The organism is Aquimarina sp. AD1, assembly GCF_003443695.1.
GTDB lineage: Bacteria > Bacteroidota > Bacteroidia > Flavobacteriales > Flavobacteriaceae > Aquimarina > Aquimarina latercula.
The window spans coordinates 1638087-1695757 of sequence record NZ_CP031966.1 but is presented as its reverse complement, the minus strand read 5'-3'; the positions used below and the strand labels follow the sequence as shown (position 1 = coordinate 1695757).

General features: G+C 32.8%; 45 protein-coding genes and 3 tRNA genes (2 of these 48 cut by a window edge). 39 read left to right on the top strand and 9 right to left on the bottom strand.

Translation table 11 applies throughout. The features are described 5' to 3' along the window. Positions 1 to 1082: the 5' portion of a Na+/H+ antiporter NhaC gene (nhaC, locus tag D1815_RS07665; protein WP_027392851.1), read on the bottom strand. 403 nt of this gene lie to the left of the window's left edge; 1082 of the gene's 1485 nt are visible here — the first part of the coding sequence; it begins with the start codon at positions 1080 to 1082; the stop codon falls past the left edge of the window. A gap of 964 nt (positions 1083 to 2046) precedes the next feature. Between nhaC and D1815_RS07660 the strand changes: the two genes are divergently transcribed. Next, entirely contained in the window at positions 2047 to 2727 is a 681-nt protein-coding gene (locus tag D1815_RS07660) for a type II CAAX prenyl endopeptidase Rce1 family protein (protein ID WP_233557438.1), read from the top strand. Here D1815_RS07660 and D1815_RS07655 read toward each other — a convergent pair. Genes D1815_RS07655 through D1815_RS07645 form a run of 3 tightly spaced genes read right to left on the bottom strand, consistent with a single transcriptional unit; the run spans position 2724 to position 4598 of the window. Then, positions 2724 to 3296 (bottom strand): non-canonical purine NTP diphosphatase, encoded by a 573-nt coding sequence (locus D1815_RS07655; RefSeq protein WP_118386524.1) that lies wholly within the window; start codon positions 3294 to 3296, stop codon positions 2724 to 2726. The two genes, D1815_RS07660 and D1815_RS07655, sit on opposite strands and share 4 nt — an antisense overlap. A gap of 29 nt (positions 3297 to 3325) precedes the next feature. Then, the gene (locus tag D1815_RS07650) at positions 3326 to 3850 is read right to left on the bottom strand and encodes an HAD family hydrolase (RefSeq protein ID WP_027392848.1); all 525 of its coding nucleotides are present in this window, start codon (positions 3848 to 3850) and stop codon (positions 3326 to 3328) included. After that, positions 3834 to 4598, bottom strand: a complete 765-nt coding sequence (locus tag D1815_RS07645; RefSeq protein WP_027392847.1) for a Rossmann-like and DUF2520 domain-containing protein — start codon at positions 4596 to 4598, stop codon at positions 3834 to 3836. The genes D1815_RS07650 and D1815_RS07645 overlap by 17 nt, the downstream gene beginning before the upstream one ends. A gap of 132 nt (positions 4599 to 4730) precedes the next feature. Here D1815_RS07645 and ccsA point away from each other — a divergent pair, with 132 nt between their 5' ends. The 11 genes from ccsA to D1815_RS07590 all read left to right on the top strand — a co-directional run bounded on the left by ccsA (position 4731) and on the right by D1815_RS07590 (position 32132). Next, on the top strand, positions 4731 to 7934 hold the full coding sequence (gene ccsA, locus D1815_RS07640) for a cytochrome c biogenesis protein CcsA (RefSeq protein ID WP_118386523.1): 3204 nt from the start codon (positions 4731 to 4733) through the stop codon (positions 7932 to 7934). Between the two features lie 148 nt (positions 7935 to 8082). Further along, positions 8083 to 9729 (top strand): solute:sodium symporter family transporter, encoded by a 1647-nt coding sequence (locus tag D1815_RS07635; RefSeq protein WP_118386522.1) that lies wholly within the window; start codon positions 8083 to 8085, stop codon positions 9727 to 9729. Continuing rightward, complete coding sequence (locus tag D1815_RS07630; RefSeq protein ID WP_118386521.1) at positions 9730 to 12537, top strand: triple tyrosine motif-containing protein; 2808 nt, start codon at positions 9730 to 9732, stop codon at positions 12535 to 12537. Between the two features lie 254 nt (positions 12538 to 12791). After that, on the top strand, positions 12792 to 15818 hold the full coding sequence (locus D1815_RS07625; RefSeq protein WP_118386520.1) for a TonB-dependent receptor: 3027 nt from the start codon (positions 12792 to 12794) through the stop codon (positions 15816 to 15818). 14 nt (positions 15819 to 15832) lie between these two features. Next, positions 15833 to 17293, top strand: a complete 1461-nt coding sequence (locus D1815_RS07620; RefSeq protein ID WP_369899411.1) for a RagB/SusD family nutrient uptake outer membrane protein — start codon at positions 15833 to 15835, stop codon at positions 17291 to 17293. Between the two features lie 20 nt (positions 17294 to 17313). Continuing rightward, a complete protein-coding gene (locus D1815_RS07615; RefSeq protein WP_118386518.1) occupies positions 17314 to 19371 on the top strand; it encodes a hypothetical protein in 2058 nt (685 codons plus the stop codon). A gap of 46 nt (positions 19372 to 19417) precedes the next feature. Next, the gene (locus D1815_RS07610) at positions 19418 to 21034 is read left to right on the top strand and encodes a family 16 glycosylhydrolase (protein ID WP_118386517.1); all 1617 of its coding nucleotides are present in this window, start codon (positions 19418 to 19420) and stop codon (positions 21032 to 21034) included. Positions 21035 to 21140: 106 nt separating this feature from the next. Further along, positions 21141 to 23465, top strand: a complete 2325-nt coding sequence (bglX, locus tag D1815_RS07605) for a beta-glucosidase BglX (RefSeq protein ID WP_118386516.1) — start codon at positions 21141 to 21143, stop codon at positions 23463 to 23465. A 1-nt stretch (position 23466) separates the two neighbouring features. Then, entirely contained in the window at positions 23467 to 24225 is a 759-nt protein-coding gene (locus tag D1815_RS07600; protein ID WP_027392838.1) for a family 16 glycosylhydrolase, read from the top strand. 319 nt (positions 24226 to 24544) lie between these two features. Further along, a complete protein-coding gene (locus tag D1815_RS07595; protein WP_118386515.1) occupies positions 24545 to 28459 on the top strand; it encodes a family 16 glycosylhydrolase in 3915 nt (1304 codons plus the stop codon). A gap of 205 nt (positions 28460 to 28664) precedes the next feature. Then, the gene (locus D1815_RS07590) at positions 28665 to 32132 is read left to right on the top strand and encodes a glycosyl hydrolase (protein WP_118386514.1); all 3468 of its coding nucleotides are present in this window, start codon (positions 28665 to 28667) and stop codon (positions 32130 to 32132) included. A gap of 109 nt (positions 32133 to 32241) precedes the next feature. On the opposite strand, the gene D1815_RS07585 is transcribed toward D1815_RS07590, so the two are convergent. The 4 genes from D1815_RS07585 to D1815_RS07570 all read right to left on the bottom strand — a co-directional run bounded on the left by D1815_RS07585 (position 32242) and on the right by D1815_RS07570 (position 33308). Then, positions 32242 to 32667 carry a hypothetical protein gene (locus D1815_RS07585; protein WP_240337548.1) on the bottom strand — a complete coding sequence of 142 codons (426 nt, stop codon included), beginning with the start codon at positions 32665 to 32667 and terminating at the stop codon, positions 32242 to 32244. 351 nt (positions 32668 to 33018) lie between these two features. After that, positions 33019 to 33092: transfer RNA gene (locus D1815_RS07580), tRNA-Arg, on the bottom strand. Positions 33093 to 33118: 26 nt separating this feature from the next. Then, positions 33119 to 33193: transfer RNA gene (locus tag D1815_RS07575), tRNA-Pro, on the bottom strand. Positions 33194 to 33224: 31 nt separating this feature from the next. Further along, a tRNA-Ser gene (locus D1815_RS07570) sits at positions 33225 to 33308 on the bottom strand. 289 nt (positions 33309 to 33597) lie between these two features. Between D1815_RS07570 and D1815_RS07565 the strand changes: the two genes are divergently transcribed. Further along, a complete protein-coding gene (locus D1815_RS07565) occupies positions 33598 to 35187 on the top strand; it encodes a hypothetical protein (RefSeq protein ID WP_147403998.1) in 1590 nt (529 codons plus the stop codon). A gap of 81 nt (positions 35188 to 35268) precedes the next feature. Here the strand turns inward: D1815_RS07565 and D1815_RS07560 are convergent, their stop codons facing one another. After that, positions 35269 to 36510 carry an NAD(P)/FAD-dependent oxidoreductase gene (locus D1815_RS07560; protein WP_118386512.1) on the bottom strand — a complete coding sequence of 414 codons (1242 nt, stop codon included), beginning with the start codon at positions 36508 to 36510 and terminating at the stop codon, positions 35269 to 35271. A 103-nt stretch (positions 36511 to 36613) separates the two neighbouring features. Between D1815_RS07560 and hutH the strand changes: the two genes are divergently transcribed. The 26 genes from hutH to D1815_RS07430 all read left to right on the top strand — a co-directional run. Beyond that, the gene (hutH, locus tag D1815_RS07555; protein WP_118386511.1) at positions 36614 to 38143 is read left to right on the top strand and encodes a histidine ammonia-lyase; all 1530 of its coding nucleotides are present in this window, start codon (positions 36614 to 36616) and stop codon (positions 38141 to 38143) included. 98 nt (positions 38144 to 38241) lie between these two features. Beyond that, positions 38242 to 39381 (top strand): WG repeat-containing protein, encoded by a 1140-nt coding sequence (locus D1815_RS07550; RefSeq protein ID WP_158594391.1) that lies wholly within the window; start codon positions 38242 to 38244, stop codon positions 39379 to 39381. 140 nt (positions 39382 to 39521) lie between these two features. Further along, positions 39522 to 40253 carry a 3-oxoacyl-ACP reductase FabG gene (fabG, locus tag D1815_RS07545; protein ID WP_118386509.1) on the top strand — a complete coding sequence of 244 codons (732 nt, stop codon included), beginning with the start codon at positions 39522 to 39524 and terminating at the stop codon, positions 40251 to 40253. A 9-nt stretch (positions 40254 to 40262) separates the two neighbouring features. Further along, positions 40263 to 41480: a beta-ketoacyl synthase gene (locus D1815_RS07540; protein ID WP_027392759.1), complete on the top strand. Its 1218-nt coding sequence runs from the start codon at positions 40263 to 40265 to the stop codon at positions 41478 to 41480. A gap of 26 nt (positions 41481 to 41506) precedes the next feature. After that, positions 41507 to 41752 carry a phosphopantetheine-binding protein gene (locus D1815_RS07535; protein WP_027392758.1) on the top strand — a complete coding sequence of 82 codons (246 nt, stop codon included), beginning with the start codon at positions 41507 to 41509 and terminating at the stop codon, positions 41750 to 41752. Between the two features lie 8 nt (positions 41753 to 41760). After that, positions 41761 to 42651, top strand: coding sequence for a lipid A biosynthesis acyltransferase (locus D1815_RS07530; RefSeq protein WP_027392757.1), 891 nt, complete (start codon positions 41761 to 41763; stop codon positions 42649 to 42651). A 3-nt stretch (positions 42652 to 42654) separates the two neighbouring features. Further along, a complete protein-coding gene (locus tag D1815_RS07525; protein ID WP_118386508.1) occupies positions 42655 to 43578 on the top strand; it encodes a dialkylrecorsinol condensing enzyme DarA in 924 nt (307 codons plus the stop codon). Between the two features lie 13 nt (positions 43579 to 43591). Next, the gene (locus D1815_RS07520; protein ID WP_027392755.1) at positions 43592 to 44728 is read left to right on the top strand and encodes a beta-ketoacyl-ACP synthase III; all 1137 of its coding nucleotides are present in this window, start codon (positions 43592 to 43594) and stop codon (positions 44726 to 44728) included. Beyond that, entirely contained in the window at positions 44728 to 45183 is a 456-nt protein-coding gene (locus D1815_RS07515) for a hypothetical protein (protein ID WP_035085073.1), read from the top strand. Before D1815_RS07520 ends, D1815_RS07515 begins: the two co-directional genes overlap by 1 nt. 35 nt (positions 45184 to 45218) lie before the next feature. Beyond that, on the top strand, positions 45219 to 45620 hold the full coding sequence (locus D1815_RS07510) for a hypothetical protein (RefSeq protein WP_027392753.1): 402 nt from the start codon (positions 45219 to 45221) through the stop codon (positions 45618 to 45620). After that, entirely contained in the window at positions 45617 to 46615 is a 999-nt protein-coding gene (locus D1815_RS07505; RefSeq protein ID WP_118386507.1) for a BtrH N-terminal domain-containing protein, read from the top strand. Before D1815_RS07510 ends, D1815_RS07505 begins: the two co-directional genes overlap by 4 nt. Positions 46616 to 46621: 6 nt before the next feature. Next, positions 46622 to 47380, top strand: a complete 759-nt coding sequence (locus D1815_RS07500) for an ABC transporter ATP-binding protein (RefSeq protein WP_118386506.1) — start codon at positions 46622 to 46624, stop codon at positions 47378 to 47380. Beyond that, positions 47373 to 48665, top strand: a complete 1293-nt coding sequence (locus D1815_RS07495; protein ID WP_027392750.1) for an ABC transporter permease — start codon at positions 47373 to 47375, stop codon at positions 48663 to 48665. The genes D1815_RS07500 and D1815_RS07495 overlap by 8 nt, the downstream gene beginning before the upstream one ends. Then, positions 48643 to 49089: a thioesterase family protein gene (locus D1815_RS07490; RefSeq protein WP_027392749.1), complete on the top strand. Its 447-nt coding sequence runs from the start codon at positions 48643 to 48645 to the stop codon at positions 49087 to 49089. The genes D1815_RS07495 and D1815_RS07490 overlap by 23 nt, the downstream gene beginning before the upstream one ends. After that, positions 49086 to 50225 (top strand): beta-ketoacyl synthase N-terminal-like domain-containing protein, encoded by a 1140-nt coding sequence (locus tag D1815_RS07485; RefSeq protein ID WP_118386505.1) that lies wholly within the window; start codon positions 49086 to 49088, stop codon positions 50223 to 50225. The genes D1815_RS07490 and D1815_RS07485 overlap by 4 nt, the downstream gene beginning before the upstream one ends. Then, positions 50222 to 50836 (top strand): hypothetical protein, encoded by a 615-nt coding sequence (locus D1815_RS07480; protein ID WP_027392747.1) that lies wholly within the window; start codon positions 50222 to 50224, stop codon positions 50834 to 50836. Before D1815_RS07485 ends, D1815_RS07480 begins: the two co-directional genes overlap by 4 nt. Before the next feature lie 2 nt (positions 50837 to 50838). Further along, positions 50839 to 51096 carry a phosphopantetheine-binding protein gene (locus D1815_RS07475; protein WP_027392746.1) on the top strand — a complete coding sequence of 86 codons (258 nt, stop codon included), beginning with the start codon at positions 50839 to 50841 and terminating at the stop codon, positions 51094 to 51096. A gap of 1 nt (position 51097) precedes the next feature. Continuing rightward, positions 51098 to 52294 (top strand): beta-ketoacyl-[acyl-carrier-protein] synthase family protein, encoded by a 1197-nt coding sequence (locus tag D1815_RS07470; protein WP_118386504.1) that lies wholly within the window; start codon positions 51098 to 51100, stop codon positions 52292 to 52294. After that, positions 52294 to 53358, top strand: a complete 1065-nt coding sequence (locus D1815_RS07465) for a beta-ketoacyl synthase N-terminal-like domain-containing protein (RefSeq protein ID WP_118386503.1) — start codon at positions 52294 to 52296, stop codon at positions 53356 to 53358. Before D1815_RS07470 ends, D1815_RS07465 begins: the two co-directional genes overlap by 1 nt. Beyond that, a complete protein-coding gene (locus D1815_RS07460; protein ID WP_118386502.1) occupies positions 53352 to 54125 on the top strand; it encodes a polysaccharide deacetylase family protein in 774 nt (257 codons plus the stop codon). The genes D1815_RS07465 and D1815_RS07460 overlap by 7 nt, the downstream gene beginning before the upstream one ends. Then, positions 54118 to 54747 carry an outer membrane lipoprotein carrier protein LolA gene (locus D1815_RS07455; protein WP_027392742.1) on the top strand — a complete coding sequence of 210 codons (630 nt, stop codon included), beginning with the start codon at positions 54118 to 54120 and terminating at the stop codon, positions 54745 to 54747. The genes D1815_RS07460 and D1815_RS07455 overlap by 8 nt, the downstream gene beginning before the upstream one ends. Then, a complete protein-coding gene (locus tag D1815_RS07450) occupies positions 54728 to 55351 on the top strand; it encodes a hypothetical protein (RefSeq protein ID WP_035085071.1) in 624 nt (207 codons plus the stop codon). The genes D1815_RS07455 and D1815_RS07450 overlap by 20 nt, the downstream gene beginning before the upstream one ends. Position 55352: 1 nt before the next feature. After that, positions 55353 to 55718 (top strand): 3-hydroxyacyl-ACP dehydratase, encoded by a 366-nt coding sequence (locus D1815_RS07445; RefSeq protein ID WP_108803130.1) that lies wholly within the window; start codon positions 55353 to 55355, stop codon positions 55716 to 55718. Positions 55719 to 55728: 10 nt separating this feature from the next. Next, the gene (locus D1815_RS07440; protein ID WP_120650379.1) at positions 55729 to 56199 is read left to right on the top strand and encodes a hypothetical protein; all 471 of its coding nucleotides are present in this window, start codon (positions 55729 to 55731) and stop codon (positions 56197 to 56199) included. An 83-nt stretch (positions 56200 to 56282) separates the two neighbouring features. Beyond that, positions 56283 to 57491 carry a DUF2062 domain-containing protein gene (locus D1815_RS07435; protein WP_233557609.1) on the top strand — a complete coding sequence of 403 codons (1209 nt, stop codon included), beginning with the start codon at positions 56283 to 56285 and terminating at the stop codon, positions 57489 to 57491. Beyond that, positions 57484 to 57671, top strand: the 5' end (the start) of a protein-coding gene (locus tag D1815_RS07430) for an MMPL family transporter (RefSeq protein WP_118386500.1). The gene runs 3490 nt beyond the window's last position; only the first 188 of its 3678 coding nucleotides appear in the window; it begins with the start codon at positions 57484 to 57486; the stop codon falls past the right edge of the window. The genes D1815_RS07435 and D1815_RS07430 overlap by 8 nt, the downstream gene beginning before the upstream one ends.

The following is a 57671-nucleotide window of genomic DNA, read 5'->3' as shown; positions in this document are numbered from 1 at the left end:
CCGCCAAAAACCATAGCGCAAACAATTAGCCAAATGGTACCGAGCATTCCGGACATTCCACCGGCTGTAAATAGATCATTTAATTCTTTACTAGAAGTCTCAACAGCTGTATCTACTGTCATTGCTTTCATTACACCTATATATGCAGAATTGAAATCAAGTTTTTCGGATCCAGCGATATTTATAACGATGTCGGGTTGGGCAATAATAGCAGCAATAGCTCCTAATAATGTACCAGCTAATAAGGCAATTAAAGGAGGCGTCTTTTTTATAATAAGACCAATAACAATAATTGGTACAATAAACAACCAAGGCGAAATTGTAAATGCGCTTTTTATTGCTTCTAATTGTTGCCCAATTTCTGGAGTTCCAGAAGTATCCAATGTAAGTCCTATAATAATAAATATAATAAGGGTAACTATAACAGTTGGTACTGTAGTATAGGTCATATATTTTATATGCGAAAATAATTCTCCTCCTGCCATTGCAGGAGCTAGATTAGTAGTATCTGATAATGGAGACATTTTATCACCAAAATATGCTCCAGAAATAACAGCACCTGCAGTCATACCAAGTGAAATACCTAAGGTATCGCCAATTCCTATAAGTGCAATACCCACAGTAGCTGATGTAGTCCAAGAACTACCGGTAGCAATAGAAATAATGGCACAGATAATTACACAAGCAGCCAGAAAAATGGTAGGATTAAGAATTTGTAAACCATAATAAATCATTGTAGGGATAATACCACTAATTAACCAAGTTCCTGCTAACGAACCCACCATAAGAAGTATTAACAAAGCACCAGTAGTTGATTTAACATTTCGAGCAACTTCCTCCATCATCTGTTTGTAAGAGACTTTATTAAAAAAACCAACGATGGCAGCAACCGCTGCTCCTAGAAGTAAAATAAATTGATTACTTCCACTTAAGGCATCATCACCAAAAGCAAAATAAACATTGTAAAATAACATTCCTACTAAGGCAATAATCGGAATTAATGCTTCCCAAATATTTAATTCTCTATTCTCAATAATTTCTTCACTTTGGGGACCAGTGGGATTGATATTTTGACTTTCCATACGTTGTATTCGAAATTTTAAGGATGTAATGTTACGATATTAATAAAATTTATGCAATGTATTTTTTTGTTTGGTTATAAAAACACTTTGGTTTTCGGCTATTTAAAAACATTTTGTGTTTTTTGTCGATTATATTTGTTTTTTGTCGATTAAATATATTATATTTGTATAAGGATATTTATAAAAAAAGTATTTATAAAGTACTTTTGAATCATCAGAAGAAAAGATATAAAGGAATTGAATATATAACGAGAGAGAAAAATTGGAATTATTTGTTTACGTTTTTTTGCCCCAACAAATTTAATTTCCCCCAAGATTGAATTTGACAAATTATAAGCCTCATTAATGAGGCTTTTTTGTGCGTATTACTTTCTATTAATTATTGATTTAAATAATCTATGTTTTTATCGAATTTTTTTGCTTTTAATCGATGTTTTATTGTTTGTTTATCTATTGTTATCTATGAAAGTTAAATGTTAATAGTATTTTTGAAATGTAAAAAAAGAGTAATTACTGAATAGAATTAGTTTTAATGTTACCTCTATGTTTAAGTACCTTTTTTTGCCCCAAAATTTATTTCGCCCCCAATGCTAATAAGCCTCTAACCTCAGGAGGCTTTTTTATTATTTAAGTTTACATGTATCTTCCTTGTAGTGTTTTGCAGTGATAAAATGTTTCATATCAAAGTATAAGGTGAGTAGTAATTAGTAATATTGCATTTTATCGATTAAAAATGCTTTTTATCGATATTATTTAATTTTTGTAAAATAACTTTATCGCCTTTTTCTGATATAGCATGTATCTTTGAAGTGTTGTTAATGATTGATATAACATGAATTAGTTTTAAGGTATTCTTGGAATACCGAAGTTTGATTACCCCAAAATTGTAAATCGAATAGACCCCAAAATTTGATTTCCCTAAACAAAAGCCTCTTGCCCAGAGGCTTTTTTTATTTGTTAAAAAATGATTTGTTTCATTTTTTATCCAGAAATTAGTGAAAAATTAATATTGATGCAACCTACTTTTACTAGAGGAATTGAGCTGTTCTTTTTATTCGTTTTACTTCCGGTTAGTTTTTTATTTACCTATCCAACTCCTATAAAAGTTGGTTTAACTGTTGCTGGATTTGTATACATTCTTATTCATTTAAGAAAATCTAAACTTCTTAAAATAAAATTCCCAGATAAAACTTTTTGGAAGCCGTTTTGGAAAGAAACGGTCGTTAAACTAGCTATTATTGTGGTGGTTACTAGTTTGTATGTTTTTTGGGTTGCTCCCGATAAGTTATTTTCGGTTTTAATAAAGAAACCTATGTTATGGGGTGTCATTTTAATTGTATATACCTTTCTATCTGTATGGCCACAGGAGGTTATTTATAGAACATTTTTTTATGATAGATATGAAAATTTGATAAAGAATAAATGGCTATTTATTTTTTTAAATGCAATTCTTTTTTCATTAGCGCATATTTTTTTAAGAAGCTTTCTTGTTCAGTTGCTTACTTTTTTAGGAGGACTTTTATTTGCATTTACATATCAAAGAACAAAATCAACCACATTAGTTTCTATCGAACATGCTATTTATGGAAACTGGCTCTTTACAGTTGGAATGGGTGATATGTTGGCATTTCCAGATGCAGGTTAATTATTTAAAAATATAATCAGTTTTTTTATGGCTATCGCCCTATGACTTATATTATTTTTTTCTTCAAGAGATAGTTCTGCGAAAGTTTCATCAAATCCATTAGGTAGAAAAACCGGATCATATCCAAAACCTTGATCTCCTCTTTTTTCCTTAGTTATGGTTCCTTTACAGATGCCAGTAAACGTATGTAGCCTATTATTAATGCTAAGTGCAATGACTGTTTTAAATTGTGCATTTCGATTTTCCTTTTCTTCTAAGTTTGTTAGAAGTTTCAGCATATTAGCATTAGAATCCTTTGCTTTTCCTGCATACCTAGCAGAATATACACCAGGTTCACCATCTAGACTATCAACTTGTAATCCCGTATCATCAGCAAAGCAATCATATCCATAATGTTCTTTGATATATTGAACTTTTTGAATAGCATTGCCTTCAATAGTTGGAGAAGTTTCCGGAATATCTTCAGTACAACCGATATCGGACAGGCTTAGTAGTTGAATGCGAGAGGGGATAAGCTCTTGTACCTCTTTTAGTTTATTTAGGTTGTTAGTAGCAAAGACTAATTTCATAGTATCTTTTTTATAAATGATAAAAGAGTTTACGCTTTGGCATTATAGTTAGCAACCCACTTTCCTTGTACTTTTAAGACTTGTTCAATAACATCTCTTACACAACCCTTCCCACCTTTTTTAAATGAAACATATTTTGAGGCTTCTTTTACTTCTGCCACTGCGTCTTGAGGACAGGTTGGTAATCCTACCATATTCATAACCGGTAAATCTGGGATATCGTCCCCCATATACAAGACATTTTCCAGTTTTATGTTTTTGTTATCCGTATATTCATTAAGTTGCTCCACTTTATGATGAGCTCCTAAATAAATGTCCTTTATTTCAAGACCTTCTAACCTTTTTCTTACGCCTTCATTTTTTCCTCCAGATATAATACATACATTAAATCCTTGTTGAACTGCAGTTTTTAATGCATATCCATCTTTAATATTCATAGTTCTTAATAACTCTCCATCGGTATTAATTAATACTGTCCCATCGGTTAGAACCCCATCTATATCAAAAATAAAGGTGGTGATATGTTGTAGGTACTCTTTATAGCTCTTTTCCATATTTAGATTGTATTGCTTTGGTAAGTGTTTTGTATAGTTCTTTTTGTGAATTATTTTTAAGTATTTTAAGGTGTCGCTCAATCGTTTGGTAATCTTTACGAATAGCTGGTCCTGTTTGAGCATTTTGAGGTTCTATCTCAGTTATTTTTTTTGCAGTTTCCTGTATTAATGGATGTAAGATTTCAAAAGGAACTTCATTTTCTTTACAAATTTCATCTCCCACGGAAAACATATAATTTGTGAAATTATTTACAAATACAGCTGCGACGTGTAATACATTTCTTTGATCAGAATTAATATCATAGATTCTTTTTGATAATTGAGAGGCGATGTTTCTTAAAATTTGTTTGTCTTTTTCATTATCTGCTTCAATACAAAAAGGGATATTGCTAAAATCTACTTTTTTTGTAGCACTGAATGTTTGTAAAGGGTAGAAAACGCCTCGAGCATTTTTATCATTAATAGCAGCTATCGGAACGCTACCTGATGTATGAACAACTAATCTATTCTTAAAAGGTAATTTTTTTGAAACCTCTTCTATAGCATCATCACTTATCGCTAAGATGTATAGATCGGCTTTTTTTAAATTATTTAGAGAATCAGTAATAGATGCTTTTTTTTGATCTTTATGAATTAAAATTCCTTTTCGATTGTAACATTGTACTACTTCTGTCGATTTTTGATTTCGAAAAGCAGTATATAGATGTTGTGCTACATTTCCGGCACCAAGAATAACTACTGTAATCATTTGGCTAAAATAAGGAACATACTTTAAAAATTAGACAAGTTTTATAGTTCTGTTAAAACCAATAAATAGGATAATTAGAATGTCTGATTATCCTGCCAAAAACACTAAATTTGCCGAGCTAAAAAAATTACAATGCAAAAGAGGTTAGCAAGTATTTTATTTTCTACGAGATTAATGGCTGTTCTATTTTTAGTTTTTGCTGCTTCGATGGCGGTAGGAACATTTTTAGAAGATGGCTATGGTACAACTGCAGCAAGAATTTGGATCTATAACACCTGGTGGTTTGAAGCTATTATGGCTTTTTTTATGATTAATTTTTGTGGAAATATCGTACGATATAGGCTGTACAAAAAAGAAAAATGGGCAACATTACTTTTGCACCTTTCTTTCATTTTAATTCTTCTTGGTGCTTTTATAACTAGATATATAAGTTATGAGGGCGTAATGCCAATACGAGAAGGAGAAACTACTTCAGAGTTTTTATCCGAACGCACATATTTAACGGTTTTTCTTGATGGAGAAATTAACGGAGAACCTCGTAGAAGACCAATTTCGGAACAATTAGAATTGACGGAGGCTACCAATAATGATTTTACAATTAATACGGATTATAATAGTCAGCCTGTAACAATACAATATAGAGATTATATTACCGGTGCAGAAATGGGCTTAGTCGAGAAGGAAGATGGAGAGAATTATCTTAAGATCGTAGAAGCAGGTGATGGCAATAGACACGACCATTATTTAAAGGAAGGTGAAGTATCAAATATTCATAATATTTTGGTTGCTTTTAATATACCTACAAAAGGTGCTATTAATATCACTTATAAGAATGATGAGTACTATATAGAATCTCCTTTTGAGGGATCTTATTTACGAATGGCTGATCAACAGCAAGGTTTAGTAATTAAAGATAGCGTTCAACCTCTTATGTTACGATCTTTATATCAAACCGCTGGAATGCAATTTGTAATTCCGGATCCAGTATTAACTGGAACATATGATGTGGTTCCAATTGAGATAAAAGATAAAGGACAGCAAGATGCACTTATTGTCGATGTTACTACTAACGGTGAAACCAAAGAAGTAAAGTTGTTAGGAGGGAAAGGGTATGCAAATGATATGCAGAAAATTTCTTTAGGCGGACTTGATATGTATTTTAGCTATGGTTCTAAGCGACTAGAGCTTCCTTTTGCGTTAAAATTAAATGATTTTATTGCAGAGAAGCAGCCAGGAACAGAAAAGGTATATAAATCTTTTATGAGTAAAGTAGATATTGTAGAAGAGAATGCGGCGCCTCAACCATATGATATTTTTATGAATCATGTCTTAGATCATAAAGGATATCGTTTTTTTCAAGCATCTTTTGATCCAGATGAAAAAGGAACGGTATTATCTGTAAATCATGATTATTGGGGAACTATGGTTACCTATGCTGGATATATGTTATTATACTTAGGATTAATGCTTATACTCTTCACAAAAGGATCAAGATTTAAGGATTTAGAACAGATGTTAAATAAAGTAAAGTCAAAAAAGAAAGAATTGACTCTTTTATTAACATTGTTTGTTTCAACATTTTCTTTTGCACAACAACAACAACAACAACAACAACAACAACAAAAACAACCACAACAGGAAGAACCGAACCATGTAAATCATCTTCAGACTTTACCAAGTAAAGCTAAGTTAGATTCTATTATAAAAGCCAATGCTGTTGGCAAAGAGCACGCTGCGAAATTTGGTAGTATTATTATCCAAGATGAGCGAGGTAGAATGAAACCTGTAAATACATTCTCTTCAGAATTACTTCGTAAGTTAAGTAAAAAAGATACGTATGAGGGTTTAACGGCAGATCAGGTATTTGTATCTATGGTTGAGAACCCTTTTATATGGTATAGCATTCCTATTATTGAGATACAAAGAGAAAATGATAGTATTCGTAAGATTTTAGGGGTTTCGAAATCAGAGAGAAGAGTTTCTCTTATAGATTTAGTAGAACAAGATGGTTCTTATAAGTTAGATCCTTATTTAGAAAAAGCAAGTAGTACAAGTACACCAAGTAGTTTTGAAAAGGATTTCTTAAAAACGCACGAAAAATTCTATTTGTTAAATCAGGCTCTTGGAGGAGGAATTCTTAGAATTTTTCCGGTTCCTAATGACAAAGGAAATAAATGGGTATCAGTCCCGCAGTTAAATGAACACAAATTTACTGGAATGGATTCTGTTTATACTAGACAAATTATTCCTATTTATATACAGTCATTACAAGAAGCAAGAACTACGGGTGATTATAGCAAACCTGATCAGTATCTAGAAAGTATCAAAGCATTTCAAACAAAGTTTGGAAGCGAGGTAATGCCAACAGATGACAAAATACAAGCTGAGATAGCTCTTAATAAGTATGATATTTTTAGAACATTATATAGATACTATGGAATTATTAGTTTGCTATTTATTCTAATTATCATTTTTGGTATATTTTATTATAAAAATAAGTTTGTAAAAGTGTTGGTAAAAATCTTTATGGGAATTACTGTATTGATTTTTATGGTACATACATCCGGATTAATAATTAGATGGTATGTATCTGGTCACGCTCCTTGGAGTGATGCATATGAATCCATGATCTATGTAGCTTGGGCGACAATGGCGTTAGGATTAGCTTTTGGTAAAAAGAGTAACCTTACTGTTGCTGCAACTGGCTTTGTAGCTGCTATTATATTGTTTTTTGCACATGAGAATTGGACAGACCCAGCAATTGCAAATTTACAACCTGTTTTAGATTCATATTGGGTTTTAATTCACGTTTCCATTATAGTAGCCAGCTATGGACCTTTCTTTGTTGGTGCTATTCTAGGAATCCTTTCTTTATTATTAATGATATTGACCACTAAGTCTAACAAAAAGAGAATGGCTCTAAATATCAAAGAGATTACTATTATTAATGAAATGGCATTGACTATAGGTTTGGTGATGTTAACCATTGGTAATTTTCTTGGTGGTATGTGGGCCAATGAAAGTTGGGGGCGATATTGGGGCTGGGATCCAAAGGAAACTTGGGCTTTAGTTAGTATTATGGTATATGCTCTAGTAATACATATGCGATTAGTTCCTGGTTTGCGTGGTCGATGGTTTTTTAATCTGATGTCTGTATTTGCAGTTTCGTCTATTTTGATGACATATTTCGGAGTAAATTTCTACTTAAAAGGGTTGCATTCTTATGCTAGCGGGGATCAGGTAGTGACGCCGACTGCAGTCTATTATAGTTTCGTTGTTTGGGCTATTTTAGGAGCTTTTTCTTATTGGAGATATAGTATACATTACAAGAAGTGATATTTTCTAAATAATTGTTTTTCATTGTTTTATTGTTAATAAGACCTATACAAAAACTTTACATCCTTATTTTTTTAATATAATTCTTAATGGTATTGAATAATATCTGATATTTTTATGATTTTTAACAAATCATTAAAATTTTAATATGGGTATTATTTCTTTCGTAGGATTCACACTTTTAGTTGCTATTATATCTTATTTGGCTACAAGAAAAACCGATGAAACTTCTTCAGATGGTTATTTTTTGGGAGGACGTAGTTTGACTGCTGTAGTAATTGCGGGTTCCTTATTACTCACTAATTTATCCACAGAGCAGATTGTTGGGCTAAATGGTTCTTCATATACAGAAGGTATTTTAGTTATGGCTTGGGAGACATTGGCCGCCATTGCTATGGTAATCACTGCAATTTTTTTATTACCCAGATATTTAAAAGGAGGAATCACAACTGTACCACAATTTTTAGAAAGAAGATATGATACTACAACGAAAGCAATTACATCAGGTTTGTTTTTAACTGGTTATGTTGTAGTTTTTCTACCGATTGTATTGTATTCTGGTTCTTTAGCAATTAGTACTATGTTTGATGCACCAGGATTATTAGGGGTTTCTAAAGAAACTTCTATCTGGATTTGTGTTATCGGTATTGGTGTGATAGGATCAATTTATGCAATCTTCGGGGGATTAAAGGCTGTAGCAGTATCTGATACAATAAATGCTGTTGGTTTACTAATAGGAGGTATTATGATTCCGGTTTTTGGTTTATTAGAAATTGGAGATGGTAGTATTTCTGAAGGTATTAATACATTGATGACTACAAACCCAGAAAAATTTAAGGTAATTGGAGATAGTGAATCTTCTATCCCTTTTGCAACAATATTTACCGGAATGATGTTGGTTCAATTGTTTTATTGGGGTACAAATCAAGCTATTATACAAAGAGCGTTAGGTGCTAAAAATCTTAAAGAAGGTCAAAAAGGTCTATTATTAGGTTCATTTCTAAAAATATTGGGTCCTATTATAGTTGTATTACCAGGTATTATAGCATTTCATCTTTTTAATGGAGAGTTAGAGGTTGCAGATGAGGCATATCCAACTTTAGTTAGTAGAGTATTACCAGTATCTTTAGTTGGTTTCTTTGCGGCAGTATTGTTTGGAGCAATTTTAAGTTCATTTAATAGTGCATTAAACAGTTCCGTTACTCTTTTTGGTCTTGATATCTACAAAGAATATATCAATAAGGAAGCAAGTGAAAAGCAAGTAGTAAAAGCAGGAAAAAGTTTTGGTGTTCTATTAGCAGTATTAGCTATGGCTGTGGCTCCATTTATAGCAAATGCTGGGAGTCTTTTTGATTATTTACAAGAGGTGAATGGAATTTATAGTATTCCTATTTTGACCATCATAGTTGTAGGGTACCTTACGAAAAAAGTACCTGCTATAGCTGGTAAAATTGGTATTATCTCCGGATCTGTATTATATATTTTGAGTCAATTTGTTATAAAACCAATACTTCAGGGTAACGCAGTAGATGCTGCAAAGGCTAATGGTATTACTGATTTATCTGAATTAAGTAGAGTGGAAGCATCTGCCTATCCTCATTTTTTACATGTAATGGCAATTCTTTTTGTAGTTAACATAATTATCATGTTAATTATTGGTAAATTGTATCCAAGAGAAGAAGCATATGAACAGCAATATACTAAGGAAGTAGATATTACTCCTTGGAAATACACAAAAATTGTAGGTGCTATAGTATGTTTAATTGTTATATCTACCTATATCTATTTTAAATAATTGAAATATATTAAAAAGACATTTTTATTTTTATCTCTATTTTTTTCGGCGATAATTATTGCCCAAGAATTACCGCCGATAGAAGTTTATTCTCCAGATGCTTATGGAGGAGAAACACAAAACTGGTCTATATCTCAAGCTGAGAATAAATATATTTATGTAGCGAATAATAAAGGTCTTTTAGAGTTTAATGGTGCCAACTGGGAATTGTACCCAACACCAAATGAAACCGTAATACGATCTGTAAAAGTTGTAGATCAGCGTGTTTATACAGGTTTCTATATGAACTTTGGATATTGGAAAAAGAATAATTTTGGCAAACTTGAATACAACTCACTTAGTGATACTATAAAAGAAAAGCTTATAGAAGATGAGCAGTTTTGGCATATAGTAAATCAGGGTGATTGGATACTATTTCAGTCCTTAGATAGGATTTACTTATACAATATTATTACAGAAGAAATTTCAATAATAGAGTCTAAATTAACTCTTACCAATATTTTTAATGTTAATGGTACAATCTATTATCATGATTTAAATAATGGGATCTATAAAATCGAAAAAGGACAGCCAATATTAATAATAGATAGTGCTAAGGTAATAAGTGATAAGATTGTAAACATTTGGAAATCTAATAACAAGATTTTTGTACTTACAACCACAAAAGGTTTTTTTGAGTTTTCTAATGGAGAAGTTAGTAAATGGAATACAGAATCAGATGATCTATTAAACGACGCTACGGTTTATAGTAGTACAACACTTAAAGATGGCAGTATAGTCGTAGGCACAATATCTAATGGACTTATTTACCTATCTGATAAAGGTGAGGTTATTTATCAGGTTAATCAGAACAAAGGGTTAAATAACAATACGGTATTATCTTCTTTTGAAGATATGGATGGAAATATTTGGCTCGCTTTGGACAATGGAATTAATTGTCTGAATTTAAAATCACCTATACAGAGTTTTAATGATGATAAAGGGACAATTGGTACCGTATATACTACCATAGTTTTTAATGACTTATTATATCTAGGAACTAATCAAGGGTTGTTTTACAAGAGATTAGATAAGGATGAGCAATTTAAATTTGTTGAAGGTACGAACGGACAAGTCTGGAATCTTTTTAGCTATGATGATACATTGTTCTGTGGTCATGATTCAGGAACTTTTCAAATAGAAGAAGATAGTTCTCGTTTAATCTGTGCTATTGGTGGGACTTGGATTTTTCGAGTAGTTCCAGGACATCCTGATTGGTTATTGCAAGGGCATTATGGAGGCCTTAGTATATTACAAAAACGAAATGATACATGGGAATTAAGACATAAAATAGAAGGGTTTGACTATTCTGCAAGGTTTTTAGAAATATATGAAGATCAATTATGGATCAATCATGAATACAAAGGACTTTTTAATTTAACACTGGATAAGAACTTTACAAAAGTGGAAAAAGTTGTAAAGGATACAACGGCCCCAAAAGGTAAAAACTCTAGTATTGCCAAGTATAAAAACAATATTTTCTATGCACATCAGAAAGGAGTGTTTTCTTATAATAAAGAAAAGAGAAAGTTTGAAGAAAACAATTTAATTAGCAAAGCTTTTGATATAGAAAAAAAAGGTATTGGAAAACTTGTAAAAGATAATAGAGGAGGACTTTGGAGTTTTGCTGAAGATGAATTGGATTATATTTTTCAAAGTCAATTTTCTGATAATTTAGATGTAATAAAAGTGCCTGTACCGTATGTCTTGAGAAAGGAAATGATAGGTTTTGAAAATATCCTTCATATAATAGATGATAAATACCTTTTAGGAACTACTTATGGATATATGATTTTGGATTTATCTAGAGTTCAGTCTAGAGAGCATCAGATTATTTTAGAAAAAGTTTTTGCAAAGAAAAAGACTACAGAATTCAAAGAAATCGATTTTCTAGATACATCTCCTGTTTTCGAATCTAATTTAAATACAGTTTCTTTTTCATATGCAATTCCCGAATATGATAAATACCTTATTTCAAAGTTTCAGTATAAGTTAGATGGTTTTTATGAAGACTGGAGTAGCTGGAGTACAAAAACCAACATTGTATTCGAGAATTTACCATTCGGAGAGTACACTTTTAAGGTTCGAGCTAAAATTGGGAATGATCTGAGCGATAATGTCTTACAGTATAAATTTACTATTGATAGGCCTTGGTATTTTTCTGTTTTAGCTATTATCATATATTCTGTTTTATTTTTGGTTTTATTGTTGATAATGCACAGAGCATACAAACGTTATTATTCAAAGCAAAGAGAAAAGTTGGTTGAAGAAAACAAAAAACAACTTGAGCTTAAGCAATTAGAGAGTGAAAGAGAAATAATGAAACTTAATAATGAAAAATTAACTCAGGATATAGATAGTAAAAATCGAGAGTTAGCTTCTTCTACAATGAATATTATTAAAAAGAACGAAATTCTTAATACTATTAAAAAAGAACTTCAGAAATCGGAGTCTGAGCGAGGTGGATTAAAAAATGTAGAACGAATCATTGATAGAAACTTAAATAATAAGGACGATTGGAATCATTTTGTAGAAGCTTTTAATAGTGTAGATAAAGATTTTCTGAAAAAACTTAAAGCAAAGCACGATAATTTAACTCCTCATGATTTAAGATTCTGTACCTATTTACGACTTAATTTATCTTCTAAGGAAATAGCACCATTGTTAAACATTTCTGTAAGAAGTGTGGAAATTAAGCGATATCGTTTAAGAAAAAAGCTAGAATTAGAGCATTCAGATAGTTTAGTGAACTACATCCTTGAAATTTAGAACTACAACATGTCTTTTTATCACCACAACATTACCTATACTCCAACGTTGTAGTGCTGTTACAGTAATACTTTCTTTACATTTTTTTAATAATTAAGAAACTATTATTACTTCCTGTTTTTATTGGGTTTTTCCGTAAAAAAGTTATTAATTTTTTAAGTATTCTAAAATACTGTATGTTTTTTGTTGTGGTTGGTTATTAACGATTTCTTAATGTTCGTCGGTAAATTTGAGTAAATCAAACGAAAACATTTATGAAAATTGCTTATTTCTTAATGGCTGTGTTTTTAACAACAGTTATTAATGCTCAGGAAATTCAGATCAGAGGAAACGTAAAAGATGCCAATGGACTAGAGTTACCAGGAGTGAATGTCATTGTTAAAAATACTTCTAACGGAGCAGTGACAGATTTTAATGGAAACTACAGTTTAAACAGTGTATCTGTTGGAAGTGTTGTATCCTTTTCATATGTAGGCTTTACTACTCAAGAAATTACAGTTGGTCAGAATCCTGTTATTAATATTATAATGGAGGAGGATAGTGAATCTCTAGAACAGGTCATTGTAATAGGATATGGAACACAAACTAAAAAAGAAATTACTGGAGCAGTTTCTGTTGTGGGAGCTGAAACTATTGAAGAATTAAATCCGGTACGAATAGAACAAGCACTGCAAGGGCAGGTAGCAGGTGTAAATGTCACATCACAATCTGGATCTCCCGGAAGTAGTTCTACGATATCCATCCGTGGAATATCTACAAATGGAGATAGTAGACCATTGATCTTGGTAGATGGAAATGTAATAGAGGATCTTAGTGTACTAAATCCAAATGATATAGAAAGTATTAATGTGCTTAAAGATGCTACCGCTGGTATTTATGGTGTGCGAGCGGCAAATGGTGTAATTCTTATTACAACGAAGTCAGGAGTTCGCAATACAGATTTAAAATTCGAAGTAGACTCTTATGCTGGTTTTCAGGAAACTACAAGAAGATTACCGGTACTTAACGCCACAGAATACGGTGTTATTATTAATGAGTCGTTTGCTGCTGGTGGGCAAACACCGCCATTTCCTAATTTTACCGTGTTAGGCGAGGGAACAGATTGGCAAGATGAAATTTTTAGAACAGCAGCAATTTCTAATATAAATCTTAATGTTTCTGGTGGTGGTGAAAACTCCACATATTCAGGAGGAGCTTCTTATTTGACACAGGATGGAATTGTAGGTGGATCAGATGCTAATTTTGAACGTTTTACAGGGAGATTAAATTACAGTTTAGATTTTGCTAAAAACTTTAAGTTCACAACTTCAGGGATTTTTACACAAACTAATAGGGAAACATTATTAGAAAATACGTTAGGATCTGTTTTGTTTAATGCTTTAAATATGGCTCCTACATTATCAGTTAGAGATGAAAATGGAGATTTTACTTTGGCAGAAGGTTTAGGAAATGAAGTGATTAATCCAATAGCGCAAATAGAAAATACGTTTAATAATACAAGAGTTAATCGAGTTGGAGCAACTTTTGGATTGAGATATAATTTTCTAAGCAATTTTACAGCAGAATCAAGGTTTCAGTTTAATTATTCAGAAGTTGATGGTAAAGTCTTTTCTCCAGAAGTGTTTTACGGATCTGGAAAAGTATTTAATGTAGAGAGAAGTAGTGTTACAGAGTTTAAAAATTTCTTTAGAGATTTTACTTGGGATAATTTTTTGAAATATGAAAAGGTATTTGCTGACGATCATGATGTAAAAGTATTATTAGGGATGTCTGTTTTTAAAACAACAGGATCTTTTTCTAGTTTTACTGGATTCGATATAATAGATAATTCCTTTTCAAATGCAGATCTTTCTCTTGCATCTGATATAATTGATGATCTAGAAAGTAGACCAAAAACATTTGATTCTCGGTTATTATCATATTTCTCTAGGTTACAATATGCTTATAAAGGGAGGTATTTATTTTCTGCTGTAATTAGGAGAGATGGTTCTTCTAAATTCGGACCAGAAAATAGGTTTGGGTACTTCCCCACGGCATCTTTGGGATGGGTAGTATCAGATGATTCATTCTTAAATAATAGTAGTTGGTTAAATTTCTTAAAACTTAGAGTTAGTTATGGAGTTATTGGTAATGATAGAATAAATGATTTTCAATATGTTTCATTATTGGATGGAGAGGGTTCCTACGTAATAAATGATGAATTAATTCGAGATGAACGAACAAGAGCTATTGGAGTTATTTCTAATCCTGAGATTAAATGGGAACGTCAAAAAACCTTCGACATAGGTTTTGATACTAAATTATTAGATAATAAAATTGATATTACATTTGATTATTTCAAAAAGCGAACTGAAGATTTGTTAGTGTCATCTCCTGTATCTGGTATATTAGGAGCTGCCGCTCCTGGATCTGGAGCTCCTACTATAAACGCTGGTGTCGTAGAAAATAAGGGATATGAGTTTTTAATAAGTTATAATGATCAATTTTCTGAAAATTTTAAGTTCAACATAAGTTTTAATTTGACGACTTTAGACAATAAAGTAATATCGGTAAATAGTGATAATGACTTTATTGCAGGAGGAGCATTTGGTGTAGGTCAAGATTTTCCAGCAAGAATGGAAGCAGGTAAACCGATTGGATATTTTTATGGACTCCAAACAGACGGGATTTTCCAAAATCAATCAGAAGTGGACGCTCACGCAACACAAGCTAATGCTGCTCCAGGTGATCTTAGATACGTCGATGTAAATGGAGATGGAGAAATTAACTCTGATGACAGAACGGATATTGGAAACCCTATTCCAGATGCTACAATGGGTCTAAATGTGGGTTTTGAATACAAGAACTTTGATTTTACAACATATGCATTTGCTTCGTTAGGGAATGATATTGTTAGGAATTATGAGCGAAATCAGCCGTTAGTAAATAGAAGTAATGCATTTTTAAATCGCTGGACTGGTGAAGGAACTACGAATTCATTTCCAAGAGTAACGACAGGTGCTAATTCTAATAGTTTGTTTTCTAGTTTTTATGTAGAGGATGGTTCTTATATCCGAATTCAAAACGTACAGTTGGGATACACGTTTTCAGGGCAATATATGACTCCAATTGGGATAGACAAATTTAGAATATATGTATCAGTAAATAATTTACACACATTTACGGAGTATCAAGGTTATGATCCTGCAGCATCTTCTGGTGCTCCCATTGGAGGAGGTATCGATCAAGGGTTTTATCCTGTACCAAGAACATATTTATTAGGTGTAAATCTTAAATTTTAATCAAGATGAAAAAGATGAAAAATAATATCAAATTGGTAGTAGTCTTTTTAGCACTATTTACTATAATTTTTTCCTGTAGTGACGATTTTGTAGATGTGGATCCTCCAATAGAAAATTCGGAAGATTTTTTTAATAACGAAGAAGATTATCAAAGTGCATTGATAGGAGCTTACGATCTATTACAGTCTACCTATATCAATGTAATGTTAGGAGAAATTGCATCGGATAATACATTGGCTGGTGGAGAAAGCGCATCAGATACACCTGGTATACAGGAAATAGATGACATGATGCATACACCCGTTAATGCACAACTTAGAGATATATGGAGTTGGATGTATGCTGGAGTTAATCGAGCGAATTATATTATGGAGTTTCAGGATAAAACTGATTTTTCTGGAAAAGATGAAGTGATCGCTCAGACCAGATTTTTAAGAGCTTACTATTATTTTGAATTAGTTAAATGGTTTGGAGATGTACCATTGGCAATAGACAAAAGAATTTTATTTGGAGAAGAAACCGGTATAGATAGATCTGCTAAAGAAGATGTATATGCTCTGATAGAAGAAGATTTGCAATTTGCAGCTGATAATTTACCTGTTACACAAGCAGAAATAGGTAGAGTGACACAAGGAGCGGCAAGAGCGCTTTTAGGTAAGGCTTATTTATTTCAAGATAAATTTACGGAAGCGGCAGATGTATTAGATCTTGTGATTGCAGGACCTTATGATTTAGTGACTGATTACAATACAATTTTTGAGCAAGAAGGAGAAAATAATATTGAATCCGTTTTCGAAGTACAATATACAGATATAGAAGGTGCTGGTTTTGGTTGTTTACAATGTAGTGAAGGTAATGTAGCTGTTGGTTTTAATGGAATTAGAAATTATTCGGGACCATTATTTGATTCAGGTTTTAGCTTTAATGTACCGACCCAAGAGGTTGTTGATGCTTTTGAGGTTGGAGATATTAGACTAGATGTAGCTATTTTGGATATAGATGCTTGGGCTGCAGCTCAAGGAGCAACTTTTTCTATAGGTTTTGAGCATACTGGATATTTTAATAGAAAATATATTGCTCGTCAAGGAGATCTTAATAACGGAGATGCTAATCTTACTAATCCTAATAATTATCGGGCAATTAGATTCGCAGATGTTTTGCTAATGGCGGCAGAAGCGCACAATCGAAAATCACCTAGTAATGATGGTCAGGCGCAAACATACCTTAATAGAGTAAGAACTAGAGCTCAATTACCTGATGTTACTGTAACAGGAACTGCCTTAGCAGATGCAATTTATCAAGAACGACGAGTAGAATTGGTAGGAGAAGGACATCATTTTTTCGATTTAGTAAGAACAGGTAGAGCTGCAGCCGAAATAGATGGTTTCGTTATAGGAAAACACGAAATATTTCCTATTCCTTTAATAGAAATTCAATTGGCCGGAAATAGATGGGAACAAAATCCAGGATACTAAAAATAAAAAATTAGAAGAAGATGAAATTTTTAAAATCATTATTAATTATAATTATTCTAGCGGCTGGTTTTAACAGTTGTAAAGAAGATGATGTTTCATATGCCTTTGAAGGTATATCAGCACCAACAGAGGTAAATGCAGTTTTTGATATTACGCAAGATGATACGGGACTCGTTTCCGTAACACCAAGTGGTGAAGCTACTTCGTCATTTGAGATCTATTTTGGAGACGTTGATAATGAAGAACCAACCATAATATCGCCAGGAAGTACCGCAGAACATATTTATGAAGAAGGTACTTTTACGGCAAGAGTTGTTGCCGTTGGAGCGACCGGACTTACTAGTGAGTTCTCTCAGCTTTTAACAATCTCATTTAGAGCACCAGAAAACTTAGAAATAACATTAGATCAAGATACAGTAAACCCTGCCATAGTTAGGGTGAGTGCGAACGCCGATTTTGCAATGTTGTTTGATGTGTATTTTGGAGATGTAGAAAATGAAGAACCAACAATTATAATGCCTGGTGAAATATTGGAGCATACTTATGAAAGTCCTGGTGATTATACAGTTAGAGTGGTTGCTCGAGGAGCAGGTGTTGCAACAACAGAAGCTACACAAGTAGTGACTATTACAGAAGCAAATGATCCAGTTACATTGCCAGTAGATTTCGAGTCATTTACAGTAAATTATGGGTTTACCAGTTTTGGAGATGCTTCTTCACAAGTGATAGATAATCCAAATCAAGCAGGTTTAAATACAAGTGCAAGAGTTGGACAAACTATAAAACCTTCTGGAGCGCAAGTATTTGCAGGTTCTTTTTTACAGTTAGAAAACCCAATAGATTTCTCCAGTAATAAATTGTTTAAAGTAAAAGTGTTTTCTCCAAAAAGCGGAATAACAATAAAATTGAAAGTTGAAAATATTTCTGATGGAAATATAGCGCACGAAGTAGATGTAACTAATACCGTAGCCAATGATTGGGAAGAATTAGAGTTTGATTTCAGTGCAATAGATACTAATAATGAGTATCAAAAAGTAGTAATCTTTTTTGATTTTGATGTTGCAGGAGACGATTCAGAATACTTATTTGATGATATAGAATTAACAAGTTCTGTTATGGCTAGTATTGAAGGAGTATGGAAATTAGCCCCAGAAGCTGGAGCTTTAGGTGTAGGACCAGCACCTGGTGATACTAGTTGGTTTGCTTGCGACGATGCATGCGTTACAGAAAGAGCGTGTTATTATGATGATTTATATGTTTTCGATACAGATGGTAGTTTTAGCAATGTACTTACAGGCGAAACTTGGATTGAAGGATGGCAAGGAGGAAGTGATGCTTGTGGTACTCCGGTTGCACCATATGACGGGAATGCCATTGCTACATATAACTATGATCAAGCAGCAGGTACATTAACAATTAATGGAGAAGGAGCTTATGTAGGATTGCCAAAAGCAAATAATCAGGGAGAACTTCCTAATGTTGCAGTTCCTAGTTCAATTACTTATGACGTTTCATTTATTGATAATAATACGATTAGTGTTATTGTAGAGTCTGGTTCAGGAGTATTTTGGCAGTATAGATTAGTTAGAGAAACATACTCAACGCCAATTGAAGGAGTTTGGAAACTTGCCCCAGAAGCAGGAGCTTTAGGTGTAGGTCCAACACCAGGAGATACCAGTTGGTTTGCTTGCGATGATGCCTGTGTTGCAGAAAGAGCTTGTTATTATAATGATCTCTACGTTTTCAGTTCTGATGGTACTTTTAGCAACGTGTTAAATGGTGAATCTTGGATTGAAGGATGGCAAGGAGGAAGTGATGCATGTGGTACACCAGTTGCTCCTCACGATGGATCCAATGCAGCAAGCTATATTTATGACGAAACAGCAGGAACATTAACAGTAAATGGAGATGGAGCGTATATTGGTTTGGCAAAAGCAAATAACCAAGGAGAGTTACCTAATGTAGCTGTACCGAGCACTATTACATATAGTATAGCATTTATAGACACAAATACGATATCAGTTATTGTCGAAGCGGGTTCTGGAGTATTCTGGCAATATAGACTAATACGTCTTTAAAATTTATAAGACTAAAAGGTAAAATTGAAGACTAAAAATGATTTAAATGATACAGATATATAAAAAAACATTGCTCTTTATAATTTTAGCAACATTTTTCGGTTGTCAGGATGATGATGCAGAATTAGGAACAATTCTACCGCCATCAAATCTACAGATTGATGCGGTTATAGAGGATGGACAAACGGGTAATGTTACAATTACTCCACAAGCAGATGATGCACTTAATTTTCATATTTTCTTTACTCAAAATGGAGATCCATTAGTGGCACAACCAGGAGAATCACAAACGTTTAGATATACACAATCTGGACAATATTCGGTTTTTATTACGGTAGTTGCTTTTGGTACAGGAGGTACATCTTCTTCTCAAACAATTGAACTAGATTTAGATGTGCGATTGTTTATAGATCAAGCAACACTCCAGATGATTGGTGGGGATGGTAGTAAAAGATGGATTTGGGATAGTAGTGTTGGTGGACATTTCGGTGTTGGACCGACTACCAATGATTTTCCAGAATTCTTTAGTGCTTCTCCTAATCAATTAGACCCTTGCATATATGATGATGTACTTGTTTTTAGTTATGATGCTAATGATAATTATAGTTTTGAGCTAATCACGGGTGACGCCAATCAAACTTTTATGAACTGGGCAGAAGTAACTAAATTTTTTCCAAATGATACACCAACGCAGTTTGTAGATGAGTGTAGAGATATTACAGATCAGATTGCAACAAATACTAGTTTTGTGATTTTTGAAAACGAAGAAGGAACAAGAATAATTAGTGTAGAGAATAGTACATTATCTTACTGGTCTGGCGCTATGGAATATCAAGTGTTAGAACTTACTGCGGATAAACTTAGTGTTAGAGGTATTCAGGAAGTTTCAAGTGATTTTGGAGGAGGTCAATTAGCTTGGTATCATACATTTGTACCAGAAGATTCTGGGACAGATGATATAGCAGAACCTCCTTTTGATACATTAGTTTGGGCGGATGAATTCGATACAAATGGTGCTCCAAATACAGCAAATTGGACATATGATCTAGGCACTGGAGATAATGGCTGGGGTAATGGAGAATCACAATCGTATACAAATGATGCTAGTAATGTAATTGTAGAAGATGGATTGCTTAAAATAACGGCAAGAGCAGAAAATGGAGGATATACTTCTGCACGAATTAAAACTCAGGATTTATTTTCATTTACTTATGGTAAAGTAGATGTTCGTGCTAAATTACCAACAGGAGGAGGTACTTGGCCAGCTATATGGATGTTAGGCTCAAATATTACAGAAGTTGGATGGCCTAATTGTGGAGAAATTGATATAATGGAACATGTTGGTAACAATCAAGACGTAGTATCCAGTGCACTTCATTTCCCCGGAAATAATGGAGGTAATGCAATTTTTGAAGAAACCAATATTGCAGGTGCTTCTACAGATTTTCATGTATATAGTGTAGAATGGTCATCATCGGAAATTGTGTTTTCTATTGATGGTAATCCATATCACACGTTTCCTTATGCTAATAATTTGCCATTTTATAATAATGACTTCTTTATGATACTTAATGTAGCAATGGGAGGAACTTTTGGAGGAGCCATAGATCCTGCATTTACAGAGTCTACTATGGAAATTGATTATGTAAGAGTTTATCAATAGATATACACTTAGTTTTAAATTGTTTTTAGCAGGAAGGTTATTTACCACAGATAGCCTTCCTCATTAACATTAATAATGCTTAAATAAAATTTTTAGATTGTTTATAATGAAAAAGAGTGATTTCATATTTGTTAGTATCCTTTGTAGTTTGTTTTTAGTGAGTTGCAATTCTTCCTCGGAGAAACCCGAAGGTATTACTACTAATACAACAATCGTTTCGGACGGTTTAGATAGTAAAATAGAAGCAAAAGTAGATTCACTTCTTGCTATTATGACCTTAGAAGAAAAGATTGGTCAGATGAATCAATATAACGGTTTTTGGGATTTAACGGGACCACAACCTAAGGAAGGAATAGCTGCTAAAAAATATGAACACTTACGAAAAGGTTGGGTAGGCTCTATGTTAAATGTTAGAGGAGTTGAAGATGTAAGGAAAGTACAAAAAATAGCCGTAGAAGAATCAAGATTAGGAATTCCTCTTATTATAGGGTTTGATGTTATACACGGATATAAAACAATGAGTCCGATTCCCTTGGCAGAATCAGCAAGCTGGGATATGGAAGCGATTAGAAAATCTGCTGAGGTAGCAGCTTTGGAAGCTTCTGCAGCTGGAATTAATTGGACTTTTGCACCAATGTTGGATATATCTAGAGATGCCAGATGGGGAAGAGTTATGGAAGGTGGAGGAGAAGATCCTTTTTTAGGTTCTAAAATTGGGGTAGCTAGAATAAAAGGCTTTCAAGGTGAAGATTTATCAGATAATTATACAATTGCAGCTTGTGCAAAACATTTTGCAGGATATGGTTTTTCTGAATCTGGAAGAGATTATAATACCGTAGATGTGGGAACTTCTACCTTAAACAATATGATTTTTCCTCCCTTTGTAGCTGCAAATAAAGTAGGAGTAAAAACGTTTATGAATTCGTTTAATGTGCTTAATGGTATACCTGCAACAGGGAATAAAATGTTACAGAGAGATATTCTTAAAGGGGATTGGAATTTTAATGGTTTTATAGTTTCAGATTGGGGTTCGATTACAGAAATGATAGCTCACGGATATGCAAAAGACGGTAAAAGTGCCGCAGAAATGGCAGTTAATGCGGGATCAGATATGGATATGGAATCCTATTTATATGTAGAACATTTAGCTGACTTAGTTAAAGAAGGAAAAGTAAAAGAACATTTGATAGAGGATTCGGCAAGAAGAATTCTTAGAGTAAAATATGAACTTGGTTTATTTGATGATCCCTATAAATATTGTGATGCGAATAGAGAGAAAACAATTTTAGGAAGTAAAGAAAATCATGAGGCAGTACTTGATGTTGCTAAAAAATCCATTGTATTACTTAAAAATGATAATAAATTACTTCCACTAAAAAAGGAAGGACAGAAAATAGCTTTAATTGGAGCTTTAGCAGAAGATAAAAATAGCCCATTAGGAAGTTGGAGAATTGCCGCAGATGATAATACAGCTGTTTCTGTTTTAGAAGGAATGAGACAATATAAAGGCAATACATTAGTGTATGCCAAAGGAGCTGATGTTTCTTTAGGAAATACGGCATTTGTAACGGAAACTAAAATTAATACTACAGACAAAAGTGAGTTTGGAAAAGCAATTAAGGTTGCAGCGCAGTCTGATGTAGTGGTAATGGTTTTAGGCGAAGTTGGTTTCCAAAGTGGAGAAGGCAGAAGTAGAACAGAACTTGATCTACCTGGCGTACAACAAGATCTTTTAGAAGAAATTTATAAAGTCAATAAGAATATCGTTTTAGTTTTAAACAACGGGAGACCATTGGCTATTACTTGGGCAGACGAACATATTCCCGCTATCGTCGAGGCTTGGCACCTTGGATCACAGAGCGGAAACGCGATAGCTCAGGTTTTATATGGAGAGTATAATCCTAGCGGAAAATTACCGATGTCATTTCCTCGAAATGTAGGTCAAGTACCGATTTATTATAATCATAAAAGTACAGGTCGACCCGTAGAACCAGCTCCTGATATTGTTTTTTGGTCACATTATTCGGATCAAGAGAACACTCCGTTATATGCATTTGGTCACGGATTAAGTTATACTAGTTTTGAGTATAGTAATTTTAAGATAGATGCACAAGACATTTCGGTTAACACTCCAAAAATTAAAGTGTCTATTGATGTAACTAATTCAGGTGATTATGAAGGAAAAGAAGTGGTACAATTATATATTAAAGATCTTTTTGCAAGCGTTACAAGACCAATAAAAGAATTGAAAGGTTTTGAAATGACTTCTTTAAAACCAGGGGAAACTAAAACAATTAATTTTGAATTGAACGCTGAGACCTTGGGGTTTTATGATAATGATAATAATTGGATTGTAGAAAAAGGAGGGTTTGAAGTCTATATAGGTGGAAGCTCTGATAAAACTATTAAATCAACTTTTGAATTAAAGTAAAATGAAAAAACTCTTAACCTATTTTATTCTTTTATCATTCTTTTATTCTTGTCAAGAATCGAATTCAATTATTTGGGAAGAAAATTTTGATGAACCTCAGTTAAATGAGTCTTATTGGAATTATCAATTAGGAGACGGATGCCCTAACTTATGTGGTTGGGGTAATAATGAAAGACAAATTTATACTAAAGAAAATGCCAAATTAGAAAACGGTAATTTGATTATTACTGCGACTAAAAAAGGCGATATCTATGGGTCTAGTAGGATAACTACAAAAGGCAAAATGGAGTTTCAATACGGTTCTATAGAGGTACGAGCTAAACTTCCCACAGGACATGGTTTATGGCCTGCTATCTGGATGTTAGGTGGTGATATTGATGAAATAGGTTGGCCAGATTGTGGAGAAATAGATATTATGGAATATGTGGGAAAAGAACCTCATACGATATACACATCCTTGCATACAAGACAAAGCTTTGGTGATACTGAGAACTCTAAGAAAACTATTGATTATGCAATAGAAGAAGGTTTTCATGTTTATAAATCCGCTTGGACTAAAGAAAAAATTGATTTTTATATAGATAACAAACTGGTTTATACATTTTCTCCAGAGGAAAAAAATGATAAAACGTGGCCTTTTAATAAGCCATTTTATATAATTATTAACCTTGCCATTGGTGGTAATTTTGGGGGTCCAGAAGTTGATGATACTATCTTTCCAAAGCAATTTGTGATTGATTATATCAAAATCTGGAAATAAATACCATTATAATAACAAGGAATATTTAATTCAGCTCTACCCTTGATTTCGGCATCGTATATATTCAATATACAACTGAAACCAGATTTAAGATGATGATATTTTTTAATATCAAATACGGAAATAGATAATTGAAATATATAAAGTATTTCAGTTTATCGGAATTACTTGGGAAAAAACATAATTGATATTCTGATTATTTAATAGAATAATCTAAATATCAAAGAAAAGTAATGCTGTATGTATAAAATGCATATGGTTAGGAATTACGTATATAAAATTTTTAACACAAACTTAATTACACAAATTGATTTTAATTATGAAAACACACTTATTCTTTAAAACCTTAATTGTATTTACATTGTTTTGTAATGTAGTACAATCCCAATGCTCAGAACTTATATTTAATGATGAATTTGATGGTTCATCTGTCGATCTAACTAAGTGGAGTTTTGATAACGGAGATGGATGCCCCACGCTTTGTGGATGGGGTAATGCAGAAGAACAATGGTATCAACCAGAAAACACTACGGTGCAAAATGGAAATCTAGTGATTACAACTAGAAATGAAGCCGCAGGAGGAAAACAATTTACTTCTTCAAAGTTGATCACTGCAGGAAAATTTAATTCTAGATATGGACGATATGAAGCCAGTATTAAATTGCCTTCTGCGGGAGGAATTTGGCCTGCTTTCTGGATGTTGCCAGAGAATGGAAGTTGGCCCTTTACAGGAGAAATTGATATTATGGAATCTCAACATAAAAATCCAGAGAGTATAGGAGGTACTGTACATTATTCTAATGGAGGTTGGCAGTATAATGGTAGAGAATTTAATGCAGGATTAGATTTGTCTTCAGGTTTCCATGAGTATGCTGTAGAATGGGAACCTAACGAAATAAGATGGTATGTTGATGATCAATTATATCATACTGTTACTCCGGGTAACACTGTAGATCCTTGGCCTTTTAGTGAAGGAGATTGGTATTTAATACTTAATGTAGCAGTCGGAGGTCCGGGTACCCCTTATACCGGAAATATTCCACCTACGCCAGCAGATTACCCTACACAGATGGAGGTTGATTATGTTAGGGTGTATAGCGGAACTTTTAACACACAACTTATTGGAGATAATAGTGTCTATGAAGGTGAAACAGATAAACCGTATACAATAACAGAGACAGTTGGAGCATCTTACAGTTGGACAGTTCCTACTGGTGCTACGATAACTTCTGGCCAAGGAACTAACACTATTTTAGTTGATTGGGGAACGACTGAAGGAGATGTAAAAGTTGTTGTAAATGTTCCACAATGTGGTACTAATGAATTTAAAATGAGCGTTTCTGTAAATCCTATAAAAACCTTAGAATATGTTTTTGAGGATTTTGAGGGAAATAGAAATTTAACCTATACATCAACCACAGATGGGACCTTAACAGAATCTATTTCAAATCCTGGAATAAATAATGTTAATAATTCTTCAATAGTAGGTAGGTATGTTAGGGCTACTGGAGCACAATATGATGGTTTGTACATGGCCACTTCTAATATAGGAAATGCTTTGGAGTATACATCAGGAGAAAAATCTATTTGGTTGGATGTGTATAGTGATGCACCGATCGGTACAGAGTTTATACTACAGATAGAAAACAGTTCACTCTCGGCAGGTGATTGGCCAGCTGGTCGTCATAGTCGATACAGTGCGAAAACAATTTCTCAGAATCAATGGGAAACGTTAGAATTTGAGTTATTAGATAGACCAGATGCGAGCGTAGGAGCTTTAGATGTGGATCAATTTGTTTTGTTGATTGATCCAGATAGTTTTACAGGGCATACAGTGTATATTGATAATATGAGAAAAATGGATGCTCCTGATCCTACTTTATTAGAAGAAATTATCATAGCTAATTATGATGGAATAAATCAATTGGAATTATTTTTTGAAAATGGAGAATATACAGCAAATGTTGCCAATCCAAGTCCCAATAGTGTTAATAATAGCACTAATGTAGCTAAATATGACAGAGGAACTTTTGAATTATATGATGTTGTAAGTTTTAATACAGATGCGATAAAGGATTCAAGCCCATTTATAGAAGGAGATAATATCTTTTTTATGGATGTTTTTACATCTGCACCTGTAGGAACTGAAATTTCCTTGAGTTTAGAAAATAGTATTGGATCGGATGGTGATTTTCCAGCAGGAAGAAATAGTCAATATACCAGTGTTGTCAAGGAACAGAATCAATGGCATACCATAGCATTTAGTTATACTACAGCACCCGATGCAGGAACATCAAATTTATCAATAGATGAGATTTCAATTCTTTTTGATCCTAATTCTAATGTTTCAGAAACATATTACTTTGATAATTTCAGATATGGGATTACCGAATATCCACCTACGTATGAGTTCTCTGAGATGATTCACAACTATAACGGAATAAATAATATTTCGTTGAATAATACAACTACTGGAATCTATGTAGAAAATGTTGGAAACCCAGGAGGGAATGAAGTAAACAATTCATCCCAAGCTGGAAGTTATGTAAGGGATGACGCAGAATTATATGATGTTTTATTTTTTGATACTAACTTTATAGCAGATGCCAGTGCTTATGTTTCTGAAGATAAAAGATTTGCAATGGATGTCTATACCAGTGCACCTGTTGGAACGATTATTAGTTGGCAATTAGAAGCTAGCTCGTTATCGAACCCTTCAAATTATCCAACCGGAAGACACAGTGTGTATCAGGCAGCGGTAAAAGAACAAAATAATTGGCATACATTAGAGTTTATTCTTACAGGAACACCAGATTTAGTGGTTAATGATGCTCAAATAGATAATATTGTATTTCTATTTGATCCTAATAGTAGTAGTGGAGATACATTTTATATAGATAATCTAAGATCTTTAACAAAAGAAGATGTTATACAAACTCCGGTTTTATCATCAATAATTATTTCTCCTAATAATGTTGAAATTAACCAAGGAGAAACAATGCAGTTTAGTGCGCAAGGTTTTGATCAAAGCGGCGATTCATATGAGACCAATTTTAATTGGACAGTTACTAACGGTATTATAGATTCTAATGGTTTATATACTGCTTCAGATATTGGAACCTATACTATTACTGCCTCAAGTGGATCTGTTACAGGTTCAGCTTCTGTGACTGTAAATGGAAATACTGGAAACTATATAGTGATACCCGGAATACTACAGGCCGAAGATTATAAAGAAGGAGGAGAAGGTATTGGTTATCATGATTTAAGTACCGGAAATACGGGAGGTGCATATCGACAAGATAATGTAGATATAGAAAACACAGGAGATATTCTTGGTGGTGCATATAATGTGGGTTGGATTGATGCTAATGAATGGTTAGCATTTGACATAAATGCTTCGGATTCTAATAATAGTTATGATGTGGACTTCCGTGTAGCCTCTCCTAATGGTAATGGTAAATTTCATTTAGAGCTGGATGGTGCTGCTATTACAGAAGTGATATCCGTACCTAATACTGGAAATTGGCAACAGTATGAAACAGTTTCTGTAACCGGAATCTCAATAAGTAGTGGAAATCATGAATTACGTATTGTTTTTGATTCTAATGGTTTGAATCTTAATTTTATAGAGTTTAGATCTTCAGAAGATACTAATACTACTAACTGTACAGGATTAGCGGTGAATAATCAATATAGTTATGAAATCTCATTAGACAATACCAACCCTACAATAACTTTTATTCCAGAAATTGAGGGAGTAGGAGACAACGTTTGTATCCTATATTATAGTACTTCTTCTACAGGACCATATCCTGGATATTTAGTTACTCCAAATGTTCCATTTCAGATTAATGCAAATTCTGGAGATCAGATTAGTTTTTATTATACGTACAGTTTACCAACTGGAGGTGAGAATAATACAGCTGGATCTAAACATGATGTTGTAGTAGGTTCCTGTGGTAATCGCTTAGGGTTAGAAATAGAAAAGAATCCTTTGAAAATAGAGATGTATCCAAATCCAGTTAATAATATTCTTACATTATCAAAAATGAAAGGAATATATCAAGTTAACGTGTATAATACAAATGGGATGTTAGTGCTCCAAAGGGCGGTAAACGTAGAAGAGACTGAGTTAGCACTTGATTTAAGTTCATTGTCCAAAGGTTTATATATGATTAAAACATATGGGCAAAACACAGAATCTTCCATCCATAAAATACTTAAAAACTAATTTTAAGTAAGGAGTAGCTTTTCTTAAAGCTGCTCCTTACTTATATAAGTATAAAACCAAGTTTTCATATTACTTCTTATTCTTTAGGTATTAAAATTTCTCGTTTGAAAATCGAGGAGTATATATCGCATTTAATCTTTTCAAAAACCATATTTAATATCCAAATCTATAAGATGTATTGAAAATTCAAATAAATATCGTACTCATGAAAAAAACCATAATGTTTAGAAAAGTAATAAGTATATTACTATTTCTATTAATTTTTAGTGTGTCTACCTGGTCACAAAATGTAATTTCTGTTGGAGGTGGTTCCTATGCAGAATATCCTCCCTCACATGAATATATTGGCAATGATCCTACACAAGGAACATTTCAAAGTGTAGCGTTAAACCCTACTTTAGATGTTGGTTCTAATATGACAGGAAAACCAATACCTACAAATGATTGGTGGACAAGTGTTTTGTATAATGAAAATGCAGATGGTTCTCGTAATGGCGGAAACCTATGGACGTATCCTTTATTGTCTAGAGCTAATGCAGATGGTTATCAAATAGGTCACAGAACAGCAAAAGATTGGGGAGGAGATGAGAGTGTTGGGATTAGTGTTGATTATCTAGTGACGCTAACAGGAGATGGCTTTACAGCTAATAAAACAATAGCCGCGAATTGGTCAGATTGGCATGTAGATTTAGAGGTACAGCATCAAAGTAGTAATCAAACTATTGATGTTACATTAGCTCAAGGAATGCCTTTTGTTTGGACAAAACCGAATGGATTTGATGCGATTATACAATCTATTCATACAGGAGTTAGAACTTATTACGATGCCAATGGTGATATACTTAGTTTTCCTGCTACTGTAGATCGCTTTATTATAGAATATGATGGTAATTTATATGGAATTCATCTTACAGAAAACACTAACATTATACCAAAAGACGGAGTAGATGGGGATCTAGAATTAATAAATAGTGAAGGTAAATACATAGTATTTTCAGCATTAACAGAAATATCAGATTTAAATTTTTTACATGATTATGCTTTTACAAAACCGACAGATACGAAAGCTTTGTATGATTACCAACCAGATAATGGTTTAGTAAATGTTACTTATCAGATAGAAAAAACAAATATCATTGGTGATCAACCTAACGTTTTACAGGGATTTATTCCTCATCATTATCGAGGAAACACGAATAACTTTTCTTTTCTCAACAATAGAGAATATAAGGCTACCCCAAGAGGAACGTTAAAAATAGCTGAAGGAACTACCTTCTCTTTTGACTACGAATTTAATGCAAATCTTTTACCTCATTTTAATGAACCAATAACTAAAAACTCTGATATAAATCCTTATGAAAGAGCAAAATTGATAGAAATGGTGGATGATTATAATGCTCGTTTAGATCGAGATAACTTTGCAAACGGCACTTATTGGGGAGGAAAATATTTAGTCCAATTAATTAAGTATGTTCTCATCGCAAAAGAAATAGGACATCCGGATTATCAGGATCTATTAAGTTTTGCAAAGGAAAGAATTTATGATTGGCTTACTTATACACCTGGAGAGACCTCTTTTTATTATGCATATTATCCTGCTTGGAAAGCATTAGTAGGATTTAATGAGGAGTTTTTCTCAGGTTTTTTTACAGATCATCATTTTCATTATGGATATCTAGCCCATGCTGGTGCATTATTAGAAATGGCAGAACCTGGAGCAATGGATGAGTATTGGCCAATGCTTACAAAGGTTATAAAGACCTATGCAAATTGGGATAGAAATGATGAAGATTTCCCATATATGAGAACTTTTAGTCCTTGGATGGGACATTCTTTCGCCAATGGTTTAGGAAATGCTATTGGGAATAATCAAGAATCTACTTCAGAAGCAATGCAATCCTGGGCAGGAATGTTTATGACTGGTGAAATAACTGAAAATACTAATATGAGAGATGCCGCTGCGTATGGTTATGTAATGGAAGGAAGAGCGATAGCAGATTATTGGTATAATGAGAGTGGAGTATTTGAAGAAATAGGATATGATAAACCGATTGTAGGGATCTTAGAAATGAATAGATATGTTTATGGAACTTTTTTTGGAGCACAAGATACTTATATTCATGGAATACAATGGTTGCCAATTACTCCGGCATATGGTTTTTGGAATGAATTTTTGACCACAAATGAAGTAAATGCTATTGTTGATCCAATAATAAATAATATGGAAGCCGATTTAGGAGGTCTAAGTGGTGATTGGATGAATGTTTCTTGGGGTTTTAAGCTATTTTTTGATCCAGAAGGAGTGACCAGCAATTTTGATGATTTTTGGAATAGTGCCGTGGGATCTCAAGAGTATAATGTTGTTCATAATTCTAATGAAAGTGCATTAACATATTACTATGCTCATAATTCTCAAAATCTTGGATTAAGACAATCGAACTATAGATTGAGTTTACCAATGAGTAGTGTGTTTCAAAAAGAAGGAACCGTAATGTATGTAGTTTATAATTCTAAAAATACAGATCAAACATGTATCGTTTATAAAGATGGTGTTGAGGTAGATTCATTTATGGTGCCGGCCAATACATTGATAACAACTGATGGAAATGAAATTGTTACACCTCCTAATAATAGTTTTACAATTCCCGGAATCATAGAAGCCGAAGATTATAAAGAAGGTGGAGAAGGGGTTGGTTATCATGATTTAAGTACAGGAAATACTGGAGGTGCTTACAGACAGGATAATGTAGATATAGAAAACACTGGAGATGTTATTGGTGGAGTATATAATGTTGGTTGGATTGATGCTAATGAGTGGTTAGCTTTTGATATAAACGCTACGGATTCTAATAATAGTTATGATATCGACTTCCGTGTAGCCTCCCCTAATGGCAATGGCAAATTTCATTTAGAGCTGGATGGAGTTGTCATTACGGAAGTGATATCTGTACCTAATACTGGAAATTGGCAACAGTACGAAACAATTTCTGTAACCGGAATTCCGATAAATAGCGGAAATCATGAGTTAAGAATTGTTTTTGATTCCAATGGTTTAAATCTTAATTTTATAGAGTTTAGAGCTTCAGAAGATACCAATAGTACTAATTGTGTAGGATTAGCAGTGAATGGTCAATATAGTTATGAAATCTCCTCAGATACTACAGACCCAACGGTAACTTTTGTTCCGGAAATTACTGGAATTGGAGAAAATATCTGTATTCTTTATTACGGTACCTCTACTTCTGGTCCATATCCGGGATATATTGTAACTCCAAATATTCCATTTCAGATTAATGCAAATTCTGGAGATCAAATTTATTTTTATTATACCTATAGCTTGCCAACCGGAGGAGAAAATAATACGGCAGGTTCTAAACATGATTTCATAGTTGGATCTTGTAATAATCAATTACAACGTGTCGATGATAGTACTTTAGATGCTTACATATATCCCAATCCTATATCAGATATTGGGCAAGTTGTATTATCAAGAAATCATAAATACATTGGATATAGAATAATAGATATATCAGGGAAAACAATAGAAGATGATATGATTAGTCAAAAACAAGAAAGAATACACCTTGATTTATCAGAAAAAGAAACAGGGATATATTTTCTGAAATTATATGGTAATTCGTCTATGCAACTTTATAAATTACTCAAAAAGTAGAAGTAATGTGTTTATATTTTAGACCTGATAAGGATTCTAAAATATTAGGAACCATAAAAAAAAAGCGGTAATACTATTACCGCTTTTTCTATTCTAAAATTAAAAAGGATTATTTGGCCTTTTTCTTAATGTATTTTGCTAGTTCTTTAGCTAGTTTTGCATATCCTTCAGAAATTCTATAACCAGTGTTATAATCATTTCCAAATGCTCCTCCACCTGGAACTTTTATATAATCCGTAGAATATAATATTTTGTCTGGACTAGCAGTTTCGTAAACTGTTATTGTAGCATTAACCTTAGCTGGCTGTCTAGAAACACCAACATTATATCCTGGGTATATCCAAGTAGTTTTGATTTTCATAGTGTGTGTAGCACTAGTAAGATCTTTTCCAACTTTTACAGCTCCTTCTTCAAAACGTTTGTTAAAAGATTCGATAAACTTTGGTTCATATCTCTCTTCTCTATCTGCAAACCAAGAGTTCTTAAATTTTTCACCTCTTCCTTCTCCTGGATGTTTCTTTTCTCTTTTTTCCATTTTATCCTTTAGAAACTCTTCTTCAGTATCGAATTTATGGACTTTAATATTTTCATAATCAAAGACAAGGTTGTACTCAGTAATTCCTTTTAGGTTTTTTACACTTCCTTCTTGATCTTTTCTTTTTGAGCAAAAACAACAGTAGTTGCCATAATAATGGCTGCAAATAATAGTTTTTTCATAATTGGGTTTTTTTTAACGTTAGCAAAGATATTTATTTTTTAAAATTATCGATGTATTACGTCATATAATTAATAATTACAATCGGGAAATATCAACTAGTATGCCAATATTGATGATAGGATAGTATCTAGAAAACAAAAAAGCCTTACTTTAAAGTAAGGCTTCTTGTGATCGCGACAGGATTCGAACCTGTGACCGTCTGCTTAGAAGGCAGATGCTCTATCCAGCTGAGCTACGCGACCGGATAAATTGTATATTTTTCAAATTGTCGGGGTGGCAGGATTCGAACCTGCGACCTCCGCGTCCCAAACGCGGCGCGATAACCGGGCTACGCTACACCCCGAATTTTGAAAAATAATACTCAAAAGTTATTGCGGAGAGACAGGGATTCGAACCCTGGCAACACTTACGCGTTGACAGATTAGCAATCTGCTCCATTACCACTCTGGCACCTCTCCGAAATCAAAATTGATTAAGAACTACACATTAATATTTCAAATGCGGATGCAAATGTAGCTTTTATGAATCTACAATGCAACATTTTTTTTGCATTATTTTTAATTTATTAATGACGCTTTTTTAAAAAGTTGAAAATCAGTTTTCTTTGGCTGAAATATTTTTCTGAAACATCTAATTTTAGTTTAAAAATTTCCAAAAACAGTAGTTTCAATCAAGAATCATATATTTGTGATACTTGACCTAATGTTAGATGTTATGAATTTAGACAAAACCCTTTCAGTACTTAATATGAAACACCTATTATTTTTAACAATTTTTCTATGCGGGTATTCTTATGCTCAAAAACCTGTTCTTTCTAAGGATTTTGATTTTAAAATAGGAGAGAAGTATAAAAGAATTAAAAGTGCTAATTCTTATTATGTGGCTTCAGGAAATAGAATGGTTGCTATTAAAAAAGGAAGAAAGGATATGACAATTCAACGCTTTTCTTTAGAAGATTTAAAAGAAGAAGTAAAGAAAAGACAGGTTATAGAGGATAAAGGAGATTTTCAGACTGTTATGGATCTTAATGGGAAGGCTGTGGCTTTCTATACTATTAAAGATAAAGCTTATGCTCAAAAAATATCTCTTACAGGTATTATAGCAGAGAAACCAATTTTGGTAGGGAGTGATAAAGAAAATATTAATAATGATGTAGGTTTTAAAAGTACCTATGGTTTTGATGCTGGAGGAAGAATTAACAAGTTTGTTTTTAAGAAATCATTTGATGGAACTAAATTATTAGTGTTGTTTAGAGTTAAAACAGCAAATGATAAAGCTGATAAAATAGGAATTAGTGTATATGATTCTAGTTTGAAGCTTATTTGGAGTCGAAAAGTAAAATTACCTTATGCCAATAAGTGGTTGGAAAATGAGGATTTTGCTATTGATAATGAAGGGAGTTTCTATATGACAGCTTCTGTTTTTAGTTCTAATGCTGAAGAAAAAAATAAATTAGAGTATTCTTATAGAACTGAAGTTTTTAAAATAAAGGAAGACCCTAAAGAAATCATTAAAAGCAAAATAGAATTACCTGGAAGATCTATAATGAATGCTGTGATTGGTCTAGACAAGCAAGGCAAAATGAGTGTTTCAGGTTTTTATGCTAAAAATGATAATAAGGTAGAAGCTACTGGCTTGTTTTCTGCAAAGTTAGATGTCTCTGGAGTTGTTTCTTCTGTTATTAAAAGTGACATTCCTACAACTATTGTTCAGGACTATGCTTTAAAAAGAGAGACAAGGATTAATGAAGGTACCCAGGATGAAAAAGATAAGCTTGATTTTGAAAGTTTAAAGGTGAATAATGTTGTTTATAACGATGATGCCAGTTTTGTGATTTTGGGAGAACAACGATATGTTGAATCATTTACTACATCAAGTTCTTCTGGTTCTAGAACAACATATAAATATTATTACAGAGATGTAATTGCTTCTAAAATTTCTTCTGAAGGTGATGTGAAATGGTTTCATAGATTGCCTAAGTATCAAACAGGAGCTAGAGGTAAAAAGAGTATGTCTTATATTAATTTTAAAAACCTAGGTAAACATTATTTATTCTATATAGATGATTTTACCAATCTTAAAAGATCTTTTGATGAGTACCCAACGAGGTATTTTGATGGTAAAAAAGAGTTTCTTTATCTAACATCATACACTATTGATGATGCTACTGGAGAAGTTATTAAAGAACCTATTCTTACAGGTAGTGACATTAGAAATTCACGTTTAGATAATTTAGAAGTGTACAAAGCTGCGATTTTACCTAATCAAGACATGATTTTTGAAGCTTATGATGGTAAAAAGAATAACTTGTTGCTAAAAGTTTCTTTGGCTAAATAATAACTGCTAAGGATTAATAATATAGGTACATAATAAAAAAGGAGGCAATTGCCTCCTTTTTTATTATTGTTGTCAGAAAAACTATTCTGACATATTTTCTTCCATTTCTACAAGCTTCGCTACATTTCTTACAATGTGATTATGCTTTTTAACAAATGGGTTTGTTTTATCCCAAACATAACCAGCAAGCACTGCGCAGATTTGTTCTTTAAAATCTTCATTTGGTTTATCATGAAAAATAATTTTTTGCAAATTTCCTGTGTACCATTCTTTTACATAAGTTGTAAATACATCAACTCCTTGTCTCATATAATCTACAAAATCAGTTTGCCAATCAACTTCTTCATTGTTCAGTTGTTTGATAGCTAATTTAGCAGATAAAAGACCTGTTTCTGTTGCAAAAGATACCCCTGATGAAAATACAGGGTCAAGAAACTCAGCACTATTACCAGTTAAGACGAAGCCATTACCAAATAATTTTGTTACATTTTTTGCAATATTTTCTACTTTATAAGGTTCGAACAAATAAGGAACGTCTTTAAACTGCTCATAGTAATAAGGAGAAGTTTTCATCATTTCTTGTAAAACTTCTGTTTTATTTCCTTCGAATTTATTAATCCATTCCATCGGTCCAACAAATCCAATACTGGTATTACCATTAGAAAAAGGGATATACCAAAACCATACTTCAGTTTCGATAATTTCAAATGTAATAGTTGTACCTTCTATTCCCTCAGGTCTTTTGATGTCTTTTACTTGTGTGAAAATGGATCCGTGTTCTGCTAATTTAGAGGGAGCTTCAAGGCCAAGTTGTCTTGCAACAACACGTCCAAAACCACTAGAATCTATAATAAATTTTGCTTCTATCTGACTTTCAGAACCGTCTTTGTGTTTTACTGTGGTTAACGAATCTGTTCCGTTAAATTCTACATTAGTCACTTCAGTTTCAAAATCTACACTTACTCCTTGTCGAATTGCTTCATCGATCAGAGTTTTGTCAAAATGATCTCTTGGAACTTGCCAAGTCCAATCCCATCCATCTCCGTACTTTTTGCTAAAATCAAAACTCCCCGTAACTCCATCCTTAATAAATCGAGCGCCATGTTTTTTCTCGTACCCTTGCTTCATAAGACAATCTAGAAGCCCAGCTTCTTCAAAATTATCCATACATCTAGGAATCAGACTTTCTCCTACCTGAAATCGAGGGAATTTTGTTTTTTCAACCACCTTAACGTTAATTCCATGTTTGTTAAGATAAGCCGCGCTAACGCTACCAGAAGGACCGGCACCGATTACTAGCACATCTACATTTTCTTTTTTCATAATTTTCAAAGGTACTTTAAATACATTACATTTGCCCTCTGTAAAAATAGAGAGTAAACTTGAATTTTTTTACAAATATTGGAAAAAACTTACTAATTCGCGAATGCTAATACTAAAAGAAAGGTTGGAAATTAAAGATTTCCTAAGTGTTATTTTTAATCAAGAAGAGCTAACGATAGATGATTCTATAATCAATAGAGTTGATGATAGCTTTAAATTTCTGGAGAAATTTTCTGAAAACAAAGTAATCTACGGTGTAAATACCGGATTTGGACCAATGGCCCAATATAAAATAGATGATAAAGATAGGATTGAATTGCAATTCAATTTAATTAGAAGCCACTCATCTGGAACGGGTAAAGCAATGGAGCCTGATTATGTGAAAGCATTAATGTTAGCGAGATTAAACACCTTGTCTTTAGGGAAATCAGGAGTTAATACAACAGTTATTAATGGCTTGAAAGATTTGATAAATCATGATGTAACACCATTGATTTTCGAACATGGAGGAGTGGGTGCAAGTGGTGATTTAGTTCAATTAGCGCATTTAGCATTGGTACTAATTGGTGAAGGAGAAGTTTTTTATAAAGGAGAAAGAAGAGAAACTGCAGAAGTTTTTAAAGAATTAGGACTTAAACCAATTGAGGTAAAGATTCGAGAAGGATTAGCTTTAATGAATGGTACGTCGGCGATGACTGGAATCGGTATCGTTAATGTTATTAATGCTCAAAAATTGCTAGATTGGTCTATAGCTTGTTCTTCAGCTATAAATGAGATTGTTGAAGCGTATGATGATCACCTTTCTGAAGAATTGAATCACAGTAAATTACATTTAGGACAACAGAATATTGCGCGTAAAATGCGTGAACATTTATCAGATAGTAAGTTAACAAGAGATAGAACAAAGCATTTGTATTCTGGTCAAAACGGAGATACTTATTTCAAGGAAAAAGTTCAGGAATATTATTCTTTACGTTGTGTTCCGCAAATTTTAGGGCCTGTTTGTGATACGATTAAACATGTGGGTAGGATTTTGATTGAAGAATTAAATTCAGCGAATGACAATCCAATAATAGATGTAGAAACTAAGCATGTATATCACGGAGGTAATTTTCATGGAGATTATGTTTCTTTAGAGATGGATAAGCTAAAACTTGTTGTCACTAAATTATCAATGCTTGCAGAGCGTCAGTTAAATTATCTGTTGAACTCTAAGCTAAATGATATACTACCGCCATTTGCTAATTTAGGTAAACTAGGATTTAATTTTGGGATGCAAGGGATACAGTTTACAGCGGTTTCTACAACTGCAGAAAACCAGACTCTTTCCAACCCAATGTATGTGCACAGTATTCCTAATAATAATGATAATCAAGATATTGTTAGTATGGGAACCAATGCAGCGAATATGACCAAAACAGTGATAGAGAATACATTCGAGGTGTTAGCTATTGAGTTAATGACAATAGTTCAGGCGTTAGAATATCTTGATTTTGGAGATAAGTTATCTAGTAGAACTCAAAAGTTAGTTAAGGATATTAAAAAAATTGTTCCTCCGTTTACGAAGGATTATGTTACTTATCCATTTGTTCAGGAGGTTAAAGACTACCTTAAAGAAAATGATGCCTATTAGATTATTTGATTAAGATTTAATTTATTTATTAATATAAGAAAGCATGTTAACCTATGCTTTTTTATTTGTACTAAAAATAAACCTTAAATATAGATATGATGAAAAAAGCACTTTTAATTACACTAGCATTAGTATTTGGTTTACAAACCTTGTTTTCTCAACAACTAGCAAAAGCTAGGAAGGATGGAAAGTTTGGGTACATTAATAAAAAAGCCGAGTTTGTTATCCAACCTCAATTCAAGAAAGCAAATAGTTTTGCTGATGGAGTTGCATTGGTTTTGGAGGGTAAAAAATGGGGATACATCAACCCAGATGGGAAATGGTTGTTAGAAGCCCAATTTGATAAGGCAAAGGATTTTAATAATGGAGTTGCTATGGTATTGAAAAATAAGAAATGGCAATACATTGATAAAGAAGGTAAAGAGTTGACGTACTCTAATGCCGAAAAAATATATCCTTTTAAAGAAGGAGTTGCTTTTGTTAGAGAAGGCAAGATGGTTGGATTAATGAATCCAAAGGGAGAAGTCATTGTAAAACCACAATATAAGACTATCAAAGGATTTCAGAATGGTTATGCCAGATTTGCAAACCAATCTGGTCAGTGGGGTATTATAGATAATAAAGGAGCTATAGTAATTAAACCAGAATATACATCTATAGGTAATTATGTGAATGGAGTAGCTAGAGCTGAAAAAGGAGAAGAAGTTTTTGGAATAGCATCTTCCAACAGTTTTAATAAAGTTGATGGGGCTACTAAAATATGGGATTTTAGAACAGGCGGAACCTATACTATTGCAAGAAAGGATGAGAAAATAGGTTTTGTTGATAAAGAAGGCAAATGGGTTATAGAGCCGCAGTTTGTGAAAGCGAAACCTTTTAAAAATGGATACGCAGGTGTTTTTGATGGTAACAAATGGGGCTTTATTGATACTAATGGTAAAGTGGTTATTGATTACAAATATGCAGATGTTGATTATTTTGATAATAATGGAATGGCTCCTGTCAAAATTGAAGATTGGGGATTTGTAAATCTGAAAGGAGAATTAGTTATAGAAGCTAAATATGGTATCACCGCAGGTAGTTTTGGGTTTTTGTCAGGTAGAGCAGCAGAGAAAGGATTTGTGGATGGTTTAGCTCGTGTAAAGTATGAAAAAAAGTGGGGATTTTTAACTCCAGACGGGAAGCTTTTAGGTGATACATGGTTTGATAATGCAGAGCCTTTTGTTAACGTTAAATAAATATTTTGTATTCCTTACAACATTAGACGATTGTTAAAGTTGTAAGGAATCTTTTAATATTGTTAATTAAATCTTAATTTGGAATAATTGTTGTTTTAAACATTGTTCAATAATTATTTGATCTTAAAAAAAAGATGTAAATGAAATACGCCCTTGTAACTGGTGGATCCAGAGGAATAGGAAGAGCAATTGCTGTTAAGTTAGCTAAAGATTTGGAGTACCCTGTTTTAATTAATTATCAGTCTAATGATACAGCTGCTAATGAAACTAAAAAAATTATTGAAGATGAAGGAGGGCAGTGTACATTATTAAAATTTAATGTAGCTGATAGGGAGGATACACATAAAGTTTTAGATAATTGGATAGCTGAAAATCCAGATGCTACTGTTGAAATTATTATCAATAATGCGGGAATTACAAGAGATGGATTATTTATGTGGATGAAACCAGAAGATTGGCATGATGTTCTTAATATTAGTTTGAATGGTTTTTATAATGTAACCAATCACTTGATTCAAAAGATGTTAACTAATAGGTATGGTCGTATTGTAAATGTTGTATCTGTTTCTGGAGTAAAAGGAACACCTGGGCAAGCTAATTATTCTGCTGCAAAGGGAGCTTTGGTAGCCGCTACAAAAGCGTTGGCTCAAGAAGTAGCAAAAAGGAAAATTACGGTAAACGCAGTTGCACCAGGTTTTATAAAAACGGATATGACAGCGGAGATGGATGAAAAAGAATTGAAGCGTATGATTCCGGTGAATCGTTTTGGGGAAGCAGAAGAGGTCGCTGATTTAGTGTCTTTTTTAGCCTCCAAAAAAGCTTCATATATAACTGGAGAAGTTGTGAATATTAATGGAGGAATTTATTCATAAGAAATTAGTATGCGTAGAGTAGTTATTACTGGAATGGGAATATATTCTTGTATTGGTTCTAATGTAGAAGAAGTAAAAGAATCATTATACCAAGGGAAGTCTGGCATTGTTTATGAACCATCTCGAAAAGAGTTTGGTTATAGATCAGCTTTGACAGGAACCGTTCCTAAACCTAATTTAAAAAAGGAGCTAAGTAGAAGGCAAAGAGTAAGTTTTGGTTCTGAGTCTGAGTATGCTTATATAGCTACGAAACAGGCATTTGATCAAGCAGGTGTAGATCAAGAGTTCTTAGACAATGAAGAAATAGGTGTGCTATTTGGAAATGATAGCACTGCAGAGTCGGTAATGCAAGCAATCGATAAGATAAGAATTAAGAAAGATACTACTTTAGTGGGTTCCGGAGGTGTTTTTAAGTCTATGAACTCTACGGTAACAATGAATCTTTCAACTGTTTTTAAACTGAAAGGTGTTAATTTTACAATAAGTGCTGCTTGCGCAAGTGGATCACACTCGGTTGGAATGGGGTATTTATTGATTAAGCAAGGGCTTCAGGATTATGTGTTGTGTGGAGGTGCTCAAGAAATTAATGATTACGCCTTTGGTAGTTTTGATGGATTAGGAGTTTTTTCTGTGAATGAAGAAAACCCAACAAAAGCATCGAGACCCTTTGATAGCGGAAGAGATGGATTAGTGCCTAGTGGCGGTGGTGCTGCCTTGTTTATGGAGTCTTATGAAAGTGCGGTTAAAAGAGGGGCAACTATTTTGGGAGAAGTTGTAGGTTATGGTTTTTCATCTAATGGAGATCATATTTCTACGCCAAACCAAGAGGGACCTGCTAGAGCTATGAAACGAGCAGTGGATCAGGCGAATGTAAAACCTGAAGATGTTGATTATGTTAATGCGCATGCTACATCTACTCCTATAGGAGATGCAAATGAGGCAAAGGCGATTAATGAAGTTTTTGGAGAATCAAGACCTTACGTGAGTTCTACAAAATCAATGACTGGGCATGAGTGTTGGATGGCAGGTGCAAGTGAGATTGTTTATTCTTTAATAATGTTAAACAATTCATTTATAGCGCCTAATATTAACCTTGAGTCTCCTGATGAAGATTCGTCAAAGTTAAATTTGGTAAAAGAAACTGTAGATAAAAAAATTGATGTATTTTTGTCGAATTCATTTGGGTTTGGGGGCACAAATTCTGCAATCGTCATAAAAAAGATTTAGAATAGAAAAAAATTACAAGAAAGATGATGGAAACAAGTGTAATTGTTGAAAAAGTTGATGACTTTTTGATAGAAGAATTCGAGGTAGAAGCGGATGAAATTGCTCCCGAAGCAAACCTTAAAGAAACATTAGATTTAGATAGTTTAGATTACGTAGATCTTGTTGTAGCTATTGAAGCCACTTTTGGAGTGAAATTGGTTGGTGATGATTTTGTTGGAGTAGAAAGTTTTCAAGATTTTTATGATTTGATAGAACGTAAAGTCAATATTTAGAAGAAGTAATGGCCCAATGGGAAGGTAAAGCTAAAGGAACGCCTTTAGGATATAAAATATTCATTTTCTTTATAAAGAATTTAGGATTAAATGCTGCTTACTCAATTCTAATATTTGTAGCAGCGTATTATGTTATATTTTCCTATTCAACTACAAAAGCTAGTTATTATTTCTATAATAAAAGACTAAAGCAATCTCGCTTTAAGTCTTTTGTCAGTGTGTATAAAAATTATATAGTTTTTGGTCAAACACTTATCGATAGGACAGCTATATCTTTTGGACTAAAAAATAAATTCACTTTCACCCACGATGGTCGGGAAAAAATGCAAGCACTCTTAAGTAAAGGTGAGGGTGGGATTATCTTCAGTGCTCACGTAGGAAGTTTTAATATAGCACGTTATTTCTTTGATGATTTTGATATGACTAATACCGGTGTCAATCTAATGGTTACCGATCAAGAAAATGAACAAATCAAGGAGTATGTTGGAGCTGTGTCTAACGATACTAGTATGAAATTTATTGTAATTAAGGAGGATATGTCTCATATCTTTCAGATGAATGATGTTCTAGCAAATGGTGAGGTGATAATTTTTGCTGCAGATAGATATGTAGAAGGGATTCAATTTTTGGAACATGAGTTTTTTGGTAAGTCAGTAAAGTTTCCATCAGGTCCGTATAAGTTAGCTGCGAGAAAAAAGAAGCCTATTCTTTTTATGTATATAATGAAAGGAGCTAAAAAACAATATAATTTGTACGCTCGTGAACCAGAATTTACAGAGCAATCTATCAAACCTAGCCATGTTTTAAAAGAGTATGTTAGAAATACTGAGATTATGGTTAATAAATATCCCTTGCAATGGTTTAATTACTACGACTATTGGGATGATCTTAAAACCTAATGTATGAAGAATGTACTTGTTTTGTATTATAGTCAAAGTGGTCAATTAGGTGAGATATTAACGAATCTGGTAGAACCGTTGATGATTGATGAAGAATGTGATTTAACAATACATCAAATAAAACCGGAAGAGCCTTATCAATTTCCTTGGAATAAAAAAGACTTTATACAAGCTTTTCCAGAATCCTATTTGCAAATCCCAAGCCCTAATATTCCTATTCCGGAAGAAATAAAGAAAAAAAAATATGATCTGATTATACTGGGCTATACAGTTTGGTATCTTTCACCCTCGATTCCTATTAATTCTTTTTTGAAAAGTGATGACGCTAAAGTATTGTTGAAAGATGCTCCTGTTATTACCGTAAATGGTTCCAGAAACATGTGGATCTTAACTCAGGAAAAAGTTAAGAAGTTATTGGTGGATTGTAAAGCACAATTAATTGGTAATATTGCTTTTGTAGATAGGCATTGGAATCATATTAGTGTTATTACGATTGTTCATTGGATGATGGGAGGTGAGAAAACTAAATATTTAGGGGTTTTCCCAAAACCTGGAGTTTCAGAAGAAGATATTAACGGTGCCGGAAAGTTTGGGACAATTATAAAAAAATATCTTTTTAAAGAAAATTATGAACAATTACAGGAAGAGTTGGTTAAAGATGGAGCAGTTCGAATAAAACCTTTCTTAATTAGGTCAGATAAATCTGGAAATCATATCTTTAGTAAGTGGTCAGCACATATATATAAAGTGGGACTTAAATCACAAAAAAGGAGAGCAAAGTGGTTAAACTTTTTTGAGTATTATCTACAATTTGCTATTTGGGTTTTTGTACCTATAGTTTTTATTATATTTTTGTTGACTTATGTACCTTTTTATGCACGCATAAAAAAAGATATTAAATATTATCAATCAACAAGATTACGATAAGTAATCATTATTTATGAAAAACGTTTACATAACAAAAACAGGGCACTTCTTGCCGAATGAGCCAGTCTCGAATGATGAAATGGAAAAGAGACTAGGGATGATTGATGATCAGCCTTCGAGAGCTAGAAGAATTGTTTTGAGAAATAATGGGATTAAAGAACGGTATTATGCTGTAGATAGTCATGGAAACATTACTCATAATAATGCTCAACTTACAAGAGAAACGATCAAAAATCTATGCGATTCTGATTTTTCAGAAAAGGAAATAGAGTTGCTTTCTTGTGGAACTTCTACTCCGGATAATTTGTTGCCTTCTCACGCATCGATGGTTCATGGATTGTTAGATACTCAGGATAGTATTGAATTAAATACAGCTTCAGGTGTATGTTGTTCTGGAATGAGTGCACTAAAGTATGGTTTTCTGTCTGTTAAATCTGATAGTACTAAAAATGCTATTTGTACAGGAACAGAAAGAGTTTCTACTTGGATGCAATCTAGAAAATTTGATAAAGAAGTAGAGAATTTAAAATCTTTAGAGGAACAACCAATTATTGGATTTAAAAAAGACTTTCTTAGATGGATGTTATCTGATGGAGGAGGAGCTTTTTTATTGGAAGATAAACCAAGAGGAGAAAATTCTTTGCGAATTGATTGGATGCAAGCTTATTCATTTGCGCATGAATTAGAGGCTTGTATGTATGCTGGAGGAGATAAAAATGAGGATGGAAGCCTTAAGCCTTGGAGCGAATATGAGCCGGCAGAGTGGTTGTCAGAATCTGTTTTTTCGTTAAAACAAGATGTAAAAATCTTAGATAAACATGTTGTTCCAAAAGCAGTTTCTAGTATGAAAGATGCTTTTGAGAAAAACAATCTAAATGAGGAAGAGATAGATTACTTCTTACCTCATATTTCTTCATTTTATTTTGAAGAAAGGTTAAGTAATGAAATGATAAATCAAGGAATTTCAATTCCTAAGAGTAAATGGTTTACGAATCTAGAAAAGGTTGGAAATGTTGGTTCTGCATCTATTTATTTAATGATAAATGAATTGAAAAACTCTGGAAAGTTAAAAAAGGGAGATAAGGTAGTTGCAATGGTTCCAGAGAGTGGACGTTTTTCGTATTTTCATATTTTATTTACTGTTTGCTAATGAGTAATCAACTAGAAGAAAATATTACAGATACTGATTTTATAAAAAAGTTGATTCCACAAAAGGATCCTTTTGTTATGATTGATAAGTTATTATACTTTGATACTGAAAAGGTTATTTCAGGATTAAAAGTTACATCTGATAATATATTAACCTCAGGAGATTATCTAACAGAAGGTGGGCTTATAGAAAATATGGCACAAAGTATTGCCTTGCATAGAGGCTATAGAGGATATATAAATAGAGGTAAAGATGATAAACCTAAAACGGGTTTTATAGGCTCTATAAAACATGCCACCATTAATTCATTACCAAAAATTGGTACTGAGCTTATAACTACTGTAGAAATTGTAGCAGAAATTATGCAAGTTTCGCTTGTTCAGATCGAGGTTAATGACCCGGAAGGGAATTTAATAGCCTCTTCGGAGATGAAAACTATTATAGTAGATTCTTAGTTCTGGAAACTTTTAAATTTTAATTTATTGATAGTATGAAGAAAGAAGACGTACCTCAGGATGAAAGTAGCCTTTCTAAAGCAAATATAAAAGAGGTTGTTTATGCTGTCGATAAGGATGGTAAATACGGAAAAGCCCTTAGTTCTGGTTGGGATGCAAAGACAATTGCATTAAACGAATCATTAGAATTGATAGAAGAGCAACTTCAAGATACAATCAAAAAAATAAAAAGTGGAGAGCTTAGCCCTATTGCGTATTATATGGAATTACAGCGAATGGACGTTGTCGTTTTATCTGGATATGTAGGGTTGTGGCAGTGGAAAGTGAAAAGACACCTTAAGGCCAAAACATTTAGAAAGCTAAATGAAAAGACATTAAGTAAATATGCAGAAGCTTTCGAAATATCTTTAGAAGAACTTAAAAATCCTAAGATTTGAAAATAAACTTTGAACACAATCAATCTGCCCATTGCGAAAATGGAGTGGTTTCTAACTTGTTAAATTATAATGGGCTTAAGGTAAGTGAACCGATGGTATTTGGAATTGCTTCAGGAGTCTTCTTTATATATATACCTTTTATCAAGGTGAATTTCGCTCCAATGTTTAGTTTTAGACCTGTTCCAGGCTTTATTTTCTCTAGAGTAAGTAAAAGATTAGGATTTAAGATAAAAAGGCATAAATTTAAGTCAAAGGAGAAAGCTCAGCAGACATTAGATGCAGAATTATCAAAAAATAATCCGGTAGGACTACAGGTTGGAGTGTATAACTTGACTTATTTCCCTGATGAATATCGTTTTCACTTTAATGCACACAATTTAGTGGTGTATGGTAAGGATGGAGATAATTACCTTATTAGTGATCCTGTAATGCAGGAAGTAACTACATTATCTTCTAGGGAATTAGAAAAAGTGCGTTTCGCTAAAGGTCCTTTTGCACCAAATGGACATATTTATTATCCGACAGAATTACCAAACGATATAGATCTTAAAAAAGCAATTACTAAAGGAATAAAACAAGCATATAGACATATGTTAGCACCAGTTCCTATTGTTGGATTTAGGGGAATTAGGTTTGTGGCCAAAAGAATTCGAAAATGGCCGGATAAAATTGGTATAAAAAAGACAAATCATTACTTGGGTCAATTGGTCCGAATGCAAGAAGAAATAGGAACTGGAGGTGGAGGTTTTCGATTTATTTTTGCTGCTTTTTTACAGGAAGCATCGGTGATTATGGAAAACCCTCGTTTAGCTGAATTATCTAAAGAAATGACGGTAATAGGAGATCAATGGAGAGATTTTGCAATTGATGCTTCTAGACTTTATAAAAATAGAAGTAGAGAAACGGATGCTTATAATAAAATTGCTGATAAACTAGATGCTATTGCATTAGCTGAAAGAGCATTCTTTTTGGATCTTAAGAAAGCAATTAAATAACTGCGAATGGATAAAACTCCTCTTATTGACATAAAAAATATCTCTAAACAATATAAAGGAGCTGCATTTCTTTCATTAGATAAGGTGAACTTACAAATAAAATCCGGAGAAGTATATGGACTTCTTGGACCTAATGGAGCAGGAAAAACTACATTAATATCCATTTTATGTGGATTGATTAAACCCACTTCAGGAGAAGTGCTGATTTCTGGAAATAGCTTTAAAACACACGCAAAAGATATTCAAAAATCTATAGGGGTTGTACCTCAAGAATATGCATTATATCCCAAGTTAACTGCTAAGGAGAATTTGTTTTATTTTGGAAGTATGTTTGGAATAAAAAAATCCGAACTTACACCAATAATCAAATCTCATTTAGATCAATTAGGGTTGTTGCCTTTTGCGGATAAAAAAATTAAAACGTTTTCAGGAGGTATGAAAAGAAGGGTGAATCTGATTGCAGGGATACTACATAACCCGATGTTGTTGTTTTTAGATGAACCTACCGTTGGAGTAGATGTTCAATCTAAACAAGCGATTACTACTAAACTTATAGAACTCAATCAGTCAGGAACAACTATAATTTATACGTCCCATCATTTAAGAGAAGCACAAGATTTGTGTTCTATGGTTGGGATTATTGATTCAGGAAAAATTATAGCAGAAGATACACCGTCTAAATTGATTAAGAATACTAAGGAGGCTAGGAACTTAGAAGATGTATTTATAGAACTTACAGGTAGAGAACTTCGTGACTATGCATAGATTTTTAGCATCCATAAAAAAAGAATTTTTGTTGCTCCTAAGAGATCCTGGAGGATTAATTATTCTGTTCTTAATGCCGATTGTTTTAGTAGTTACTGTTACATTAATTCAAGATGCGACATTTAAATCTGTATCCAGTAGTTCAATAGAAATACTACTGGTTGATAAAGATAATGGGAAGTTATCGGCTGAAATCCAAAAGAGTTTTTCTGAAATAGAATTTTTGGAACCTGTTTCTAAGATAGATAATATATCATTAACAGAAGAAAAAGCAAGACTTTTGGTAGCTTCTGGAGATTATCAGTTAGCTGTTGTGATACCAGAGGGGTTAAGTAAAGAACTCCAAAACCAAATAGATAAAAATATTTCTAAAATACTCGAAGAGTTCGAAGGTTCTGTAGATTCTTTGAAAACAGCTGACGTTACAGAAACGTTACCGGATAATAAAGTCGTAAAGCTTTATTTCGATCCTATTACTCAAGAAACCTTTAGAAGTTCTGTGATATTTGCGGTTGATAAGTTGGTGGCGAGTATAGAAACTAAATCAATTTACGAAGCTTTTGAAAAAGAATTAGGAGAGTCAGAAAGTCTTAAGTCTTTTAATAGAGATACTTTTGTTAAATATGATCAGATAAATCCATCTTTATCCGGAGAGTTGATTATTCCAAATTCTGTTCAACATAATATCCCAGCTTGGACCTTGTTCGCAATATTTTTCATGATTTTACCTTTATCATTAAACCTTGTTCATGAAAAAGGACAAGGAACATTTGTTCGATTGCAAACAACACCGATTAATTACGCAACTATTATTGGAGGAAAGGCATTTCTGTTTTTATTGGTTAGTCTTTTGCAATTTACATTAGTTTTGTTATTAGGGCTTTATGTGTTTCCTAAATTAGGTCTTCCGGTTTTGGATTTAGGGAATAATCTAGGTTTACTATACGTGGTAGCGCTATCTTCTGGATTGGCGGCAATAGGATTAGGAGTGTTGTTGGGTACGGTATTTAACTCACACGAACAGGCAGCACCATTTGGTGCTGTTTTGGTTGTATTACTTGCAGCGATTGGTGGAGTATGGGTTCCTGTGTTTGCAATGCCAGATACGATGCAGATTATAGCCAAAATATCTCCGATGAATTGGGGATTAGAAGCTTTTTATGATTGTTTTTTAAGAAAAGGTAGTCTGATAGATATTCTTCCCGAAATAGGTTTGCTTATTGGGTTTTTTATTAGTACTATCGTAATCGCTATACTATATTATGAAAAGAAAAAAGCGGTCTAAAGAAGTTGTAACCGATATTAAATATGTTCACGAGGTAAGAGTCAGGTTTAATGATTGTGATCCTCTTAGCATTGTTTGGCATGGTATTTATATTACCTATTTTGAAGAAGGTAGAGAAGCTTTCGGTAGAACTCATGGTATTTCGTATTTACATGTAAAGGACAATAATTATGTTACTCCGATTGTTAATTCCAATTGCGATCATAAGTTACCATTAAAGTATGGGGATATTGCTACCGTAGAGACTATATATGTAGATAGCCCAGCTGCAAAAATGATTTTTAGGTACAATGTGTATAACCAGAATAAAGATTTGGTTTGTGTTGGAGAAACTACGCAAGTATTTTTAGATCTGGATGGAAATATGTCTTTAAGTATTCCGGAATTTTTTCTTGATTGGAAACGTAAAGTAGGTTTGTTATGAAAAAAGTCTACATAGTTGCTGATAATATAGTTTCGCCACTTGGTTTTTCTACAGAAGAAAATATAGTAAATCTCCGTAGTAATAATACTGGCATTCAGAAAGTTGAGGATGATTTGATATGGTCTGACGCATTTTATGGCGCCGTAATTAATAATGAAAAGCTTTCTAAAGCTTGGAGTGTAATATCAGGAAACTCTAGCTATACAAAGTTGGAAAAAATGATGTTATTATCTGTTTCTAAACTGCTAAAAGAGAATCCTGGATTAAATATTACTAAAAGTGGAATTGTAATTTCTACAACTAAAGGAAATATTAATAATCTGCGAAGAGATAAAGATGAAAAGGCATATTTAAGTAGCATTTCGAGAACGATTCAGGAGTATTTTAAGTTGGATCATACGCCTAAAGTTTTATCCAATGCTTGTATTTCTGGAGGATTAGCTTTGGCTGTTGGTAAGAGAATGATTCAATCAGGACTTTTTGAAGATGTAGTTGTAATAGGAGGTGATTTACTCTCGGAGTTTACACTTTCTGGTTTCTTTTCTTTTCAAGCGGTAAGTTCTGCACCGTGTAAACCATTTTGTAAAAATAGAACGGGTATTAGTTTGGGAGAAGCTGCAGCCTGCGCCTGGCTTAGTGCTAACAAAGAAAACAATACGGATACCGTAATTAGTATTACCGGAGAGGCTTCTGCTAATGACGCTAATCATATTTCTGGACCTTCAAGAACTGGCGAAGGATTATTTATAAGCATTAGTAAAGCTTTAAAAGAAGCTAATTTAGACAGTGGTCAAATAGATCATATTACCGCACATGGTACAGCGACTCCATATAATGATGAAATGGAAGCTATTGCATTTAATAGAGCTGGGTTGCAAAAGGTACCATTAAATAGCTTAAAGGGGTACTATGGACATACATTAGGTGCTTCTGCTTTGATAGAGAGTATTATAGCTAAACATTGTTTGATTAATAATGAATTATTCGCTTCTTTAGGTTATGAAGAGTTAGGTGTTTCTCAACCGATAAACGTGCTTGCTAAAAATGAAAAGAGAGAACTGAATAAAGTTTTGAAAACAGCTTCTGGTTTTGGTGGTTGTAATGTTGCATTGATTATTGAAAAGGAAGTGCTGTGATAGAAGAAAAGTATTACATATCAGATTTTTGTTTGATTAGAGATAAAAAAGTATTCAAAAATGGGCGCGAGTTATATACCGATTTAGAATCTACAAGTTTAAAGGATTTTGCAAAAGGGGTTTATAAATTTCTAGAGTTAAAATATCCGAAGTTTCACAAAATGGACGAATTATGTAAGCTTGGTTTTTTAGCTTCAGAGGTTTTATTAAATGAGAAAGAAGAAGTAGATCAGGATACCGCTTTAGTTTTATCAAATAGGGCTTCTAGTCTTGATACGGATAGAAAACATCAATTAAGTATTCAAAATAGAGAAGATTTTTATCCTTCTCCTGCTATTTTTGTATATACATTGCCCAATATTATTATGGGAGAAATCAGTATTAAGCATAAAATGAAAAGTGAAAATGCTTTTTTTGTAACAGATAGTTTTGACGCTGATTTTATAACTTCATATTCTAAAATTTTAATGAATACAGGAAAGGCAAGTGACGTTATTTGTGGTTGGGTAGATTTGGATAATGATAAATATGACGTATTTTTGGCTTTTCTTTCAAAAAAAGGTAAAAAAGAGCTAACAAAAGAAGAATTAAATAAATTATATAAGCAATAGTTATGGCTGAATTAAGAGAAGAGCTAAAAGAAAAATTAATAGAGCAATTAAGTCTTGAAGATGTAGAAGTAAGCGAAATAGGAGATGATGATCCTCTTTTTGGTGATGGTTTAGGATTAGATTCTATTGATGCTCTTGAGCTAATTGTATTATTAGAAAAAGACTATGGAATTAAGCTAAAAGATCCAAAAGAAGGTAAAGCTATATTTGAATCGATTAGTGTAATGGCTGATTACATTTCAAAACACCGTACAAAATAATATGAATAAAGGCATTGCCATAACTGGTATGGGGATTATTTCTTCTATCGGAAATACGGTAGAAGAAAATTTGAATGCTTTGAAATCAGTATCTCCTGGAATTTCCAGAATTGAGATGTTGAAAACTCGTCATAAGGATCAAATCATGGTTGGTGAAATTAAACAAACCAATGAAGATCTGGAGAAACAATTAGGGTTAAAACCGTTACATAGTTTTTCTAGAACTGCTATGATAGGTGCTATTGCGGCAAAAGAAGCGTTGCGAGATGCACAGATTTCTGATGTTAACGAATATAGAACTGGTTTTGTTTCAGGAACCAGTGTAGGTGGTATGGATACCACAGAAAAGCATTACCTTGGCTATACAGAAATTGAAGATAATCGAAGATTTATACAGGCGCAACATGCAGGTTTTACTACCCAATCTATTTCTAATCATTTAGGAATCAATGGATATGTTTCTACTATAAGTACTGCTTGTTCCTCTGCGGCAAATGCAATTATGCTCGGAGCAAGAATGATTCAAGCGGGCAAAATAGATCGAATGATTGTGGGAGGAACTGATGCGTTATCTAAGTTCACAATCAATGGTTTTGGTACTTTAATGATCTTGTCGGATTCAGAATGTACACCTTTTGATGATAACAGAAAAGGATTAAATCTAGGAGAAGCTGCAGCATTTTTGGTGCTAGAGAGTGATTCGATTGTAGAAAAAGAAAATAAGAAGGTTTTAGGACGTGTAGCGGGATGGGCTAATGCAAATGATGCTTATCACCAAACTGCATCTTCTTCTGATGGAGAAGGAGCTTTTTTAGCAATGAATGAAGCGCTAAAAGTAGCGGATATAACTGCAAATGAAATTGATTATGTAAATGCCCATGGTACGGCAACTCCTAATAATGATTTATCAGAAGGAGTAGCTATGACCAGAATATTTGGAGAAGAAAAAACTCCTGTATTTAGTTCTACAAAGGCATTTACAGGACATACATTAGCAGCAGCAGGATCTGTAGAAGCTGTGTATTCACTTCTATCTCTTCGTGAAAACTTAATTTTCCCGAATTTGAATTTTAAAAATAAAATGAAAGAGTTTTCATTGGTTCCACAAACGGAATTAGCATCCAAAGAAATGAAAACCATATTATCAAATTCTTTTGGTTTTGGAGGTAATTGTTCCACTTTAATATTTACAAAATAATGAGCGATTGCTATATTAATGGAATAGCCAGTATTTCGGCACAGCCAACAACAGATCCAGAAACATTTTTAGAGGATATAATCTCTCATAAAGAGTCTATATTTAGATCTCATGATCCTAATTATAAAGAATATATTAAACCAGCGGCAATGAGACGTATGTCTAAGTCGGTAAAGATGGGAGTTACAGCCGCTTCTATGGCGTTACATAATTCTGGAATAGAAATGCCTGATGCTATTATTACAGGTACAGGAATGGGATGTAAACAAGATTCTGAAAAGTTTTTAGAAAATGTATTAAATAATGATGAGCAGTTTTTAACTCCAACATTATTTATACAGTCTACACATAATACAGTTGGAGGACAAGTAGCTTTAGGATTAGGTTGCAAAGCATATAATGTTACCTATGTACAAGGTTCTGCTTCTTTTGAGATCTCTGTTATGGATGCGCAATTGATGTTGTCAGAAAAGCCGGAAAAACAAATTCTTGTTGGAGGTATTGATGAAGTAGCTAAAAATTCAACATTATTACATAAATTGGATGGTCAGATTAAAGACGATAATATTGATGTAATTAACTTGTTAAATTCTAAAACGACTGGAACAGTAAATAGTGAAGGATCTACATTTATGGTTTTGGGTTCTGATAAAACTGAAAAAAGTCTTGCAAAAATTATTGATGTAGAAACCCTTAGTAAAGGTTCTTCAGATGATATTAAAACATCAATAATATCATTCATTTCTCGACATAATATGAGCATCGAAGATATTGATGCTGTGGTATTAGGAAATAACGGGGATATTAATTTTGATCATTATTACGAAAATTTGCAAACTTCGATTTTTTCTGATAAAGAGCAGTTGTGTTATAAGCACTTAATAGGAGATTATCCAGTAGCTTCTAGTTTTGGATTTTGGCTTGGTTGTAAAATATTTGAAAACAATCAAGTGCCAAATGTTTTAAAGGTAAATGAAGTTGTTGCTAATAAATATGATACTGTACTTCTTTATAATCAATATCTTGGGAAAAATCATAGTATTGCGTTGTTACAACGATGCTAATAAGAAATTTAGTTAATACTATATCTATAGTCGTTGGTATTTTAATAATAACGGCGATAAGTTTCAATAAGTTACCGATTTGGTCCTTTGTTGTCTTAATATTGCTTTGGGTAGTAATAACCACTTACGGAGTACTTAATATAAAGGCAGGATATTTTCTTAAAAGTTTAAACAATAATCCAACTACAAAAGGAAAAAAGATTGCTATTACCTTTGATGATGGCCCAGATATTAATACAATTAAAATCTTAGAAATACTAGGCAAGTACAATATCAAAGGAACTTTTTTTTGTATTGGACAGCAAGTAGAAAAACACCCCGATATTGTTAAAAAAATTATTAATGAAGGACATATTGTAGGCAACCATACTTTTACCCACGGGAAGTTTATTGATGTATATAGTACGGATAAATTTATTGGTGAAATAGTAGACGCGGATACTGCGATAGAAAAGATTTCTAAAAAAAAACCATTACTTTTTAGGCCTCCTTATGGAATAACAAACCCCAATATCGCTAGAGCTGTTAAAAAGACTGGACATGCTGTTATTGGTTGGAATAAGAGGTCTTTTGATACAACAATTCCTTCTGAAAAAGTGATATTAAAGAGAATAACCAAAAACCTTAAAAATGGTGATGTTATACTTTTGCATGATACAAAGTTGATCACTTTAACAGTATTGGAACAATTGTTGCTATTTTTGCAGAGTAATAATTATACAACCGTTACGATAGATGAATTATTTTCAATACAGGCATATGCTTAGATTTTTATTATTTGGTTTTATTTTACTAAGTGGTTCTTACCTGCAAGCTCAAGAGGTAGAGCTTTCGACATCAGAGATTACATCTTTTAAAAACTCTGTAAGTAAAAGTGCTAAGCAATCAAAAACCATTGTTAACACATTCACACAATTAAAACATATAGATTTTCTTTCTAACGATATAGAAAGTAGTGGTGATCTGTATTTTAAATCACCAAATATTATTAAATGGTCATATACAAGTCCGTATGAATATAGTGTAATTTTTAAAGATAAAAAGTTGTTTATCAATGATGCAGGAAAGAAAAGCGATATTAATTTGGCGTCTAATAAAGTTTTTAAAAAATTAAATGACTTGATAGCAAAGAGTGTTAGTGGCGATATGCTAGATGACACTCAATTTTCCATACGTTTTTTTAAAAACAAAGAACTTTTTATCGCAAAATTATCTCCAATTGATCAAACTTTAAAAAATATGTTTAAGGAGATTGTTTTAAATTTTGAATCAAATAAGTATTTAGTTTCTAGTGTTAAACTAATAGAACCTTCAGGAGATTATACTCTTATCAATTTCGAGAACACATCTGTAAATAAACCTATACCAGATGCGATATTTGCTCATTAGTATATTATGTATATCTGTTTTTAGCTGCAAGGTTGCAACTGTAGAAAATTTTACAGAATCGGAGGTGAAATCAGGAGATCAAGTCGTTAATCCATATTTTTCGAGCGAAACAATTGATTATGTTTATAAATCAGATATATCAGTTTATGGAAATGAATTTAGTGGTATTCTTATTTTAAAAAAGATTGCTCCCCAAAAGCATCGTATTGTATTTACATCACAATTTGGGAGTACATTTTTTGATATTGAAATAGATAGTGAATCCTATAAAATTCATTCAATTATAGAACAACTTGATAGAAAAATTATCTTAAATACCTTAATAAAGGATTTTACATTATTGGTAAAAGAAAAAGGTATGGCTGTCCAAAGATATCATAATGATACATATAATGTTCTGAAAAATGAGAAAGGGAAGTACAGTAATTATTATTTTTACAATCTATCGGATCAGAAATTAGATAAGATAGTTAATACCACAAAGAGAAAAGAAAAAGTGATCGTACTGTTTAATGATATCGCAGAGGATCATTTAGCTAATAATATATCTATTGATCATAAAAATATTAGATTGAATATTGAATTAAATTTCTTAAAAAAATAACATGCTAATAGCTGATTTATATAAAATTAACGAAGATTCTGTAAGGGATGGTATACAAACTACGACCATTACTTTAAATCCAAAAAATGAGATCTTTAAAGGTCATTTTCCGGGCAATCCAATTACGCCAGGAGTTTGTACTTTGCAAATCATTAAGGAGTTAACAGAAAATAGACTGGATTGTCGCTTGTTTATGAAAAAGACTTCTAATGTGAAGTTTATGGCAGTGATTAATCCAGAAAAAACTCCTGATTTAGTAATAGTGAATGATTTTAAGGACTCTGAAGAAGAGATTAAGGTAAAGAGTACCGTAAAATATGATGATACCACAGCGCTAAAAGTGGTGTTGACTTTTGTTAAATTATAATATGTAGAGTATGAAATCTTTAGTATTGTTTATGAGTCTGTTTTTTGTAAATACCAGTACGGTGGATATTACAGAAGTAAGAAATTTATATAGACATGCTAAAGATACAAAAGAGAATACAGATAAGTTTTTTGAAACTACACAGAAAATAAATTTCGAAAATAAACCTGTTTTATCCGCGTATCACGGATGTGCTTTAACTTTAAAAGCATCTTATGCAGACAGAAAACTGGATAAAATTTCCTTTTTTAGAAAAGGTAAAAAGTTAATCGAAACTGCTATTGAGGCCGAACCCAATAATATTGAGCTCAGAATGATAAGATTGAGCGTGCAAACCAGTGCTCCCAAGATCACTAGATATTATAAAGATATAGATGAAGACAAGGATTTTTTGACTAATAATGTGGAAAAAATATCATCTCCTAAATTAAAAAAATTCATCAAGGGCTTTATGTCTACTTCTAAAGCTTTTAACAAATAATCATTATAGTTCTTTTATTATTTTCAGTACAGTAATAATTCAAAATATAATTATACTATTTTTGCAACTGAAAAAATAGCACTGTGACTGAAACTACTTTATATGATACTCGTTTCGAGACACTAAATTGTTGTGTTTTCATACCCACATATAACAATCAGAATACTTTGGATAGAGTTATCCAAGGAGTAATGAAATACACGGATCGTATCATTATAATTAATGATGGTGCTACAGATAATACTTCTCGTATTTTAGAAAATTACCAGAATCAATTTACTATTATAACTTTTCCAGAAAATAAAGGAAAGGGGATGGCGCTTAGAGAAGGGTTTAAGCAAGCGAGTAAATTGGGGTATGATTATATGATTACTATAGATAGTGATGGACAACATTTTCCTAGCGATTTACCACTGTTTTTAGATCAATTAGAGAAACAGGATAAAAACAGTTCTTTGCTGTTAATAGGATCAAGAGATATGGATGATCCTTCAGTGCCAGGGAAAAGCAGTTTTGGGAATAAATTTTCTAATTTTTGGTATTATATAGAGACTGGCATAAAACTGAAGGATACACAGTCTGGATATCGATTGTATCCAATTAAAGAGATTGCTAAGCTTAAACTTTTTACTACAAAATTCGAATTAGAGATAGAAGTAATCGTTAAGTTGGCTTGGAGAAATGTAGAAGTTCGTAATATACCAGTGCAGGTGTTATACGATGAAACCGAAAGAGTATCTCACTTTAGACCATTTAAAGATTTTACGCGTATTAGTATTCTTAATACATGGTTGGTTACTTTGACCTTGTTTTTTTATTTACCAAAACGGCTTATTAATAGAGTAAAAAAAAAAGGATTTAAGCAATATTGGAGAGAAAATGTATTAAGGAGTGATGATCCGCCAATAAAAAAAGCAAGTGCAATAGCTTTGGGTCTTTTTATTGGGATAGCACCTTTGTGGGGTTTTCAAACGATTTTAGTCATATCGCTTGCTATCGCTCTTAAATTAAATAGAACTATTGCCTTTTTGTTTTCTAATATTAGTATTCCTCCATTGATTCCTTTTATTATCTATGGTAGTTATCAGATAGGGGCAGTTGCAATGGGTAAAGAAATGGATGCAACTTTAAATATTGAAGATATAAAATCAGGAACCGATGTTTTTAAAAGTTTAGGTCAATATGTCTTAGGAAGTTTTATTTTGGCAACATTAGTTTCATCAATTTCAGGAGTCATTGCGTATTTGTATTTTAGCTCTCGGAAATCTAAAAGCAATGCAATAGATGCATAAATTATTTCTCTCATTATATCAATATATAAAACAGAATAAATTAATTGCTTGGCCAATAATTATAGGCTGTATTACAATATTTGCCTTTCTGGCAAGCCGTATAGGTTTTGAGGAAGATATTACTAGATTAATTCCTAACAGTGATAAATCAGAGGTTACACAAAAAGTTTTAAAAACGGT

Bases quoted from the DNA above. Each gene is read 5' to 3' on its own strand.
- D1815_RS07515 (WP_035085073.1), top strand. From the start codon at position 44,728: ATGAGTAATCAACTAGAAGAAAATATTACAGATACTGATTTTATAAAA.
- D1815_RS07465 (WP_118386503.1), top strand. From the start codon at position 52,294: ATGAGCGATTGCTATATTAATGGAATAGCCAGTATTTCGGCACAGCCA.
- D1815_RS07645 (WP_027392847.1), bottom strand. From the start codon at position 4,598: ATGATTACAGTAGTTATTCTTGGTGCCGGAAATGTAGCACAACATCTA.
- D1815_RS07610 (WP_118386517.1), top strand. From the start codon at position 19,418: ATGATACAGATATATAAAAAAACATTGCTCTTTATAATTTTAGCAACA.
- D1815_RS07560 (WP_118386512.1), bottom strand. From the start codon at position 36,510: ATGAAAAAAGAAAATGTAGATGTGCTAGTAATCGGTGCCGGTCCTTCT.
- bglX (WP_118386516.1), top strand. From the start codon at position 21,141: ATGAAAAAGAGTGATTTCATATTTGTTAGTATCCTTTGTAGTTTGTTT.
- D1815_RS07520 (WP_027392755.1), top strand. From the start codon at position 43,592: ATGAAAAACGTTTACATAACAAAAACAGGGCACTTCTTGCCGAATGAG.
- D1815_RS07655 (WP_118386524.1), bottom strand. From the start codon at position 3,296: ATGAAATTAGTCTTTGCTACTAACAACCTAAATAAACTAAAAGAGGTA.
- D1815_RS07595 (WP_118386515.1), top strand. From the start codon at position 24,545: ATGAAAACACACTTATTCTTTAAAACCTTAATTGTATTTACATTGTTT.
- D1815_RS07485 (WP_118386505.1), top strand. From the start codon at position 49,086: ATGAAAAAAGTCTACATAGTTGCTGATAATATAGTTTCGCCACTTGGT.
- D1815_RS07550 (WP_158594391.1), top strand. From the start codon at position 38,242: ATGAAAAAAGCACTTTTAATTACACTAGCATTAGTATTTGGTTTACAA.
- D1815_RS07455 (WP_027392742.1), top strand. From the start codon at position 54,118: ATGCTTAGATTTTTATTATTTGGTTTTATTTTACTAAGTGGTTCTTAC.
- D1815_RS07620 (WP_369899411.1), top strand. From the start codon at position 15,833: ATGAAAAATAATATCAAATTGGTAGTAGTCTTTTTAGCACTATTTACT.
- D1815_RS07535 (WP_027392758.1), top strand. From the start codon at position 41,507: ATGGAAACAAGTGTAATTGTTGAAAAAGTTGATGACTTTTTGATAGAA.
- D1815_RS07510 (WP_027392753.1), top strand. From the start codon at position 45,219: ATGAAGAAAGAAGACGTACCTCAGGATGAAAGTAGCCTTTCTAAAGCA.
- D1815_RS07615 (WP_118386518.1), top strand. From the start codon at position 17,314: ATGAAATTTTTAAAATCATTATTAATTATAATTATTCTAGCGGCTGGT.
- D1815_RS07495 (WP_027392750.1), top strand. From the start codon at position 47,373: ATGCATAGATTTTTAGCATCCATAAAAAAAGAATTTTTGTTGCTCCTA.
- D1815_RS07450 (WP_035085071.1), top strand. From the start codon at position 54,728: ATGCGATATTTGCTCATTAGTATATTATGTATATCTGTTTTTAGCTGC.
- D1815_RS07660 (WP_233557438.1), top strand. From the start codon at position 2,047: ATGATTTGTTTCATTTTTTATCCAGAAATTAGTGAAAAATTAATATTG.
- D1815_RS07475 (WP_027392746.1), top strand. From the start codon at position 50,839: ATGGCTGAATTAAGAGAAGAGCTAAAAGAAAAATTAATAGAGCAATTA.
- D1815_RS07625 (WP_118386520.1), top strand. From the start codon at position 12,792: ATGAAAATTGCTTATTTCTTAATGGCTGTGTTTTTAACAACAGTTATT.
- fabG (WP_118386509.1), top strand. From the start codon at position 39,522: ATGAAATACGCCCTTGTAACTGGTGGATCCAGAGGAATAGGAAGAGCA.
- D1815_RS07590 (WP_118386514.1), top strand. From the start codon at position 28,665: ATGAAAAAAACCATAATGTTTAGAAAAGTAATAAGTATATTACTATTT.
- D1815_RS07585 (WP_240337548.1), bottom strand. From the start codon at position 32,667: ATGGAAAAAAGAGAAAAGAAACATCCAGGAGAAGGAAGAGGTGAAAAA.
- hutH (WP_118386511.1), top strand. From the start codon at position 36,614: ATGCTAATACTAAAAGAAAGGTTGGAAATTAAAGATTTCCTAAGTGTT.
- D1815_RS07565 (WP_147403998.1), top strand. From the start codon at position 33,598: ATGAAACACCTATTATTTTTAACAATTTTTCTATGCGGGTATTCTTAT.
- D1815_RS07650 (WP_027392848.1), bottom strand. From the start codon at position 3,850: ATGGAAAAGAGCTATAAAGAGTACCTACAACATATCACCACCTTTATT.
- D1815_RS07470 (WP_118386504.1), top strand. From the start codon at position 51,098: ATGAATAAAGGCATTGCCATAACTGGTATGGGGATTATTTCTTCTATC.
- D1815_RS07530 (WP_027392757.1), top strand. From the start codon at position 41,761: ATGGCCCAATGGGAAGGTAAAGCTAAAGGAACGCCTTTAGGATATAAA.
- D1815_RS07500 (WP_118386506.1), top strand. From the start codon at position 46,622: ATGGATAAAACTCCTCTTATTGACATAAAAAATATCTCTAAACAATAT.
- D1815_RS07540 (WP_027392759.1), top strand. From the start codon at position 40,263: ATGCGTAGAGTAGTTATTACTGGAATGGGAATATATTCTTGTATTGGT.
- D1815_RS07635 (WP_118386522.1), top strand. From the start codon at position 8,083: ATGGGTATTATTTCTTTCGTAGGATTCACACTTTTAGTTGCTATTATA.
- ccsA (WP_118386523.1), top strand. From the start codon at position 4,731: ATGCAAAAGAGGTTAGCAAGTATTTTATTTTCTACGAGATTAATGGCT.
- D1815_RS07440 (WP_120650379.1), top strand. From the start codon at position 55,729: ATGAAATCTTTAGTATTGTTTATGAGTCTGTTTTTTGTAAATACCAGT.
- D1815_RS07600 (WP_027392838.1), top strand. From the start codon at position 23,467: ATGAAAAAACTCTTAACCTATTTTATTCTTTTATCATTCTTTTATTCT.
- D1815_RS07525 (WP_118386508.1), top strand. From the start codon at position 42,655: ATGAAGAATGTACTTGTTTTGTATTATAGTCAAAGTGGTCAATTAGGT.
- D1815_RS07460 (WP_118386502.1), top strand. From the start codon at position 53,352: ATGCTAATAAGAAATTTAGTTAATACTATATCTATAGTCGTTGGTATT.
- D1815_RS07445 (WP_108803130.1), top strand. From the start codon at position 55,353: ATGCTAATAGCTGATTTATATAAAATTAACGAAGATTCTGTAAGGGAT.
- D1815_RS07490 (WP_027392749.1), top strand. From the start codon at position 48,643: ATGAAAAGAAAAAAGCGGTCTAAAGAAGTTGTAACCGATATTAAATAT.